General features: G+C 71.8%; 52 protein-coding genes (1 of these 52 only partly in view). 40 read left to right on the top strand and 12 right to left on the bottom strand.

The annotated features are described in order from the left end of the window. The 6 genes from ACZ5GT_RS08485 to ACZ5GT_RS08460 all read left to right on the top strand — a co-directional run. A protein-coding gene (locus ACZ5GT_RS08485) for a DUF4190 domain-containing protein (RefSeq protein ID WP_469016965.1) crosses the window boundary here: on the top strand, nt 1-1,080 show its 3' portion. It extends 177 nt beyond the left edge of the window; 1,080 of the gene's 1,257 nt are visible here — the last part of the coding sequence; its start codon lies off the left edge, out of view; its stop codon occupies nt 1,078-1,080. Nucleotides 1,081-1,227: 147 nt separating this feature from the next. Further along, entirely contained in the window at nt 1,228-1,980 is a 753-nt protein-coding gene (locus ACZ5GT_RS08480) for a GntR family transcriptional regulator (protein WP_469016962.1), read from the top strand. Between the two features lie 341 nt (nt 1,981-2,321). Continuing rightward, nucleotides 2,322-2,507 carry an SPOR domain-containing protein gene (locus ACZ5GT_RS08475; RefSeq protein ID WP_469016959.1) on the top strand — a complete coding sequence of 62 codons (186 nt, stop codon included), beginning with the start codon at nt 2,322-2,324 and terminating at the stop codon, nt 2,505-2,507. Nucleotides 2,508-2,551: 44 nt separating this feature from the next. Continuing rightward, complete coding sequence (locus ACZ5GT_RS08470) at nt 2,552-2,956, top strand: (deoxy)nucleoside triphosphate pyrophosphohydrolase (RefSeq protein WP_469016956.1); 405 nt, start codon at nt 2,552-2,554, stop codon at nt 2,954-2,956. A gap of 441 nt (nt 2,957-3,397) precedes the next feature. Then, nucleotides 3,398-3,805 carry an ATP-binding protein gene (locus tag ACZ5GT_RS08465; protein WP_469016953.1) on the top strand — a complete coding sequence of 136 codons (408 nt, stop codon included), beginning with the start codon at nt 3,398-3,400 and terminating at the stop codon, nt 3,803-3,805. A 304-nt stretch (nt 3,806-4,109) separates the two neighbouring features. Continuing rightward, a complete protein-coding gene (locus ACZ5GT_RS08460; RefSeq protein ID WP_469016946.1) occupies nt 4,110-6,797 on the top strand; it encodes a SpoIIE family protein phosphatase in 2,688 nt (895 codons plus the stop codon). 252 nt (nt 6,798-7,049) lie between these two features. Here the strand turns inward: ACZ5GT_RS08460 and ACZ5GT_RS08455 are convergent, their stop codons facing one another. Next, complete coding sequence (locus ACZ5GT_RS08455) at nt 7,050-10,106, bottom strand: AfsR/SARP family transcriptional regulator (RefSeq protein ID WP_469016939.1); 3,057 nt, start codon at nt 10,104-10,106, stop codon at nt 7,050-7,052. A 256-nt stretch (nt 10,107-10,362) separates the two neighbouring features. Here ACZ5GT_RS08455 and ACZ5GT_RS08450 point away from each other — a divergent pair, with 256 nt between their 5' ends. Both ACZ5GT_RS08450 and ACZ5GT_RS08445 read left to right on the top strand, forming a co-directional pair. Then, nucleotides 10,363-10,851 (top strand): hypothetical protein, encoded by a 489-nt coding sequence (locus ACZ5GT_RS08450; protein ID WP_469016936.1) that lies wholly within the window; start codon nt 10,363-10,365, stop codon nt 10,849-10,851. Between the two features lie 122 nt (nt 10,852-10,973). Continuing rightward, nucleotides 10,974-11,333, top strand: a complete 360-nt coding sequence (locus ACZ5GT_RS08445) for a hypothetical protein (RefSeq protein WP_469016933.1) — start codon at nt 10,974-10,976, stop codon at nt 11,331-11,333. A 42-nt stretch (nt 11,334-11,375) separates the two neighbouring features. Here ACZ5GT_RS08445 and ACZ5GT_RS08440 read toward each other — a convergent pair whose 3' ends face one another. Further along, a complete protein-coding gene (locus ACZ5GT_RS08440; protein ID WP_469016930.1) occupies nt 11,376-12,965 on the bottom strand; it encodes a hypothetical protein in 1,590 nt (529 codons plus the stop codon). Nucleotides 12,966-13,072: 107 nt separating this feature from the next. Here ACZ5GT_RS08440 and ACZ5GT_RS08435 point away from each other — a divergent pair, with 107 nt between their 5' ends. Together ACZ5GT_RS08435 and ACZ5GT_RS08430 are read left to right on the top strand one after the other, a co-directional pair. Beyond that, on the top strand, nt 13,073-14,062 hold the full coding sequence (locus ACZ5GT_RS08435; RefSeq protein ID WP_469016927.1) for a phosphotransferase family protein: 990 nt from the start codon (nt 13,073-13,075) through the stop codon (nt 14,060-14,062). Between the two features lie 4 nt (nt 14,063-14,066). Next, on the top strand, nt 14,067-14,396 hold the full coding sequence (locus tag ACZ5GT_RS08430; RefSeq protein WP_469016924.1) for a hypothetical protein: 330 nt from the start codon (nt 14,067-14,069) through the stop codon (nt 14,394-14,396). Here the strand turns inward: ACZ5GT_RS08430 and ACZ5GT_RS08425 are convergent. The 4 genes from ACZ5GT_RS08425 to ACZ5GT_RS08410 are packed head-to-tail and all read right to left on the bottom strand — an operon-like array spanning nt 14,374 to nt 18,240. Continuing rightward, entirely contained in the window at nt 14,374-15,147 is a 774-nt protein-coding gene (locus ACZ5GT_RS08425) for a succinate dehydrogenase/fumarate reductase iron-sulfur subunit (RefSeq protein WP_469016921.1), read from the bottom strand. The genes ACZ5GT_RS08430 and ACZ5GT_RS08425 overlap by 23 nt on opposite strands. After that, complete coding sequence (locus tag ACZ5GT_RS08420) at nt 15,144-17,105, bottom strand: fumarate reductase/succinate dehydrogenase flavoprotein subunit (RefSeq protein WP_469016918.1); 1,962 nt, start codon at nt 17,103-17,105, stop codon at nt 15,144-15,146. Before ACZ5GT_RS08420 ends, ACZ5GT_RS08425 begins: the two co-directional genes overlap by 4 nt. Further along, complete coding sequence (locus tag ACZ5GT_RS08415; protein ID WP_469016915.1) at nt 17,105-17,926, bottom strand: hypothetical protein; 822 nt, start codon at nt 17,924-17,926, stop codon at nt 17,105-17,107. Before ACZ5GT_RS08415 ends, ACZ5GT_RS08420 begins: the two co-directional genes overlap by 1 nt. A gap of 29 nt (nt 17,927-17,955) precedes the next feature. Then, nucleotides 17,956-18,240, bottom strand: coding sequence for a hypothetical protein (locus ACZ5GT_RS08410; protein WP_469016912.1), 285 nt, complete (start codon nt 18,238-18,240; stop codon nt 17,956-17,958). 326 nt (nt 18,241-18,566) lie between these two features. On the opposite strand from ACZ5GT_RS08410, the gene ACZ5GT_RS08405 reads away from it, so the two are divergent. The 12 genes from ACZ5GT_RS08405 to ACZ5GT_RS08350 all read left to right on the top strand — a co-directional run bounded on the left by ACZ5GT_RS08405 (nt 18,567) and on the right by ACZ5GT_RS08350 (nt 35,768). Next, a complete protein-coding gene (locus tag ACZ5GT_RS08405; protein ID WP_469016908.1) occupies nt 18,567-20,801 on the top strand; it encodes an ABC transporter family substrate-binding protein in 2,235 nt (744 codons plus the stop codon). A 138-nt stretch (nt 20,802-20,939) separates the two neighbouring features. Further along, nucleotides 20,940-22,856, top strand: a complete 1,917-nt coding sequence (gene typA, locus ACZ5GT_RS08400) for a translational GTPase TypA (protein WP_469016905.1) — start codon at nt 20,940-20,942, stop codon at nt 22,854-22,856. A gap of 633 nt (nt 22,857-23,489) precedes the next feature. After that, nucleotides 23,490-24,524, top strand: a complete 1,035-nt coding sequence (locus tag ACZ5GT_RS08395) for an ABC transporter permease (RefSeq protein ID WP_469016901.1) — start codon at nt 23,490-23,492, stop codon at nt 24,522-24,524. Between the two features lie 84 nt (nt 24,525-24,608). Then, on the top strand, nt 24,609-26,411 hold the full coding sequence (locus ACZ5GT_RS08390) for an ABC transporter substrate-binding protein (protein ID WP_469016898.1): 1,803 nt from the start codon (nt 24,609-24,611) through the stop codon (nt 26,409-26,411). Between the two features lie 95 nt (nt 26,412-26,506). After that, nucleotides 26,507-27,487, top strand: coding sequence for an ABC transporter permease (locus tag ACZ5GT_RS08385; protein ID WP_469016895.1), 981 nt, complete (start codon nt 26,507-26,509; stop codon nt 27,485-27,487). Between the two features lie 21 nt (nt 27,488-27,508). Next, entirely contained in the window at nt 27,509-28,570 is a 1,062-nt protein-coding gene (locus tag ACZ5GT_RS08380; RefSeq protein WP_469016892.1) for an ABC transporter ATP-binding protein, read from the top strand. A gap of 12 nt (nt 28,571-28,582) precedes the next feature. Further along, nucleotides 28,583-29,716, top strand: a complete 1,134-nt coding sequence (locus tag ACZ5GT_RS08375; protein WP_469016889.1) for an ABC transporter ATP-binding protein — start codon at nt 28,583-28,585, stop codon at nt 29,714-29,716. Nucleotides 29,717-30,090: 374 nt separating this feature from the next. Then, nucleotides 30,091-31,752 carry a peptide ABC transporter substrate-binding protein gene (locus ACZ5GT_RS08370; RefSeq protein WP_469016886.1) on the top strand — a complete coding sequence of 554 codons (1,662 nt, stop codon included), beginning with the start codon at nt 30,091-30,093 and terminating at the stop codon, nt 31,750-31,752. 6 nt (nt 31,753-31,758) lie between these two features. Continuing rightward, entirely contained in the window at nt 31,759-32,682 is a 924-nt protein-coding gene (locus ACZ5GT_RS08365; protein WP_469016879.1) for an ABC transporter permease, read from the top strand. Beyond that, complete coding sequence (locus tag ACZ5GT_RS08360) at nt 32,675-33,673, top strand: ABC transporter permease (protein ID WP_469016872.1); 999 nt, start codon at nt 32,675-32,677, stop codon at nt 33,671-33,673. The genes ACZ5GT_RS08365 and ACZ5GT_RS08360 overlap by 8 nt, the downstream gene beginning before the upstream one ends. A 6-nt stretch (nt 33,674-33,679) precedes the next feature. Beyond that, nucleotides 33,680-34,663 (top strand): ABC transporter ATP-binding protein, encoded by a 984-nt coding sequence (locus ACZ5GT_RS08355; RefSeq protein ID WP_469016869.1) that lies wholly within the window; start codon nt 33,680-33,682, stop codon nt 34,661-34,663. Beyond that, the gene (locus ACZ5GT_RS08350; RefSeq protein WP_469016866.1) at nt 34,656-35,768 is read left to right on the top strand and encodes an ABC transporter ATP-binding protein; all 1,113 of its coding nucleotides are present in this window, start codon (nt 34,656-34,658) and stop codon (nt 35,766-35,768) included. Before ACZ5GT_RS08355 ends, ACZ5GT_RS08350 begins: the two co-directional genes overlap by 8 nt. A 100-nt stretch (nt 35,769-35,868) precedes the next feature. On the opposite strand, the gene ACZ5GT_RS08345 is transcribed toward ACZ5GT_RS08350, so the two are convergent. Then, nucleotides 35,869-38,046, bottom strand: a complete 2,178-nt coding sequence (locus ACZ5GT_RS08345; protein ID WP_469016861.1) for a S9 family peptidase — start codon at nt 38,044-38,046, stop codon at nt 35,869-35,871. Nucleotides 38,047-38,223: 177 nt separating this feature from the next. Here ACZ5GT_RS08345 and ACZ5GT_RS08340 point away from each other — a divergent pair, with 177 nt between their 5' ends. Continuing rightward, nucleotides 38,224-38,418: a hypothetical protein gene (locus ACZ5GT_RS08340; protein ID WP_324787496.1), complete on the top strand. Its 195-nt coding sequence runs from the start codon at nt 38,224-38,226 to the stop codon at nt 38,416-38,418. A 51-nt stretch (nt 38,419-38,469) separates the two neighbouring features. On the opposite strand, the gene ACZ5GT_RS08335 is transcribed toward ACZ5GT_RS08340, so the two are convergent. The 3 genes from ACZ5GT_RS08335 to ACZ5GT_RS08325 are packed head-to-tail and all read right to left on the bottom strand — an operon-like array spanning nt 38,470 to nt 39,771. Further along, nucleotides 38,470-38,679, bottom strand: a complete 210-nt coding sequence (locus ACZ5GT_RS08335; RefSeq protein ID WP_469016854.1) for a DUF397 domain-containing protein — start codon at nt 38,677-38,679, stop codon at nt 38,470-38,472. A gap of 1 nt (nt 38,680) precedes the next feature. Beyond that, entirely contained in the window at nt 38,681-38,890 is a 210-nt protein-coding gene (locus tag ACZ5GT_RS08330) for a DUF397 domain-containing protein (protein WP_469016849.1), read from the bottom strand. Continuing rightward, nucleotides 38,887-39,771 (bottom strand): helix-turn-helix domain-containing protein, encoded by an 885-nt coding sequence (locus ACZ5GT_RS08325; RefSeq protein WP_469016844.1) that lies wholly within the window; start codon nt 39,769-39,771, stop codon nt 38,887-38,889. The genes ACZ5GT_RS08330 and ACZ5GT_RS08325 overlap by 4 nt, the downstream gene beginning before the upstream one ends. A gap of 155 nt (nt 39,772-39,926) precedes the next feature. On the opposite strand from ACZ5GT_RS08325, the gene ACZ5GT_RS08320 reads away from it, so the two are divergent. The 15 genes from ACZ5GT_RS08320 (at nt 39,927) to ACZ5GT_RS08250 (ending at nt 52,814) form a co-directional block, all read left to right on the top strand. Next, the gene (locus ACZ5GT_RS08320) at nt 39,927-40,394 is read left to right on the top strand and encodes an ATP-binding protein (protein WP_469016841.1); all 468 of its coding nucleotides are present in this window, start codon (nt 39,927-39,929) and stop codon (nt 40,392-40,394) included. Nucleotides 40,395-40,616: 222 nt separating this feature from the next. After that, a complete protein-coding gene (locus ACZ5GT_RS08315) occupies nt 40,617-41,552 on the top strand; it encodes a helix-turn-helix domain-containing protein (protein WP_469016836.1) in 936 nt (311 codons plus the stop codon). 80 nt (nt 41,553-41,632) lie between these two features. Beyond that, on the top strand, nt 41,633-41,980 hold the full coding sequence (locus tag ACZ5GT_RS08310) for a hypothetical protein (protein ID WP_469016831.1): 348 nt from the start codon (nt 41,633-41,635) through the stop codon (nt 41,978-41,980). After that, entirely contained in the window at nt 41,977-42,234 is a 258-nt protein-coding gene (locus ACZ5GT_RS08305) for a hypothetical protein (protein ID WP_469016824.1), read from the top strand. The genes ACZ5GT_RS08310 and ACZ5GT_RS08305 overlap by 4 nt, the downstream gene beginning before the upstream one ends. Nucleotides 42,235-42,347: 113 nt before the next feature. Further along, nucleotides 42,348-42,770 (top strand): hypothetical protein, encoded by a 423-nt coding sequence (locus ACZ5GT_RS08300; protein WP_469016818.1) that lies wholly within the window; start codon nt 42,348-42,350, stop codon nt 42,768-42,770. An 87-nt stretch (nt 42,771-42,857) separates the two neighbouring features. After that, nucleotides 42,858-43,385, top strand: coding sequence for a DUF6584 family protein (locus ACZ5GT_RS08295; protein WP_469016811.1), 528 nt, complete (start codon nt 42,858-42,860; stop codon nt 43,383-43,385). Nucleotides 43,386-43,490: 105 nt separating this feature from the next. Further along, complete coding sequence (mshB, locus tag ACZ5GT_RS08290; RefSeq protein ID WP_469016808.1) at nt 43,491-44,363, top strand: N-acetyl-1-D-myo-inositol-2-amino-2-deoxy-alpha-D-glucopyranoside deacetylase; 873 nt, start codon at nt 43,491-43,493, stop codon at nt 44,361-44,363. 1 nt (nt 44,364) lies between these two features. Continuing rightward, on the top strand, nt 44,365-44,778 hold the full coding sequence (locus ACZ5GT_RS08285; RefSeq protein WP_469016803.1) for a DUF6113 family protein: 414 nt from the start codon (nt 44,365-44,367) through the stop codon (nt 44,776-44,778). Between the two features lie 194 nt (nt 44,779-44,972). After that, nucleotides 44,973-47,462, top strand: coding sequence for a hypothetical protein (locus ACZ5GT_RS08280; protein ID WP_469016800.1), 2,490 nt, complete (start codon nt 44,973-44,975; stop codon nt 47,460-47,462). A 477-nt stretch (nt 47,463-47,939) separates the two neighbouring features. Continuing rightward, nucleotides 47,940-48,251 (top strand): peptidase inhibitor family I36 protein, encoded by a 312-nt coding sequence (locus ACZ5GT_RS08275; RefSeq protein ID WP_469016797.1) that lies wholly within the window; start codon nt 47,940-47,942, stop codon nt 48,249-48,251. An 82-nt stretch (nt 48,252-48,333) separates the two neighbouring features. After that, on the top strand, nt 48,334-49,245 hold the full coding sequence (locus ACZ5GT_RS08270) for a hypothetical protein (protein ID WP_469016794.1): 912 nt from the start codon (nt 48,334-48,336) through the stop codon (nt 49,243-49,245). Nucleotides 49,246-49,352: 107 nt separating this feature from the next. After that, nucleotides 49,353-50,276 (top strand): ABC transporter ATP-binding protein, encoded by a 924-nt coding sequence (locus tag ACZ5GT_RS08265; RefSeq protein WP_469016789.1) that lies wholly within the window; start codon nt 49,353-49,355, stop codon nt 50,274-50,276. Continuing rightward, on the top strand, nt 50,273-51,013 hold the full coding sequence (locus ACZ5GT_RS08260) for an ABC transporter permease (RefSeq protein WP_469016786.1): 741 nt from the start codon (nt 50,273-50,275) through the stop codon (nt 51,011-51,013). Before ACZ5GT_RS08265 ends, ACZ5GT_RS08260 begins: the two co-directional genes overlap by 4 nt. Beyond that, on the top strand, nt 51,010-52,203 hold the full coding sequence (locus tag ACZ5GT_RS08255) for a sensor histidine kinase (protein ID WP_469016783.1): 1,194 nt from the start codon (nt 51,010-51,012) through the stop codon (nt 52,201-52,203). Before ACZ5GT_RS08260 ends, ACZ5GT_RS08255 begins: the two co-directional genes overlap by 4 nt. Next, on the top strand, nt 52,200-52,814 hold the full coding sequence (locus tag ACZ5GT_RS08250; protein WP_360741734.1) for a response regulator transcription factor: 615 nt from the start codon (nt 52,200-52,202) through the stop codon (nt 52,812-52,814). Before ACZ5GT_RS08255 ends, ACZ5GT_RS08250 begins: the two co-directional genes overlap by 4 nt. A gap of 62 nt (nt 52,815-52,876) precedes the next feature. Here the strand turns inward: ACZ5GT_RS08250 and ACZ5GT_RS08245 are convergent, their stop codons facing one another. Together ACZ5GT_RS08245 and ACZ5GT_RS08240 are read right to left on the bottom strand one after the other, a co-directional pair. Next, entirely contained in the window at nt 52,877-53,743 is an 867-nt protein-coding gene (locus ACZ5GT_RS08245; protein ID WP_469016775.1) for a transglutaminase family protein, read from the bottom strand. A 110-nt stretch (nt 53,744-53,853) separates the two neighbouring features. After that, on the bottom strand, nt 53,854-54,918 hold the full coding sequence (locus ACZ5GT_RS08240; RefSeq protein ID WP_469016770.1) for a GNAT family N-acetyltransferase: 1,065 nt from the start codon (nt 54,916-54,918) through the stop codon (nt 53,854-53,856). A 140-nt stretch (nt 54,919-55,058) separates the two neighbouring features. On the opposite strand from ACZ5GT_RS08240, the gene fdxA reads away from it, so the two are divergent. Further along, nucleotides 55,059-55,379: a ferredoxin gene (gene fdxA / locus ACZ5GT_RS08235; protein WP_324787515.1), complete on the top strand. Its 321-nt coding sequence runs from the start codon at nt 55,059-55,061 to the stop codon at nt 55,377-55,379. Nucleotides 55,380-55,509: 130 nt separating this feature from the next. Next, nucleotides 55,510-56,601 carry a bifunctional succinyldiaminopimelate transaminase/glutamate-prephenate aminotransferase gene (locus ACZ5GT_RS08230; RefSeq protein WP_469016765.1) on the top strand — a complete coding sequence of 364 codons (1,092 nt, stop codon included), beginning with the start codon at nt 55,510-55,512 and terminating at the stop codon, nt 56,599-56,601. Nucleotides 56,602-57,155 lie beyond the last annotated feature (554 nt).

Raw genomic sequence — 57,155 nt, 5'->3', positions numbered from 1 at the left:
TGGGCGCAGGGCTACAGCCCCTACCGCCGGCCGGCGCCCGTGAACGGTGTCGCCGTCGGCTCCCTCGTGCTCGGCCTGCTGTGCTGTGTGCCGGGCGCGGGTCTGCTGCTCGGGCTGATCGCGCTGTCGCAGATCCGCCGGCGGGGTGAGCGCGGCAAGGCGCTGGCGGTCACCGGCTCGGTGCTCTCCGGGCTCGGGATCGCCCTGTGGGTGCTGGCGATCGCCGGCGGTGTCCCGGCCGACGTCTGGGAAGGCTTCAAGGACGCCGCCCGAAACAACGGCAGCGCCTACTCCCTCCGTACGGGCGACTGCTTCGACGCGCCCGGCGGTTCCCTGGAGGGCGAGGCCTACGACGTCGACGAGGTGCCGTGCGCCGGGAAACACGACGGCGAGGTGTTCGCCGCCTTCATGATGAAGGATTACGACTCCTACCCCGGCGACGGCAAGGTCACGGACGTCGCCGACGCCCGCTGCTACGCGCTGCGGTACGACTACGTGATGGACTCCTGGGCCGTGCCCGACGACGTGGACGTCTACTACCTGACACCGACCCGGCAGAGCTGGGCCCTCGGCGACCGCGGGATCACCTGCGTCTTCGGCAACACGGACGAGCGGGGCAGCCTGACCGGCTCGCTGCGCGACGACGGCTCCGGGCTGAACGACGACCAGATCGCCTACCTCGACGCCGTCAACGTCGAGAACAAGGTCCTGGACACCCAGCCCGCCGACACCCCCGACGACGACCTCGACGCCTGCCGGGAGTGGGCCGGCCGGCTGTCCGCCGCGCTCACCGAGGAGGCCGGGCTGCTGCGCGGCCGCGCCTGGCCCGTGGCCGCGCAGCAGCCGGTCGCGGACGTGCTCAAAGATGTCGAGGCGGCCCAGAAGGAGTGGGCGCGCGCCGCGCGGGCCACCGACCCGGACACCTTCTACGAGCACTACGACCGGGCGACGGCCCGCTCCGCCACCGACCACTCGGTCACCGCCCGCAAGGCGCTCGGGCTGGACAGCACCCCGCCCGCCGACCCGGAAGGGGACCGCGGCGGCGACAGCGGGGGAAGCGGCGGCGAACTGGAGGTGTGACAACGGCCATAGCGGGGAGAAAGTGCCTGCGTGAAGCCCCCGGGCCCCACACGTCATCACATCGAGTGATTATCTGGCCTTCGCTTGCACGCTCCAACCCTCGGTTGCCAGGCTGTTGCCGTATGTACAACCTGACGGGAGCGGCCAGTGACCATCGGTGAACAGCCGGCGTACCTGCGCGTCGCGGGTGATCTGCGCAAGAAGATCGTCGACGGTTCACTGCCCCCGCACACCCGCCTCCCCTCCCAGGCCAGGATCCGCGAGGAGTACGGCGTCTCCGACACGGTCGCCCTGGAGGCCCGCAAGGTGCTGATGGCCGAGGGCCTGGTCGAGGGCCGCTCCGGCTCGGGGACGTACGTTCGCGAGCGCCCCGTGCCCCGGCGCGTCTTCCGTTCCGGCTTCCGCCCGGACGGCGGCGCCACGCCCTTCCGCCAGGAGCAGGCCGCCGGCGAGGCGCACGGCACCTGGGAGTCCGGCAGCGAGCAGACCGTGGCGTGCGCCGCCGTCGCCGAGCGGCTCGGCATCGACCCCGGAGACCGCGTGATGCGCACGCGGTACGTCTTCCGCGAGGGCGGCGAGGCGATGATGCTCTCCACCTCCTGGGAGCCCCTGGAGCTCACCGGCCGCACGCCCGTGATGCTCCCCGAGGAGGGCCCGCTCGGCGGCATGGGCGTCGTCGAGCGCATGGCGGCCATCGACGTCGTCGTGGACAACGTCACCGAGGAGGTCGGCGCGCGTCCCGGCCTCGCCGAGGAACTGCACGCCCTGGGCGGCGTCCCCGGTCATGTCGTCCTCGTCATCCAGCGCACCTTCTACGCCTCGGGCCGTGCGGTGGAGACGGCGGACGTGGTGGTTCCGGCCGATCGCTACCGGGTCGCGTACCACCTCCCGGTGAAATAGCGCACACCCCTGCGGCGCCCGCGCCCCGCGGCGCCCGCTCCCGTCACCCGCGCGCCCCCTTGGCGGGCCGCTGCAAATTGGCCGTTTTCGCAGGTCGTCCCCTTGCTGCCCGGTAAGCCGCTGACCGGAGGCAGTACGCTTCCCGGACGGCGCACACGGCATCGTGCGCCCCCCTGGTCCTGGCCGGTTGCGTACCTCTTCGTAAAAAGCCGTGTTCGGTGCGTAAAGGTTAGGCGTAGGCTCGGGCATATGCGGATTGCGGTTTCCTTAGCGGGCGGGACCCGGCGCCAGCCGTCGAGCGGCGGTGCACGGGCCGGAGCGGGAAGAAGCGGTGGGGCGCGATGAACGACGGCACGATCACTCTTCCCTGGCTCGTCATACGTCAGGACGACAACGGCAATCGCTACCGCGTGGGCCGGTACGCCACCCGCGCCGAGGCGCAGAAGATCGCCGACAGCCTGGACGCCCGCGGACACAAGCAGCTCTACTGCGTCGAGCGGATCGGCGCGGGCGGCGCCGACGCCTGACGCGCCGCGCACTCCGCCCTCCGGCCTGCCGTAGGCTCCCGCGCATGACGGAACGGATCGTGGTGGTGGGAGCCGCCCTGCTGGACGGCGGCCGCCTGCTCGCCGCGCGCCGCAGCGCGCCCCCCGACCTCGCCGGCCGCTGGGAACTGCCCGGCGGCAAGGTCGAGCCCGGCGAGACTCCCGAAGCGGCCCTGGTGCGCGAACTGCGCGAGGAACTCGGCGTGGACGCCGAACCCGTGGAACGCATCCCCGGCGAATGGCCCCTGAAGCCGCCGTACGTCCTCGCGGTGTGGACCGCCCGGCTGCGCCCCGGCTCCGGTGACCCCGAACCCCTCCAGGACCACGACGAACTGCGCTGGCTCGGCCCCGCCGAACTCTGGGACGTGCACTGGCTCGACCAGGACGTACCCGCGGTCCGCGAAGCGGCCACCCGAATGACCACCGGCTAGCCGCCGCAGGAGCCCGGTGGGGAACCCGCCGTCGGGGACCCGCCCCCCGTGGGCCGCTGCCGGGGCGCGCCGAAGGACCGGCTCCCGCGGACCCGCTGCGGAGGCCCCCTCGCGGGGGACGCGCCCCCTGTCGGGCCCGCCGCCGCGTACCTGCCGGAGGCAGATCCCCACACAACCGCCGCGGGGGAGCGCCCTCGGGCACCTGTTGCGGAAGGGGCGTCGCGGGGGATCCGCCCCAAGGGAGACCGGTCCCGCGGACCCGCCGCGCGTACTCGTCGCCGGGGACCCGCCGCGCGTACCCGTCGGCGGGGACCCGTCCCGGACCCGTCGGTGGTGGGTCACCGGGGCCAGCCGGCGACGGGCGGATTACATATTGCCTGATATCGGGTATCTCCCCAGCAGGCCCATGGAACGGCATGGGAGGGTTCGGGGGCCTGGGAAGTGATCGGTGTGTTCGACACCGTGGGCGACTGCGCCGAGTGGACCTTCGCCGCGGAACCGGGCGCCGCCCGGGCCGCGCGGGCCGCCGTGCGCGGCCGGCTGCGCGCCTGGCGTCTCGACTCCCTCAGCGACCTCGCCGCCCTGCTGGTCAGCGAGTTGGTGACCAATTCCCTGTGCCACGCCACCGGCCCCATCGGCGTCCGCCTCGTGCGCCCCGCCGCCCCGGACGACGTCCTGCTGGTGGAGGTCTCCGACTCGCTCCCCGACCTGCCCCTGGAGCGCGAGGCGCACGCCGAGGACGAGAACGGCCGCGGCCTGATGCTGGTCGCACTGACCTCGCGCCGCTGGGGCACCCGGCCCGGCGCGAGCGGAAAGACGGTGTGGTTGGAACTCGCCGTGCCGGGCTGACTCCCGCCGCCGCGGGACGGCCCGCCGGGTGTACGACCGGCCGGAACCCGTCCCGGGACCTGTACGGCCCACCGTGCCCTGTCCACCGGGCGGTTCGCATCAGCGACCGCCGTCTCCGGGCGGGATTCGAGGACGTGTCGGCTGGTTAGAAGACTTGAAGTGTTCTCGGAGCCGGGACCGAAAACCGTCGGGACCGTGCTGTGATCGTGAACACCGTGTTGTAAGGCGCCGTAGTGCTGGATACTGCGGGCAGCCGCCGTCGGTGACCGGTGCCGGAGGCGGTGAGCTGGAGGGGACGGTTCGCGTGAGCGAGATACCAGCGAGGGCCACGGAGTCCGAGGACCCGTCGGACGGCGCGAGGGCGAGGACCGCGGGCGATGCCGGCGCGTCCGCGGCCCGCGGCGCGACGGGCCGGCCGGGGCTGTCCTCCTTCGGTTACGCGAGCCGGGACATGGGCCTCGGGGACGTGCCGCCCCCCGGCGACGCCGTGTGGCAGAGCAGCCCGCCCGGCTCGATCTACGACTACATCAAGGTGGCGTCCTTCTCCATCGGCCCCGATGGGCTGGTCGACCAGTGGAGCCTGCGCGCCGAGCAGATCTTCGGCATCCCGGTCGAGCGCGCCGTCGGCATGGATCCCATCGAGGCGTTCGTCGACTCCGACCTGCGCGAGCGGGGCCACCGCAAGATGGCGGAGATCCTCGACGGGCGGGAGTGGACCGGAGTGGTCCCCTTCCGGCTGCGCGGGTCGGTCCGGGGAACCGGGGCGCGGGAGGGCCTCGCCGAGGTCTACGTGATGCCCACGCAGACCGAGGACGGCGAGAGGGCCGCCGTCTGCATCGTCGTCGACGTCCGCACCCTGCGGAACATCGAGACCGACCTCGCGGCGTCGCAGGCGATTTTCGGCCAATCTCCCTTCGGTTTCCTGCTGATCGACACCGACCTGCGGGTGCGCCGCGCCAACCAGCGGTTCGCCTCCCTCTTCGGCGGCTCCCCCAACGAGCACCGGGGCAAGGGCGTCCACGACTATCTGCCGCGCTCGGAGGCGGAACGGGTCGCCGCCACCCTGCGCCGCGTCCTGGAAACCGGCGACTCCATCACGGACATGCACGTCACCGGCTTCCTGCCGGGCTCCGACGAACGCCGCCACTGGTCGGTCAACCTCTACCGCGTGCACAGCGGTTCGGGCCGCCCGATCGGCATCGCCTGGCTGGGGATCGACGTCACCGCCCGGCGCGCCGCCGCCCGCGAGGCCGCCGCCGCGCGGCGCAATCTCGCCCTGCTGAACGAGGCCGGCGCCCGCATCGGCAACTCCCTCGACCTGGAGACCACCGCCCGCGAACTCCTGGACGTCGTCGTCCCCGGCTTCTGCGACCTGGCCACCGTCGACCTCTACCAGGGGCTGCTGGCGGGCGACGAGACCCCGCCCGGTCTCGCCGACGGCAGCGCCCAACTGCGCCGGGTGGCCTTCGCCAGCGCCGTCTCCGACGCGCCGTTCGCCGGCACCGGGGCGCCCGTCGCCGTCGGCGCGGTCCACCACTTCCCCTTCAACTCCCCCTGCGCCGACGCCCTGCGCACGGCCCGCACGAAGTTCGTCCCGGCCGAGGAGGGCGGGCTCGTGCAGTCCACGCTGGCCGTGCCGATGGTCGCGCACGACACCGTCGTCGGGCTCGCCCAGTTCGCCCGGACCAAGGGCAGCGAGCCCTTCGGCGACCGGGACCGCGACCTCGCCGTCGAACTGGCCGCGCGGGCCGCCGTCTGCATCGACAACGCCCGCCTGTACCGGCGCGAGCACGAACGGGCGCTGATACTGCAGCGGTCGCTGCTGCCGCCGGGCGACCCGGTGGCCGCGGGCCTGGACATCGCGTGTCGCTACCTGCCCGGCAACTCCTCCTCCGACCGGCCCACCGAGGTCGGCGGCGACTGGTTCGACGTCATCGAACTGCCCGGTCACCGTACGGCGTTGGTCGTCGGCGACGTGATGGGCCGCGGTCTGCGGGCCGCGGTGGCCATGGGTGAACTCCGCTCCGCGGTACGCACCCTGGCCCTCCTGGACCTCGAACCGGCCGAGGTGCTCAGCGCGTTGGACGAGATCGCCCGCGGCCTCGGCGCCCCGGGCGGCGTGCAGCAGGCCACCCGCGCCGCCCGCCGCCCCCGCGAGGCCGACCTGTCCGAGGTCTACCTCGCCACCTGCGTGTACGCGGTCTACGACTCCGTCACCCGCCGCTGCACCTTCGCCAACGCCGGCCACCTGCCACCCGTACTGGTCGAACCCGGCGAGGCCGCGCTCATGCTCGACGTGCCGCCGGGCATGCCGCTCGGCGTCGGCGGTGAGCCCTTCGAGGAGGTGGAGGTCGACCTGCCCGAGGGCGCCCTCCTCGCGCTCTACACGGACGGCCTGGTCGAATCGCGCGACCACCCGCTGGACGAGGGGCTGCAGGCGTTCGTCGGGGCCCTCACCGACCCCTCCCGGCCGTTGGAGGACGTCTGCGACCACGTCCTGCACACCCTCGACAGCCACCACGGCGAGGACGACATCGCCCTGCTGATGGCCCGCGTCCAGGGCCTGCCCACGGAGTCGGTCGGCGACTGGACGCTGCCGCGCGAGCCGCGCAGCGTGGGCCGGGCCCGCGAGTACGCGCGCGGGCAGCTGCTGTCGTGGGACCTGGAACCGCTCGTCGACACCACCGAGCTGCTCGTCAGCGAGCTGGTGACGAACGCGCTGCGCTACGGCGAGGGCGAGATCAGGCTGCGGCTGCTGCTGGACCGCACCCTGGTCTGCGAGGTCTGGGACTCGGGCCTGGTCCAGCCGCGCCGCCGCCGCGCCCGCGACACCGACGAGGGCGGCCGGGGCCTGCAACTGGTCGGTCTCCTCAGCGCCGCCTGGGGATCCCGCCGCACCCCACGCGGAAAGACGGTGTGGTTCGAACTCCCCCTGCCGGACGGCGAGACGGGCCTCACCGACCCGGCGGAGGCCCTCCTGAGCCTCTTCTGACCCACCACCGATCCCGGCAACCGTCCGCGGCCCACCAGCCCCAACCGTCCGCGGCCCACCAGCCCCAACCGTCCGCGGCCCGCCGGCCCCCGACCGCGTGGGGTCCACCGGTCCCGGCGACCGCGTGGGGCCCGCCGGCCCCCGACCGCGTGGGGTCCACCGGCCCCGACGACCGCCTGCGGCTCACCGTCCCCGACAACCGCCGCGGCCCGGCGACGCCGAGCCGACGCGGTGGCCGACCGGTGTGGGCCGTCAGGCCTTCCGCAGCTCCGCGGCCTCGTCGCGGGCCCGAGCCGCGGCCCGGTGGTCGCCGGCCTGGGTGTGCGCGGTGGCCAGGGTGTCGAGGGCGACGGTGAGCCAGGTGTGGGAGCCGATCTGCCGCCAGAGCCCGACGGCGGCTTCGGCGCGTCTGCGGGCGAGCGCCGGGCGGCCTGCCGCCAGCTGCGCCTCCGCGAGGGCGTACAGGGTGGCCGCCTCGCCCCAGAGGTTGCCGAATTCCCGGTACGTCCACAGGCTCTGCGCGAGCAGCCGGCGGCCTTCCCGGTGCTCGCCCTGGCGGACCAGGATGTCCCCGAGCCAGCAGGCGGCGTGATTGGCGGTGAGGCGGTCGCCGAGGTCCGCACTGATCGCGACCGCCTGCCGGTAGGCGTCGGCGGCCGCCGGGTAGGCGCCGAGCGCGCGGTGGCTCTGGCCCAGACAGCGCAGGGCCTGCGCCTCCCCTGGCCGGTAGCCCGCGACCCGGCTGGCCCGCAGGCACTCCGTGAAACGCTCCACCGCGGCCTCGACATTTCCTTGCTCGAGGTCGATGACGCCGAGGCCGTTGGTGGCGTAGACGAGACAGTTGACGTTGCCCGCCTGCCTGGCCAGCTCGGCGGCCTGCTCGAAGTGGAGCACGGCGGAAGAGTACTGGCCGAGCAGCCGGTGCACGTACGCCAACCCGGCGGTCGCCCCCGCCCGGTAGGCCGGTCCCTTTCCCTCGGCGAGCAGCAGCGCCTGCTCGAAGTGGTTCAGCGCCTCCGGATACCGGTCGAGGATGGTGGTGAGTTCGCCGAGGCAGCGGTGGAGCTTCGCGGCGCTGTGCCGGTCGCCGCTGCTCAGCGCCGCCTCGAGCGCCCGGTTCTGCAGCCGCTCCCAGTCGTCGAAGTGGCCGCCGACCTGGAACAGGGTGGTGAGGGCGGTGGCCAGCCCGGCGGCGGGTGCGGCGTCCGCCCTGTCCAGCGCCTGCTCCGCCACGTCGATGAGGAACTGGCGCTCGTCGGTGAACCAGGCCAGCGGGTCGGCGAGCAGCTGACCGGTGTCCGCCGGGGAGAGCCGCCAGGAGACCAGCTCCGTCTGGGAGATGCCCTGGAAGTCGACACTGAGGGTGTCCGCGGCGAGGTCGGCGAGGTGGAGGCTGGCCCCGAGCAGCCGGGTGAGTGCGGCCCTGCGGTCCTGGTGATGGACGTCGTGATCCGAGCGTTCCCGGCCGAACAACCGCACCAGATCGTGCAACTGACAGCGCATTCGGCCGACGCCGGTCGATCCGGTCTGCACCAGGTGCACCTCGACCAGATCGTCGAGAACGGCCTCCGCCTCGGACAGGCCCACGTCCAGCAGCGCGGCCAGCGCCCAGGCGGCGAAGTCGGGGCCGGGAAGCAGGGCGAGCATCCGCAGCGCGTGCCGGGTCGGCGCGGCCATCCCCTGGTAGGTGAGTTCGAGGCTGGCCCGCACCGCGATGTGGCCGACGGCCAGCTCGTCGAGCTTGCGTTCCTCGTCGGCGAGGGCGCGGGCCACATGAGCCAGGGGCCAGTGCGGTCGCGCGGCCAGTCGCGCGCCGGCCACCCACACCGCGAGCGGAAGACCACCGCAGGTCTCCACGATGGAGCGGGCCGAGTCGGGCTCCGCGTCGGTCCGGTCCGGGCCCAGCATCTCGCGCAGCAGGGTGAGCCCGGTCGCGGAGTCCAGCACGTCCAGCGGCAGCCGGCGGCAGACCAGCTCCGCCATCGTCGTGCGGCTGGTGACGACGGCGGCGCACCTCGCGCCGCTCGGCAGCAGGTCGCGCACCTGCTGGGCCCCGGCCGCGTTGTCCAGGACGACCAGTACCTGCCGCCCGGCCAGCAGGGAGCGGTAGAGGTGGACGCGTCCGGTCAGTTCCGCGGGCACCGTCCCGCCGCGGACGCCGAGCGCGCGGAGGAAGGCGCCCAGGACCATGAACGGATCGGCCGGATCGTCGCCGAAGCCACGCAGATCCGCGTGCAGTTGACCGTCCGGGAAGCGGGCGGCGAGCCGGTGGCCCGTGCGTACGGCGAAGGCCGTCTTGCCCACCCCGGCGGGGCCGGTGACCAGCAGGGTGAGCGGGCCCGGGCCGTCCGCGCCGAGGAGCCGGCAGGCCTCGTCCACCTCGGCGTCGCGGCCGACGAACAGGGAGAGGTCCGCCGGCAGGAGCCGGGGCACGAGCTGCCGGCCCGTCACGGGGGGCACGCCGGCGCCGCGGTCGTCATCCGGTTCCGGTTCCGGTTCCGCTTCCGCTCCCGGTTCCGCTTCCTCGTCGGCGGACCGCGCGGCGACGAGGACGGCGGCCGGACCGGGACCGCCGGACAGATCCGGATCCCCGGCCAGGATCCGCCCGTACAGCCGTTGCAACGCCGCGCCGGGGTCGACCCCCAGCTCGTCGGCGAGTCGCCGCCGGGCGCGCTCGTACTCCTCCAACGCCTCCGCCTGCCGCCCGCACCGGCACAGGGCGAGGACCAGCTGCCCGACCACCCGCTCGTCGAGCGGATGCCTCTCGGCCCGGGCCGCCAGCTCGCTCACCATCCGGTCATGCTGTCCCAGGCGTAATCGGACGTCGACGAGATCCAGTCGGGCGGCCAGCCGCTCGCCGTCGAGGAGCTGGCGCTGCGCGTTGAACCACGGGGCGTCCACTTCGGCGAACGCGCTGCCCCGCCACAGCCCCAGAGCCTCCCGCCACAACGTCTCCGCCTGCTCGTCCGCGGCCGCCCGGCGGGCCCGGTCCGACAGGTCCCGGAAGCGGTGCAGGTCCACCGCGGCCCCGCCGAGGTCGATCACGTAGCCGCCGGACCGGCGGACCAGACGGACGCCGTGCGGCTCCAGCCCCCGGCGCAGACGGGACAGGTACGCGTACAGCGTGTCGCGGGCCCGGTGGGGCGCGCGGTCGTCCCACACCCGGTGGAGCAGCCGGTCGGCCGGCACCGGACGGCCGGCGTCGACCAGCAGGGCCGCGAGAACACCCTGCTGCCGCGCATGTCCCAGGGCCACCGGCCGCCCCTTGGCCCGTGCCTCCAGCGTGCCCAGTAACCGGAATTCCAGCATTCCGTGTTCCCCCCTCACGCCGGTACCGACCCGGCGGGCACCACTGTGCCCAGCCGCGCAAGGTTTCTCGCAAGGTCTCTCGCAAGGTTTCCCGAAGGTCGGCCGTACATGGTTGCCGAGGTGTCCAGAACGGTGCGGCTCGCCGCCCGGAACAGCCCGGCGCGGCACCGGCACCGTCCGGTCACCTCACCGCCGGCGCCGCACGCCGGGTCCACCGGAGAGCACCGCCGCGAACCGACGACCAACAAGGAGAAGCATGCGCACGATGCGTTCGGCGACCGGAACCGTCGCCATGCGGAGACGAGTCGGCCCCTTGATCGGTGGGCTGTCCCTGGCGATGGGGCTGGTGGCGCTGACCCCGTCCGTCGCTTCGGCGGCGGACGGCTGGCAGGCGGCCGGCGACGTGGCCGACAGCACCTTCGACAACGACCGCGGCAAGGTGTGCCTCGACACGGACGGCCTCGTCCCGCTCGGGTACGGATGCTTCCAGAGCTACGGAGAGTGGTTCTGGCTCAAGGACGAGAACGCCAACAACATTCCCGTTGGCATCTCCTGGACCTACGAGGGGCCGACCGGCCAGTACCGGAGCGGCATGGTCTACGACACGCACGGCAAGGCCGCCGGGTGGACCAACCTCAACAAGAGCTTCGTGGACGGCGGAACACTGCGCTTCAACGTCTGCCAGGTCAATGTGACGACCCAGAAGTTCTTCAACTGCGGCATCACGGGTTCCGTGACCACCTGACCGGTCCCTTCGACGGCCCGCCCCGAGACCCCGGGCCGGCAGCGGGCAGCCCGTCCGCGTACGCCCGGCCCGGACCGCTACCAGCGGTGAGAACCAGATCCACTGACGAGAGGGAATCCGACATGCGTACACACCGTGCCCTGGCGGCCGCCACCGTGCTCGCCACCGCCCTCACGGTGGGCGGCATCACGGCGACCACAGCGAGTGCGACCGCGAGCACCACCGCGGTCACCTGCAGCGGCTGGTCGCACTCCGTCCAGGACGGCCGCACCGGCGCCGTACGGGCCTCCGCCGCTCCCGCCGCGGTCCACACGGGCCCCTACGGAGCCTGCACCACCGTGGGCACCATCGGCGACGGCGTGCCCATCCAGTACGACTGCTACGTGCGGAACGACTACGGCAACACCTGGACCTGGGTCCACGGGTTCGGCTGGGTGTTCGACGACTACCTCGTCGGCAACGGCGCCTACGACCCCTGCTGAGTCGTGGCCGTCCCGGCAGCCCGCGGGCTGCCGGGACGCCGGCTACCGGGGCTGCCCGGGGGGCGGGGTGCCGAGGCGGGCGCGGGTTCTGGGGCCGCCGAAGGCCGGGGGCGTGCCGGTGTCCAGCAGGACGCCGGCGAGGACCGCGTCGGTGAGGTCGTTGGCGTTCCGCATCGCGTCGCGTGCGCGGTCGCGGGCGTCCTGTTCGGCCAGTTCGAGGGCGCTCCGGGCCAGTGACTCGGCGGTGAGGAGGCCCGGGGCGTCCGTGACGAGCAGCCGTTGCGCCTCCGCCAGCCTCGTGCGGGCGGTGCCGCCGACGGCTCCCCGGTGGGTCGCGACGAAGCAGGCCGCGGTGTCGGCGGCGTCGCGCGCGACGAGCAGCGCGGCGGCCGACAGCACCCCGGCCTGTCCGCCGAGCGGCACCACCGCCCGCACCACGCGCCGCAGCGCGTCCAGGGGGTCGTACCGGCCGGAGGCCACCTCCTCCCGTACGTCGGCCAGGACCCGGTCGGCCCGCGCGGTGTCCGCCCCGGCCTCCCGGGCCGCCGCGAGCTCCGTCTCCGCGCCCGTCAGGGTGGCCGGCAGCAGGCTCTCGGCCCTGGCCAGGGCAGCCGCGCGGTGGTCGACCGCGGTCAGCAGCGTGGCGGCCTGGGCCGTCGCGCCCTCGGCGGCGCGCAGGTCGCGGGCGGCCGGTCCGCCGCGGCCCAGGTCGGCCGACTGGTGCGCCCGGTTGAGCCGCGACGTGGCGAAGAACAACCGGTCCGTGGCCTGTTCGGCGTGGCCGGTGACGGCGCGGGTCGCGGAGGGCGCGTACCGCCCGGCGAGCTGCACGAGCGTCGCCTCGGCGGCCGTGGCCCGGCCGGTCAGCTCCCGGAACCGGACCTCCGCGATCCCCAGTGCCCCGCCCACGCCGCCGTCCGGGCCGCGCAGCCGGTCGAAGGCGTCGGCCTCCGCGTCCAGCCGTCTCCCCGCCTCCTGGCACCGTCCGACGATGCCCGCCAGCATGTGGCGCCGGGCCGGCTCGTCCTCCGGCACCTCGTCTTCGTACCGCTGCCGCATCCGGAAGGCGGCCGACAGTTCGGCTTCGGCCTCCCGCACGGCTCGCGTGAACGGGGCCACCGCCGCCGCCCCGGACAGCGCCTCGGCGAAACCGAGTTCCTCCCGGCAGACGCGCACGCAGTCGTCGGCCTCGGCCAGCAGCACCCCCGCCCGCTCCTCCAGCTCGGGCAGCGGCGGCCCGGCGGCGGGCGTGGCGCCGGTCCCGGGAGCCGCCGCCGTCCGCGTCCGGGTCCGGGTCCGCCGGATGTGCCGTACGTAGCCGAATCCGGCCAGCGCCCCCACCGCGCCCCCGATGGCGATCGGCAGCGCCAGGTCGGCCGCCGACGCCCCGTCGCCCGACCGCGCGGCCGCGGGCGCGGCGGGCGCGGCGGGCGCGGCGGACGATGCGGGCGCCGCGGGCGCGGCGGGGTGCTCCACGCGGGCAGGCGGAGCCGCCGCGTCACCGTGGGCCGTCATCCCCGGCAACGCCAGCCACACCATCCCGGCGAACCCGCCGAGCACGGTGTGCAGCACCCGCGCGGATATGTGGCAGGCCGCGCGCCGCGGCCGGCCCCGGATCAAGGACGAGGTCACCTTTGGGAGCGTATGAGCCGGAATGCGCCCGCGCGACCGGGGACGGGCCGCCGGTGCGCCCCCGCCTCCGCCGCGGACCGGTGGGCGTAGGGGGAAGACTGGGTGGGATGAGCCGTATCCGCCGGCACGACACCCCCGCCGCCCTCGCCCCTCTCGCCCGCGCCGCGCTGGGCCCGCACCGCGTCCTCGTGGACGTGGTGCGCCTGCGCGGCGGCACGAAGAAGGGCGTCCACCGCCTCTTCTTCGACGACGACACCACGGCCGTCGCCTACGTCTGGTCCGCCGACGAGGACTACTGGGACGCCGGCCCCACCGACCCGCGCGACCCCTTCTCGCACGACACCGGCCTCGCCCTCCTCACCGCGGCGCACGACCGCCTGGCGCGCGCCGGCGTCCGCACGCCCCGCCTGCTGTACGCCGACGCCACGCACACGCACCTGGCGGCGGACGCGGCCGTCGTCGAGGACGTGCGTGGCGGCAGCCTGGAGGAGGCGCTGCGGCGCGACCCGCGCGCGGCGGACGCGACGCTCCGGCGGCTGGCCGGCGAACTGGCCGCGCTGCACGCCCAGCGGGGGCCGGCCTTTGGCAAGGTCGCCTTGGTCGACAACGGCGGCCTGCCGACGGGCGGTTCGTGCGAACGCGTCGTCATGGACCGCGCGCTGCACGACATCGAGGAGACCGCCGCGCGCGAGCCGCGCGCCGCCGCGGCACGGGAGGAACTGACCGACGCCGTCGAGAACCTGGCCGCAGCGGTGCGGCCGCGTGCCCTTCACACCCTCGTCCACGGCGAACTCGGCCCGGACCACGTGCTGGTGACACCCGACGGCGACCCGGTCCTGATCGACGTCGAGGGCCTGATGTACTTCGACGTGGAGTGGGAGCACGTGTTCCTGCGGCTGCGCTTCGGCCCGCACTACGACGCGCTGCGCGTGCCCGGCCTGGACGAGGACCGGCTCCGTCTCTACCGGCTGGCCATGCATCTGTCCCTGGTCGCGGGCCCGTTGCGGCTCCTGGACGGCGACTTCCCGGACCGGGCGCCGATGCGGGCGATCGCGGAGTGGAATCTGCTGCGCGCCCTCGACCTTGTGGGACGATGATCGTATGGATCTCTTCCTGCGAGTGGCCATGGCGGCGGCCGTGACGGGCCTGGCCGCGATCGGCGTCGCGGGTGTCGTCAGGGACTGGACGCCGCCCTGGGGCAGGCGCCAGGTGCTGCGGCCCAAGCTGTGGGGGTACGGCTCGCTGCTCGCCGCGGCGGGCATGGCCCTGTTCGCCTTCCTGGGCCCGCTGCGCGAGCCGCACCCCTCCTTCGACGCGCTGCCGGTCATCGGCTGGGTCGGATTCATGGGCGGGCTGCTCCTCCAGAACCTCGGCCTGCGACCCGGCCGCGGCGGCCGCGGCGGCGACGCTACGACGAAGACCTCCGCCTGATCTTCGAGCCCAGCCACACCAGCGGGTCGTACTTGCGGTCCACGGCCCGCTCCTTCAACGGGATCAGCGCGTTGTCCGTGATCCTGATGCCCTCCGGGCACACCTCCGTGCAGCACTTGGTGATGTTGCAGTAGCCGAGGCCGTGTTCGTCCTGGGCCGCGCGCTTGCGGTCCAGGCCGGTCTCGGCGGCGGCGTCCAGCGGATGCATGTCCAGTTCCGCCACCCGCATCAGGAACCGCGGGCCGGCGAACGCCGGCTTGTTCTCCTCGTGGTCGCGCACCACGTGGCAGGTGTCCTGGCACAGGAAGCACTCGATGCACTTGCGGAACTCCTGCGGGCGGTCCACGTCCTGCTGGAACATCCGGTACTCGCCCGGGCCGACACCCTCCGGCGGCACGAACGCCGGTACCTCGCGCGCCTTGTGGTAGTTGAAGCCGACGTCCGTCACCAGGTCGCGGACCACCGGGAAGGCACGCAGCGGGGTCACGGTGACGGTCTCCTCGCGGCCGAAGACCGACATGCGGGTCATGCACATCAGCCGTGGCCGCCCGTTGATCTCCGCCGAGCACGAACCGCACTTGCCGGCCTTGCAGTTCCAGCGCACGGCCAGGTCCGGGGCCTGGGTGGCCTGCAGGCGGTGGATGACGTCGAGGACGACCTCGCCGTCGTTGACCTCCACCCGGAAGTCCGCCAGGCCGCCGCCGTCCGCGTCGCCCCGCCACACCTCGAAGCGGGCCTCGTAGCTGCTCATTCGTACAGCTCCTCTTCGGCGAGGTACTTGACCAGCTCCTCCTTGTCGAAGAGGGCGAGCAGGTCGGGGCGGACGGGGTCGGTGGTCTCGCGGGTGAGTTCGATCCGGCCGCGCGCGGGGTCGGCCGCGGCCGCCGGTTCGCCGGTGAGAGCTGCCGGTTCGTCCGTGGGGCCGGCCAGCCGGCACAGCAGGTTGATGTTGCGCCACTTGCGGTCCATCGTCGGACGGTCCTCGCGGGTGTGCCCGCCGCGCGACTCGGTGCGCTCCAGCGCCGCCCGCGCCACGCACTCGCTGACCAGCAGCATGTTGCGCAGGTCCAGCGCGAGGTGCCAGCCCGGGTTGAACTGCCGGTGTCCCTCCACGCCGGCCCGCCGCGCCCGCGCCCGCAGCTCCGCCAGCTTCTCCAGCGCCCGCTCCATCTCGGCCTCCCGGCGGATGATGCCGACCAGGTCGTTCATCGTCTGCTGGAGCTCCTGGTGGAGGGTGTACGGGTTCTCCGGCGGGCGTCCGTCGTCCTCGCCCGGCGCCGGGCCCTGCGCGGAGAACGGCCGCAGCGCCTCGGCCGCCGCCGCGTCCACCTGGGCGTCGTCCGTGCGCGGGCGTGCCCCCGCCGCCGCGTACTCGGCCGCGTACCGGCCCGCCCGGCGCCCGAACACCAGCAGGTCGGAGAGCGAGTTGCCGCCGAGCCGGTTGGAGCCGTGCATGCCGCCCGCCACCTCACCGGCCGCGAACAGCCCCGGCACCCCGCGCGCCGCCGCCGTGTCGGAGTCGACGGCGATGCCGCCCATCACGTAGTGGCAGGTGGGCCCGACCTCCATCGGCCCGGCCGTGATGTCGACGTCCGCCAGCTCCTTGAACTGGTGGTACATCGACGGCAGCCGGCGCCGGATCACCTCGGCCGGCATGCGCGTCGAGACGTCCAGGAACACGCCGCCGTGCGGGGAGCCCCGGCCGGCCTTCACCTCGGCGTTGATGGCGCGGGCGACCTCGTCGCGGGGCAGCAGCTCAGGGGGGCGCCGGTTGTGGTCCGGGTCCTCGTACCAGCGGTCGCCCTCCGCCTCCGACTCGGCGTACTTCTCCTTGAAGACGTCGGGGACGTAGTCGAACATGAACCGCTCGCCCTCGGAGTTGCGCAGCACCCCGCCGTCGCCGCGCACCGACTCGGTGACGAGGATGCCCTTCACCGACGGCGGCCAGACCATGCCGGTCGGGTGGAACTGCACGAACTCCATGTTCAGCAGCGGCGCCCCGGCGAGCAGCGCCAGCGCGTGCCCGTCGCCGGTGTACTCCCACGAGTTCGACGTCACCTTGAACGACTTGCCGATGCCGCCGGTCGCGATCACCACGGCGGGCGCCTCCAGCACGAAGAAGCGGCCGGACTCGCGCTCGTACGCGAAGACCCCGGACACCCTCCCGCCGTCCTTCAGCACACGGGTGACCGTGCACTCCTGGAAGACCTTCAGGCGGGTCTCGTAGCCGCCGGTCTCCTTCTTGTCCTGCTGCTGCAGGGAGACGATCTTCTGCTGGAGGGTGCGGATGAGCTCCAGGCCGGTGCGGTCGCCGACGTGCGCCAGGCGCGGGTACTCGTGGCCGCCGAAGTTGCGCTGCGAGATCCGGCCGTCCGCGGTGCGGTCGAACAGGGCGCCCCAGGTCTCCAGCTCCCACACCCGGTCCGGGGCCTCCTTGGCGTGCAGCTCGGCCATCCGCCACTGGTTGAGGAACTTCCCGCCGCGCATGGTGTCGCGGAAGTGGACCCGCCAGTCGTCGCCGGAGTTGACGTTGCCCATGGCGGCGGCGATGCCGCCCTCGGCCATCACCGTGTGCGCCTTGCCGAACAGCGACTTGCAGATCACCGCCGTACGGGCGCCCCGCTCCCGCGCCTCGATGGCGGCCCGCAGCCCGGCGCCGCCGGCGCCGACCACGACAACGTCCCACTCCTGGCGGTCGACCACGGACATCAGAAGAACCTCGGATCGTCGAAGGCGCCGGAGGCGACCAGGTACACGTACAGGTCGGCGACCGCCACGCTCACCAACGACGACCAGGCGAGCAGCATGTGACGGGCATTCAGCTTTCCGACCCACTGCCACATGCGGTAGCGCACGGGATGCCGGGAGAAGTGCCGCAGCTTGCCGCCCACGATGTGCCGGCAGGAGTGGCAGGAGAGGGTGTACGCCCAGATGAGCACGATGTTGACGAGGAACACCAGGGTGCCCAGCCCCATGTGCCCCCAGCGGTAGTGCTCGTCCCGGAAGGCCAGCACGGTGTCGTACGTCAGGATGCCCGCGACCGGGATCGCCGCGTAGAAGAAGTACCGGTGGACGTTCTGCAGGATCAGCGGGAAGCGGGTCTCACCGGTGTACCCGCGGTGCGGCTCGGCCACCGCGCAGGCCGGCGGGGACGCCCAGAAGCCGCGGTAGTAGGCCTTGCGGTAGTAGTAGCAGGTCAGGCGGAAGCCGAGCGGGAAGACCAGGATGATGATCGCGGGTGAGATGCCCCACCAGCTTCCGAAGAGGTCGGCGTTCGGCCCGGCGCGCATGGTCCGGCAGTTCTCCGCCAGGCACGGCGAGTAGAACGGGGAGACGTACGGCGCCGCGTAGTAGTCCGCGTTGCCGAAGGCCCGCCAGGTCGAGTACACGATGAAGGCCAGCAGGCCCGCGGCCGTGGCGGCCGGGGCCAGCCACCAGCGGTCGGTCCGCAGGTGCGGGGCGTCGATGGCGGCGCGGGCGGGGCCGCGCACGCCGCCGCGGCTGGGAGGGGGTTCCGTACCAGTGGCCAACTTCTGACTCCGGTCGGTGTGGGTAAGCGCTAATGACGGTTGCGGTGCGCGCCCAGTCCCTCGTCGTCCGAGTCGGTCCACAGGGAGCTGTCGTACGGGGTGTCGGGGATGGTGACGAGTTCGGGACGTCCGGGCGCGGCGGGGGTGGCCGCCTCGCGCAGCAGCGCGACGCTCTGGCGCAGGTGGTCGGCGTCGGCGCGGACCCGGCGGATGTCGAGTCCGCCGCCGCCGATCCGCTGCTCCAGCCGGCCGACCGAGCGCAACAGGTCGTCGAGGCAGCGCTGAACGGACGAGAGTTCGTCGTGCACGGACATGACGTGACCTCACTTCCGCGGGTTCGTACCGCGTCGGTGCCTGGGCGGCGACGTTCGTGCGGCTGCGAGTGTCGCGCGTCACACCTGTCGGTGGGAAGCGGTGTGCACGGATTGGCCGGGGCACGTCGTCGTGACCGGACGGCGCGGGGGCGCGGGCGGCACCCCGTGACGCGTCCGTTGCGCCGCACGGGTGGGCTTGGGTGCCGCCGCCGCCGTGTCGCCCCGCCCTGCTGAACCCTTTCCTCTTCAGTGGCCATACATCTGATCAGCTCCAAATACCGCCAATCGTGATCGGAACCGGCGGTCCACCCCCGGAGGTAGACGTGATGTCCCACGACGGCGTCGGACTGCGTGCGGTCATGCGCTCGGTCGCCTTCCTCACCGCGGGCACGCTCGCGGTATCCACGCTCGCCGGCTGCAGTTCCGGGGAGGAGGTCAGCAAGCCCCTGGTCGGGCAGGACATCGCGCCCGCCGGTCGCGCCGCGGTCGCCGACGGCGGCACGCTGCGCTGGGCCGTGGACGACCTGCCGGAGACGCTGAACACCTTCCAGTCGGACGCCGACGCCACCACCACCCGCGTCGCCCAGGCCGTCCTGCCGGCCATGTACCGGCTGGACGCCGCCGGGCGCCCGCAGCGCGACGCCGACTTCCTGGAGTCCGCCAAGGTCGTCGAGACCGAGCCCAAGCAGGTCGTGCTGTACAAGCTCAGCCAGCAGGCCGTCTGGAGCGACGGCCGCGAGATCGGCGCCGCCGACTTCGCCGCCCAGTGGCGCGCCCTGTCCGGCAAGGACAACGCCTACTGGACGGCCCGCAACGCCGGCTACGAGCGCATCGAGAAGGTCGAGCGCGGCGCCAACAACCTCGAGGTCAAGGTCACCTTCGCCCGGCCGTACGCCGACTGGCGGTCGCTGTTCTCGCCGCTGTACCCGAAGGACGTCATGGGCACCCCGGACTCCTTCAACGACGGGGCCCGCCGCAAGCTCAAGGTCACCGCCGGGCCGTTCGCCGTGAAGAAGGTGGACCGGGAGAACGACCGGATCGTCCTCACCCGCAACCCGCGGTGGTGGGGCGCCCCCGCCAAGCTCTCCGAGATCGACCTGAAGGTGGTGGCGCGCGACAAGCGGGCCGCCGCGCTGGCCGCCGGGAAGCTCGACCTGGCCGAGATCGACCCCTCCGCGGCCGGGCAGATCACCGCCGGAGCGGCCGGCACCAGGGCCTCGGACGCCGGCGCCTCCGCCCACAAGGGCGCCTCCCCGAGCACGGGTGCCTCCCCGCACAACGGCCCCGGCGGCCGGCGCGCCACCACGAAGGCCGAGCGGCGGCTGAAGGCCCTGCGCGCCTTCGAGGTCCGCAAGTCGCTGGAGCCGGCCTTCACCCAGCTCGCGCTGAACGGCGCCGAGGGCCCGCTCGCCGACGAGCGCGTCCGCCGGGCCGTGGCCCGCGCGCTGGACCGCAAGGCACTGGCCGAGGCCGTGCTGAAGCCGCTCGGGCTGCCCGCGGTGCCTGTCGGCAGCCATGTCGCGCTGTCCGGGCAGGCCGCCTACGCCGACAACAGCGGCGCGCTCGGCAAGGAGGACACCGCCGAGGCGCAGGCGCTGCTGTCGGACGCCGGCTGGGTGCCCGGCGGGCCCGTCAAGGCCAAGAAGAAGGACGGGAAAGAAGAGAAGGAAGAGAGCGGAGAGAAAGAAGAGAAGGCAGAGAAGTCAGAGAAGGAAGAGGACAGCGGGAACGCCGGTTCGACCGGGAAGAAGGCCGGGCACGCCTCGGAGTCCGCGAAGGCCGACGACGGGACGTACATCGTCGGCGAGGACGACAAGGCGGGGCACGAGGGCCACCTGCCGGAGGGCAGGCTCACCGGGAGCAGCGACGACTCGAAGGACCACGAGCAGCGCGCCGGGGACGCCGCCCGGCACGCCGGGCAGGGCAGCGCGCCCGGCGCCTACGCCCCCAAGGGCACCGCCGCCCCGGGCGGCACCGGCACCGCGGTCAAGGCGCTCGCCAAGGACGGCAAGCCGCTGGCGCTGCGCTTCGTACTCCCCTCGGGGGCCGGCTATCCGACCCTGCGCGCGGTGGCCGACCGGATCAGCGGGATGCTGGCCCGGGTCGGCATCAGCACCAGGATCAGCAAGGTCCCCGAGGCGAGCTACTTCAAGGACCACATCGCCGCCGGCGAGTTCGACCTCGCCCTGTGGTCCTGGCCCGCCTCCGCCTACCCCGCCACCGACGCCCGGCCCATCTACGCCAAGCCGGTGCCGGCCGCCGACGGCTCCCTGAACGTCGAGCAGAACTACACCCGCGTCGGCACCGACCAGGTCGACCAGCTGTTCGACGAGGCCGTGGCGACGCTGGACGACCAGGAGCGCCGCGGTCTGCTGCGCAAGGCCGACTCCCGCATCTGGGCGGCGGCCGGGTCGATCCCGCTCTTCCAGCGCCCGCAGCTGACGGCCGCCCGCAAGGACCTGGTCAACGCCGGAGCCTTCGGTTTCCAGACGCCGGTCTTCGAGGACATCGGCTTCCTGAAGAAGGGCGCGAAGGTCTCCCCGGCCCCGTCCCACAGCTGAGCCGCGCGGCCCTGCGGCGGCCTTCGCCGCGGGGCCACGTACCATGGGGTGAGGCCGTGGCGTGTACAGCCCGGCAGGGCCCCGCGTAACACAGACGTACGCGCAGGCCGTCCTCACACTCCGGGAGAACGCCGCAATATGGCTGTGTCCGCAACACGTCACGACATCCGCAACGTCGCCATCGTCGCCCACGTCGACCACGGGAAGACGACCATCGTCGACGCCATGCTCAAGCAGGCGGGTGCCTTCGCCGCGCACCAGCTCGACCAGGTCGACGACCGCATGATGGACTCCAACGACCTGGAGCGTGAGAAGGGCATCACGATCCTCGCCAAGAACACGGCGGTGAAGTATCACCCCAAGGACGGCGGCGAGCCCATCACCATCAACATCATCGACACCCCCGGCCACGCCGACTTCGGCGGTGAGGTCGAGCGCGGTCTGTCGATGGTCGACGGTGTCGTGCTGCTCGTCGACGCCTCCGAGGGTCCCCTGCCGCAGACCCGCTTCGTGCTGCGCAAGGCGCTGCAGGCCCGCCTGCCCGTCATCCTGTGCATCAACAAGACGGACCGCCCGGACGCCCGCATCGACGAGGTCGTCAACGAGACCTACGACCTCTTCCTCGACCTGGACGCCGACGAGGACCAGATCGAGTTCCCGATCGTCTACGCCTGCGGCCGGGACGGCATCGCGTCGCTGACCAAGCCGGAGGACGGCACCGTCCCGGGCGACTCCACCAGCCTGGAGCCGTTCTTCTCGACGATCCTGGAGCACATCCCGGCGCCGACCTACGACGAGTCCGCCCCGCTCCAGGCCCACGTCACCAACCTGGACGCCGACAACTTCCTCGGCCGTATCGCGCTGCTGCGCGTCGAGCAGGGCGAGCTGCGCAAGGGCCAGACGGTCGCGTGGATCAAGCGCGACGGCTCGATCAGCAACGTCCGCATCAGCGAGCTGATGATGACCGAGGCGCTCACCCGCAAGCCCGCCGAGAAGGCCGGCCCCGGTGACATCTGCGCCGTCGCCGGCATCCCGGACATCATGATCGGCGAGACCCTCGCGGACACCGAGAACCCGATCCCGCTCCCGCTGATCACGGTCGACGAGCCCGCGATCTCGATGACCATCGGCACCAACACCTCGCCGCTGGTCGGCCGCGGCGGCACCGGCAAGGGCGCCGACGCGAAGTCGGCCGTCAAGGACCGCAAGGTCACCGCCCGCCAGGTCAAGGACCGCCTCGACCGCGAGCTGATCGGCAACGTCTCGCTCCGCGTCCTGGACACCGACCGTCCCGACGCCTGGGAGGTCCAGGGCCGCGGTGAGCTGGCGCTCGCCATCCTGGTCGAGACCATGCGCCGGGAGGGCTTCGAGCTGACCATCGGCAAGCCGCAGGTCGTCACCAAGGAGATCGACGGCAAGACGTACGAGCCGGTCGAGCGGATGACGGTCGACGTGCCCGAGGAGCACATGGGCGCGGTCACGCAGCTCATGGGCGTGCGCAAGGGCCGGATGGACAACATGTCCAACCACGGCTCGGGCTGGGTCCGCATGGAGTTCGTGGTCCCCTCGCGGGGGCTGATCGGCTTCCGTACCGAGTTCCTCACCAGCACCCGCGGCACGGGTATCGGCCACTCCATCCACGAGGGCTTCGAGCCCTGGTTCGGCACCCTGCAGACCCGTAACAACGGCTCCCTGGTCGCCGACCGCGCCGGCGCCGTAACCGCGTTCGCGATGACGAATCTCCAGGAGCGCGGCGTGCTGTTCGTGGAGCCCGGCACCGAGGTGTACGAGGGCATGATCGTCGGCGAGAACTCGCGCTCCGACGACATGGACGTCAACATCACCAAGGAGAAGAAGCTCACCAACATGCGGTCTTCGACGGCCGACGTGGCCGAGTCGATCGTGCCGCCGCGCAAGCTGTCGCTGGAGCAGTCGCTGGAGTTCTGCCGCGACGACGAGTGCGTCGAGGTGACCCCGGAGGCCGTTCGCATCCGCAAGGTCAACCTGGACCAGCGGGAGCGCGCCCGCGCCGCGAGCCGCGCCAAGCACGGCTGAGCCGACGGCCGGGACGGCGTCCTCGCCGCACCCTCCGAGCCCGGGTGCCCCCATCTTGGGGGCGCCCGGGCTTTTTGCAACCGGTTTTCGGGCGCCAGGTGTCCGAAATGCGGAGATCACTGCCCGATAGCCATGTAACAAGTCCGTTTCGCGGCCTTCTTGTCCCGAACCGTTTGTCCAGAATTCGGAAGAAGTATGCGCGAGCTGTGACTGAATTGAGATTTAAAGACAGTGGTTCGGCCATCGGCTCATGGCAGATAGTTAGCCGCGTAGCGCTCGGGTCGATGGGTCTCGCTGTGGGGACAGCGGCGACTCACGAGAGCACCAGGGGGTGTCTGATCCTTCGTCAGGGGTGACGGAGGACGGGCATGGGCCCCCAATCGTCGGTGAGCATGTGCAGTCACGAGGAGGAGCCCCATGCGCGGTGTCACGAGCACCAAGTGGGACAGGTCGACAGTCGCCCGCAACTGCTTCACCGCACACGGCAGTTCTCTCTGAGGATTGCGCCGGCCGCTCACCGCGTGGTTACGCTACGCGCGTCCGGCTGCGGCTTCTCCATGATCCGGTCGGTGACCGCGCACATCCCGCGCGGTCGGTGACCCGGTACACCCACACCTGTGAAATGGGCCAACTGTGACCAGTCCAATCGACGTTGAAGGCGGCGAGGCGTCGGTCGTCGTCGACGGCACACCCCAGCCTCACGCCAAGGCCGAGGCCGATCAGCTCGAGGGCCGTTCCCCCGGCCGGCTGATGTGGATCCGCTTCAAGCGTGACCGCACGGGGGTGATCTCGGCGTGCATCGTGGCGTTCTTCTTCGTCGTCGCCCTGGCCGCGCCGCTGATCTCGAAGCTGTACGGCAAGGACCCGTACACGATCTACGCGGACGAGCGTCCCGAACTCTTCGACAGCGCGGGTGTCCCGGTGCAGCCCAACGGCGGCATCAGCGGCGAGTTCTGGTTCGGACTCGAACCGGGCAACGGCTACGACGTGTTCACCAAGCTGATCTACGGCATCCGCACCTCGCTGATGATCTCCGTGGCGGTGACGATCGCGGTCGTGCTGACGGGCATTCTGCTCGGTGTGACGGCCGGTTACCTCGGCGGCAAGGCCGACTACGCGATCGGCCGCGTCATCGACTTCCTGCTCGCCTTCCCCTCGCAGCTGTTCTTCATCGCCAGCATGCCGGTCGTGGTCTCACTGTTCGTCAGCCCGCGTGACGAGACGCCGACTTACGTGCGCGTGGTCGCGCTGATCGTCGTCCAGTGGGTCCTCGGCTGGATGAGCCTCGCCCGCATCCTGCGCGGCACCACACTCGCCCTGCGCGAGCGGGAGTTCATCGAGGCCGCCCGGGTGAGCGGAGCGTCTCCGTGGCGGATCATCCGCAAGGAGCTCCTCCCCAACGTGGTGACGCCGCTGCTGGTCCAGACGACCTACATGCTGCCGAACTTCGTGACGATCGAGGCCGGCCTGTCCTTCCTCGGCGTCGGCATCGTCGAGCCCACGCCCGACTGGGGCCAGATGTTCTCCAAGGCATCGACCGAGCTCGTGCTGCAGAACGACATCACGTACATGTTCTTCCCCGGCGTCTCGATGATCATCTTCGTCGTCGCGTTCAACCTGCTCGGGGACTCGGTCAGGGACGCCTTCGATCCCAAGACGGCGCGCTGACCGACAGATCGTGGGCGTCCTCGCCCCGGATACCGCACGGCCGAATTCGGCACTGGTGATACACAGATGGGTGGAAACTGAGTGATGAGTAGGGGCGGACGCCACACATACGCCGCTTTGTCCGTGCTCGCGGCGGGGGCACTCGTGCTCACCGGTTGCAGCAAGGGCGGCAGCGACACCGGCGACAACAACAAGAAGAACGAGGAGAACGCCAAACGGCAGCAGTCGTCGATCAAGTTCGGCGACGCCGCGGCCTCCCAGGGCCCCGCGGCCGAGGTGAAGGGCGCCAAGGCGGGCGGCACGATGGAGGTCCTCCAGCGTGACAGCTTCGCCCACCTGGACCCGGGCCAGATCTACGTCTCCGACGAGATGGCGCTCTCGCAGCTGATCCACCGCGGGCTCACCGGCTACAAGGCGACCAGCGACGACGGCAAGCAGCACGAGGTCGTCGGCGACCTGGCCACCGACTCCGGCACCACCACCGACGGCGGCAAGACCTGGAAGTACACGCTCAAGGACGGCATCAAGTTCGCCGACGGCACGCCGATCACGTCGAAGGACGTCCGCCAGACCTTCGAGCGGCTGTTCGCGCCCTTCATCAACCAGGGCCCGAGCTACATCCAGCAGTGGCTCGCCGACTCCACCGACTACCGCAAGCTGCTGAAGGACGGCCCGTACAAGGGCAAGCACCTGCCTGACAGCATCATGGAGACGCCGGACGACAAGACGATCGTCTTCCACTTCAAGACGGCGCACCCGGACCTGCCGTACGCGCTCGCCATGTCGGGCTACTCCGTCGTCTCCGCCAAGAGCGACACCAAGGAGAAGTACGACAAGAAGCCGATGACGAGCGGCCCGTACAAGATCCAGTCGTTCAAGTCCGGCAAGTCGATGGTGCTCGTCAAGAACACCAACTGGGACGCGAAGACGGACCCGATCCGCCACCAGTACGTGGACCAGTTCGACATCCAGTTCAACCAGCAGTACGAGCAGTCCACCAAGGCGCTGCTGGCCGACACCGGCGCCGACCAGACCGGCGTCAGCTTCAGCAACGCGGTCGACGCGGGCAACCTGTCCAAGGTGCTCGCCGACCCGAGCCTGAAGTCCCGCACGGTCTCCGGCTACCAGCCCTACGTCGGCCAGATGAACATCAACATGAGCAAGCCGGAGCTCAAGGACATCAACGTCCGCAAGGCCATCGCCTACGCGCTGCCGGTCACCCCGTTCGTCCGCGCCTACGGCGGCACGGACGCGATGGAGGTCGCCGGCGGCCTGCTCAGCCCGACCGTCAGCGGCTACGACGCGGCCTTCGACCCGTACGGCAAGAAGAAGAAGCCCGCGGGCGACCCGGCCAAGGCCAAGGAGCTGCTGAAGAAGGCCGGCAAGCTCAACATGAAGCTGACCTTCGCCTACATCAACACCCCCGAGGGCCAGCAGTACTCGACGGCCATGGCGGCAGGTCTGAAGAAGGCCGGCTTCAACGTCCAGCGCCAGGAGATCCCGGCCGAGTCGTACTACGACCAGGTCAGCAAGGTCGACAACACCTACGACATCTTCCACACCGCGTGGGGCGCTGACTGGCCGTCCGCCTCGACCGTCCTCCCGCCGCTGTACGACGGCAGGCTGATCGCCGACGGCTCGCAGAACTACTCGCAGGTCAACGTTTCGCACGTGAACAGCGAGATCGACCGCATCAACAAGATCACCGACCCGGTCAAGTCCGCGGCCGAGTGGGAGAAGCTCGACAAGTACCTCCTCACCAAGGTGGTCAACGAGGTTCCGACCGCCTACTACAAGCAGACCCAGATCGCCGGCTCCAAGGTCGGCGGCCTCGTCTACGACGACGTGATCGGCGGCCTCGACCCGCGTCGTCTCTTCATCAAGTAACCACCGTCCGACCGGTACCCGGTGCGTGAGCCCCACGAGGGCGACACCGCACCGGGTACCGCCCGGCCCGCCGACGTCAGAGAGCTGCCCCTGTCATGCTGCGCTTCCTCGTCCGCCGGACCCTCGGTGCCGTCGTCATCCTCTTCCTGTTGAGCATCGTGGCATTCGTGCTGTTCTTCGGGATGCCCCGTGACCCGGCGCTGCTGATGTGCGGCAAGACGTGTACCCCCGCGAACATCGAGAACATCCACCACGTGCTCGGGCTCGACAAGTCGATCCCCGAGCAGTACGGGGTCTTCCTGCACAACCTCTTCCTGGGCAGCAGCGAATTCGCCCAGGGCCCCTGCCCCGCCCCGTGCTTCGGGTACTCGTACCACACCAACGACCAGGTCTGGTCGACGCTGACGGACCGTCTGCCCACCACCGTCTCGCTGACGATCGGGGCGGCCGTGGTCTTCCTGCTCGTCGGTCTGGGCACCGGCATGCTCGCCGCCTGGAAGCGGGGGAGCATGCTCGACAAGACGGTCACCGCCGGGTCGATGGTGCTGAGTTCGATGCAGATCTACTTCCTGGGCCCGCTCGCGCTCGCGGCTCTGGTGTACCAGTCGCACATCTTCGACAAGCCCGCGTACAACGAGTTCACCAAGGACCCGGTCACCTGGTTCTCCGGACTGATCATCCCCTGGGTGGTGCTCTCCACGATCTTCGCCTCGCAGTACACGCGTATGGCGCGCTCGTCGATGATCGAGCAGCTGCAGGAGGAGCACGTCCGTACCGCCCGCGCCAAGGGCATGTCGCGCAAGTACGTGTTCTTCCGCTACGCCTGGCGCGGCTCGCTGATCCCGATCGTCACCATCTTCGGCATCGACCTCGGCTCGCTGCTGGGCGGCGCGATCATCACGGAGTACACCTTCGGCCTGCCGGGGATCGGTCATCTCGCCGTGGAGGCCGTCCAGTTCAGCGACCTGCCGCTGCTGCTCGGGGTGATGCTGTTCTCCGCCGCCATGATCCTGCTGTTCAACATCATCGTCGACGCCTGCTACGCCTTCATCGACCCGCGCGTGCGGCTGTCCTAGGCCGACTTTAGGAGCACAGTCGTGACCACTCTGACCAAGGAAGCCGGAGCACCCGTGCCGGCCGACGCGGGCGCCTTCCTCTCGGTGCGGGACCTGCACGTCAGTTTCAAGACCGAGGACGGCGTCGTGAAGGCCGTCAACGGGCTGTCCTTCGACCTGGAGCGCGGCAGGACGCTGGGCATCGTCGGCGAGTCGGGCTCCGGCAAGTCCGTCACCAACCTGACGATCCTCGGGCTGCACAACCCGATGTTCACCACCGTCGAGGGCGAGATCCTGCTGGAGGGCCAGGAGCTGACCACCGCCCGGGAGCCGGAGCTGGAGAAGCTGCGCGGCAACAAGGTCGCCATGATCTTCCAGGATCCGCTCACCGCGCTGTCGCCGTACTACACGGTGGGCCGGCAGATCGCCGAGCCGTACATGAAGCACACCGGGGCGTCGAAGAAGGCGGCCTGGGAGCGTGCGGTGGAGATGCTGGGCAAGGTCGGCATCCCCAACCCCAGGGAGCGGGCGAAGGACTACCCGCACCAGTTCTCCGGCGGTATGCGCCAGCGCGCGATGATCGCCATGTCCCTGGTGTGCGACCCGGACCTGCTGATCGCCGACGAGCCGACGACCGCCCTGGACGTCACGGTGCAGGCGCAGATCCTGGACCTGCTGAAGGACCTCCAGCAGGAGTTCGGCTCGGCGATCATCTTCATCACGCACGACCTCGGCGTCATCGCCGACATGGCCGACGACATCATGGTGATGTACGCGGGCGGCGCGGTCGAGCGCGGCACCACGAACGAGGTGCTCCGGTCGCCGCAACACCCCTACACCTGGGGCCTGCTGAACTCCATGCCGCGGCTGGACTCGGACCTCGCCGCTCCCCTCACGCCGATCCCGGGCGCCCCGCCGTCGCTGCTCAACCCGCCCGCCGGCTGCCGGTTCCACCCCCGCTGCACCTTCCAGGACCGGGTCGGCGGCAACCGCTGCGTCACCGAACGCCCGCTGCTGGGCCCCGACCGGGCGTCCGCCTGCCATCTCACGGCGGAGCAGAAGCGCACCATCTTCGTCGAAGAGATCAAGCCCCGTCTGGGCTAGGAGGACCACGCCATGACAGAGGACCTCGTCCTCCCCGCGCCGCGGGAGACCGGCACCGACGCGGCCGGCGACCCCCTCCTGGTCGTGGAGGGGCTGACCAAGCACTTCCCGATCAAGGGCGGCTTCCCCGTCCGGCGCACGGTCGGCGCCGTACAGGCCGTCGACGGCATCGACCTGACCGTGAACGTCGGCGAGAGCTTCGGCCTGGTGGGGGAGTCGGGCTGCGGCAAGTCGACCACGGGCCGGCTGATCACGCGCCTGATGGAGCCGACGGCCGGGACGATCTCCTACCGCGGCCGGGACATCACCCACGCCAGCCGCAAGGAGCTCGCGCCCATCCGGTCCGAGATCCAGATGATCTTCCAGGACCCGTACTCGTCGCTCAACCCCCGCCAGACGGTCGGAAAGATCATTTCCAGCCCGATGGAGGTCAACGGGATCGAGCCCGCCGGCGGCCGCGAGAAGCGGGTGCGCGAGCTGCTGGAGATCGTCGGCCTCAACCCCGAGCACTACAACCGCTTCCCGCACGAGTTCTCCGGCGGCCAGCGTCAGCGCATCGGCGTGGCCCGGGCCCTCGCCCTGGAACCCAAGCTGATCGTCGCCGACGAGCCGGTCTCCGCGCTCGACGTGTCCATCCAGGCGCAGGTCGTCAACCTGCTCCAGAAGGTGCAGCGGGAACTCGGCATCGCGTTCCTGTTCATCGCCCACGACCTGGCCGTCGTACGGCACTTCTCGCAGCGCGTCGCGGTGATGTACCTGGGCAAGATCATCGAGGTCGGCGACCGCGACTCCATCTACACGCGCCCCCGCCACCCCTACACCCACGCCCTGCTGTCCGCCGTGCCCGAGGTGAGCCTCTCGGAGGAGGCGGACGCCGGCGCCGCCCGGGAGCGCATCCGGCTGGCCGGTGACGTGCCGTCGCCCATCGCCCCGCCGTCCGGCTGCCGGTTCCGCACCCGCTGCTGGAAGGCGCAGGACAAGTGCGCGACGGAGGAACCCCCGCTGGTCCGGATCTCCGGCAACCGCGAGGGTCACCTGACGGCGTGCCACTTCCCGGAGGAGCCGACGATCGAGGCGCGCGAGCAGGACATCGTGCTGGACCCCGCGCTCGCCGCGCTGGAGGAGACCGGCGACGAGGAGAAGTAACCGCGAGACGCGGTGACCGCGAGCAGCGGTCACCGCGACGAAGAGCGGCCACGAGGGGATACACCTCGTGTGGTGAGGGCCCGCGCCCCGGGTGGAGGGCGCGGGCCTTCGTGTCCCCGGGAACCGGACGTCCGTGGGCTCGGGTCGATGGGCCGTGAAGGTCCGGTTCCGTGAGGGGCGGCCGGCTGAAAGGGGAGTGCCGGAACCGCCGCCCCCGGGTCTGTGATGAGACGCGGGACCGGAGTGCGCGGTTCCCTCTTCGCGGGCGGCCATCCGGATGGCCCGTCACTCCGAACGGTGGGGTGCGTGTGCGTCGTGGGGTGTTTGCGTCGATATTGGCCGGTAACGGATCGGCAGCCACCAGGAGGCACCCCATGCGTGGAGTCACCCGCGCCGGACGGGCCGCCGGCGTCGCTGCCGTCACCCGCGCCGGACGGGCCGCCGGCGTCGCTGCCGTGGCGCTGGCGGCGGCCGCCTGCGGAGGCGGCGGGGGTGGCGCCGCCGGCAGCGCGGTGCTCAGCTCGTCGTGGGGCGATCCGCAGAACCCGCTGGAGCCGGCCAACACCAACGAGGTGCAGGGCGGCAAGGTCCTCGACATGATCTTCCGGGGACTCAAGCGGTACGACCCGAGGACCGGCCGGGCGAAGGACATGCTCGCCGAGAGCATCCGGACCTCCGACTCGCGGACTTTCGACATCACGGTCAGGAGCGGCTGGAGGTTCAGCGACGGCGAGCCCGTCACCGCCAGGTCCTTCGTCGACGCGTGGAACTACGGCGCGAGCCTGCGCAACAACCAGCGCAACGCCTACTTCTTCGGATACATCGAGGGCTACGACAAGGTCCACCCCGAGGACGGCTCCCGGCAGCGCGCCGACACGCTCTCCGGGCTGAAGGTCACCGGCGAGCGCACCTTCACCGTCCGGCTGGCCCAGAAGTTCTCCTCGTTCCCGGACACCCTCGGCTACGCGGCGTTCGCCCCGCTGCCCCGGGCGTTCTTCGACGACCACGCCGCGTGGATCAGGAAGCCGGTCGGCAACGGCCCGTACACCGTGCGGTCGTACACCAAGGGCGCGCGGATGTCGCTGCGCAGGTGGGACGGCTACCCCGGCGCGGACAAGGCGCGCAACGGCGGCGTCGACCTGATGGTCTACACCGACAGCAACACCGCCTACACCGACCTGATGGCCGGGAACCTCGACCTGGTCGACGACATCCCGGTCGCCCAGCTCAAGAACGTCAGGACCGACCTCGGCGACCGCTACCTCAACACCCCGGCCGGCATCCTCCAGACGCTCGCCTTCCCCTTCTACGACAGCGCCTGGAACCGGAGCGGCTCGGAGAAGGTCCGCAAGGGCCTGTCCATGGCGATCGACCGCAGGCAGATCACCGACAAGCTGTTCCGGAGGACCCGCACTCCGGCCACCGACTGGACCTCGCCGGTCCTCGGCACGCAGGGCGGCTACCGGGCCGGACTGTGCGGCGAGGCCTGCGAGTTCAGGCCGGACGAGGCCAGGAAGCTGATCCGGGAGGGCGGCGGGCTGCCGGGCGGCCAGGTGAAGATCACGTACAACGCGGACACCGGCTCGCACAAGGAGTGGGTGGACGCCGTGTGCAACTCCGTCAACAACGCGCTCGGCAAGGACAAGGCCTGCGTCGGCAACCCGGTCGGCACCTTCGCGGACTTCCGCGACCGGATCGTGCGGAAGAAGATGCCTGGGCCGTTCCGGGCCGGCTGGCAGATGGACTACCCGCTGATCCAGAACTTCCTCCAGCCCCTCTACTACACCGACGCCTCCTCCAACGACGGCAAGTGGTCGAACAGGCGGTTCGACGGGTTCGTCGACCGGGCCAACGCCGAGACCGGCGCCGCCCGCGCGGTCGGCCTGTTCCAGGGCGCCGAGAAGGCCGTCCGCGACAACATGGCGGCCATCCCGCTGTGGTACCAGAACGGCAGCGCCGGCTGGTCGGACCGGCTCTCGAACGTCGCCCTCAACCCGTTCAGCGTCCCGGTCTACAACGAGATCAAGGTCGGCTGAGCGCCCATGGGACGGTACGTGCTCCGGCGCCTGCTGCAGATGGTCCCGGTGTTCGTCGGCGCCACGCTGCTGATCTTCCTGATGGTGAACGTGATGGGCGATCCCGTCGCGGGCCTGTGCGGCGAGCGGCAGTGCGACCCGGCCACGGCGGCCCAGCTCGAGCGGGAGTACGGGCTCGACCAGTCGCTCGCCCGGCAGTACCTGACCTACATGGGCAACGTCCTCACCGGCGACTTCGGCACCGCATTCAACGGGCAGCAGGTCACCGAGCTGATGTCCACGGCGTTCCCGGTCACCGTACGGCTGACGATCGTGGCGGTCTGCTTCGAGATCGTCATCGGCGTCACGCTCGGGGTGGTCACCGGCCTCCGGCGCGGGCGGCCGGTCGACACCACGGTCCTGCTGGGCACCCTCGTCGTGGTCTCCGTCCCCACCTTCGTCACCGGCCTGCTGCTGCAACTGCTGCTCGGCGTCGAGTGGGGCTGGATCAAACCGTCGGTGTCCACCGCGGCGCCCCTGGACGAGCTGATCGTGCCGGGCCTCGTCCTCGCCTCCGTCTCCCTCGCCTACGTGACCCGGCTGACCCGCACCTCCATCGCGGAGAACCGGCGCTCCGACCACGTCCGCACGGCCGTCGCCAAGGGGCTGCCCCGGCGCCGGGTGATCGTCCGGCACCTGCTGCGCAACTCCCTGATCCCCGTGGTCACCTTCATCGGCACCGACATCGGCGCGCTGATGGGCGGCGCGATCGTCACCGAGCGGATCTTCAACATCCACGGCGTCGGCTACCAGCTCTACCAGGGCGTCCTGCGTCAGAACACCCAGACGGTCGTCGGCTTCGTGACCGTCCTCGTCCTCGTCTTCCTGGTGGCCAACCTGCTCGTCGACCTGCTGTACGCCGTACTCGACCCGAGGATCCGCTATGCCTGAGCAGCCGTACGAACCCGGAGGCGCCGTCGCCGGCACCGGCATGGGCGGCGCGATGGACCTCGCGGCGGGCGAGGCGACCACGCTGGAGCGGACGCCGGGCGGGACCGGCGGCGCGGGCGGGCCGGGCGGCGCGGGTCCCGCGGGCAGGCCGCGCAGCCTGTGGTCCGACGCCTGGCGCGACCTGCGCCGCAACCCGGTCTTCGTGGTCTCCGGGCTGGTGATCGTGTTCCTGGTGGTCATCTCCCTGTGGCCGTCGCTGATCGCCCCCGGGAACCCGCTCCGGTGCGACCTCGCCAAGGCCCAGGACGGCCCGGCCCCCGGCCACCCCTTCGGCTACGACGGCCAGGGCTGCGACGTCTACACGCGCACCGTGCACGGCGCCCGCACGTCCGTCACGGTCGGCGTCTGCGCCACCCTCGGGGTCGCGGTCCTCGGGTCGGTCCTCGGCGGGCTCGCCGGGTACTTCGGCGGGGTGTGGGACGCGGTCCTCTCCCGGGTCACCGACGTGTTCTTCGCGATCCCGGTGGTCCTCGGCGGTCTGGTGCTGCTGTCCGTGGTGACCGGCAACACCGTCTGGCCGGTCATCGGGTTCATGGTGCTGCTCGGCTGGCCGCAGATCTCCCGCATCGCCCGCGGCTCGGTCATCACCGCCAAGCAGTACGACTACGTGCAGGCCGCGCGGGCCCTGGGCGCCTCCCACTCCCGGCTGCTGCTGCGGCACATCGCGCCCAACGCGGTCGCGCCGGTGATCGTCGTGGCGACCATCGCGCTCGGCACGTACATCGCGCTGGAGGCGACGCTGTCCTACCTCGGCGTCGGGCTGAAGCCGCCCAGCGTCTCCTGGGGCATCGACATCTCCGCCGCCTCCCCCTACATCCGCAACGCCCCGCACGCGCTGCTGTGGCCCTCCGGGGCGCTCGCGGTGACCGTCCTGGCCTTCATCATGCTCGGCGACGCGGTCCGCGACGCCCTGGACCCGAAGCTGAGGTGAGCGGGCGTGCTGCTCGAAGTGCGCGATCTGCGGGTGGAGTTCCGCACCCGGGACGGCATCGCCAGGGCCGTCGACGGCGTCGACTACGCGGTGGACGCGGGCGAGACGCTCGCCGTGCTCGGCGAGTCCGGCTCCGGCAAGTCGGTGACCGCGCAGGCCGTGATGGGCATCCTCGACACGCCACCGGCCCGGATCACCGGCGGCGAGGTCCTCTTCCGGGGCAGGAACCTGCTGGCGCTGAAGGAGGAGGAGCGCCGCCGGGTCCGCGGCGCGGAGATGGCGATGATCTTCCAGGACGCGCTGTCCGCCCTCAACCCCGTGCTCACCGTGGGCGACCAGCTCGGCGAGATGTTCACCGTGCACCGGGGCATGTCCCGCAAGGACGCGCGGGCCAGGGCGGTGGAACTGATGGACCGGGTGCGCATCCCGGCCGCGCGGGAGCGGGCCGGGCAGTACCCGCACCAGTTCTCCGGCGGAATGCGCCAGCGCATCATGATCGCGATGGCGATCGCGCTGGAGCCGGCGCTGGTCATCGCCGACGAGCCCACCACCGCCCTGGACGTCACCGTGCAGGCCCAGGTCATGGACCTGCTGGCCGAGCTGCGGCGCGAGTACCGGATGGGGCTCGTGCTGATCACCCACGACCTCGGCGTGGTCGCGGACGTGGCCGACCGGATCGCCGTGATGTACGCGGGCCGCATCGTGGAGCGGGCGCCGGTGCGCGACATCTACCGGGCGCCCGCGCACCCGTACACCAAGGGCCTGCTGGAGTCGGTTCCGCGCCTGGACCGCAAGGGCGTGGAGCTGTACGCCATCAAGGGGCTGCCGCCGAACCCGATGGACGTCCCGCCGGGCTGCCCGTTCAGCCCCCGCTGCCCGATGGCCCGCGACGTGTGCCGCACCGACGTCCCCCCGCTGTACGAGGTGTCCGATGTGTCCGAGGACAGGCGCAGCGCCTGCCACTTCTGGCGGGAGTGCCTGGATGGCTGAGCCGGTCCTGGAGGTCAGCGGCCTCGTCAAGCACTACCCGCTCACCCGGGGCGTCGTCTTCCGCAAGCAGACCGGCGCGATCCGGGCCGTGGACGGCGTGGACTTCACGCTCGGGCGCGGCGAGACCCTCGGCATCGTCGGCGAGTCCGGCTGCGGCAAGTCGACCGTCGCCCGGATGCTGGTCAACCTGGAGCGGCCGACGGCCGGTTCGATCCGGTACAAGGGCGAGGACATCACCCGGCTGTCCGGCCGGGCGCTGAAGGCCGTACGGCGCAACATCCAGATGGTCTTCCAGGACCCCTACACTTCCCTCAACCCCCGCATGACGGTCGGCGACATCATCGGGGAGCCGTACGAGATCCACCCCGAGGCGGCCCCGAAGGGCGACCGGCGCAAGCGGGTGCGGGAACTCCTCGACGTCGTCGGACTCGACCCCGACTACGTCAACCGCTATCCGCACCAGTTCTCCGGCGGCCAGCGCCAGCGCATCGGCATCGCGCGGGGGCTGGCGCTGCGCCCGGAGGTCATCGTCGCCGACGAGCCGGTCTCCGCGCTCGACGTGTCCGTGCAGGCCCAGGTGATCAACCTGCTCGACCGGCTGCAGGGCGAGTTCGGGCTGTCGTACCTCTTCATCGCGCACGACCTGTCGGTGGTGCGGCACATCTCGGACCGGGTCGGGGTGATGTACCTCGGGCGGATCATGGAGACCGGCACCGACCGGGAGATCTACGAGCACCCCACGCACCCCTACACCCAGGCGCTGCTGTCCGCGGTACCGGTCCCCGACCCGGACACCCGCGAGCACCGGGAGCGGATCGTCCTCGCGGGCGACGTGCCGTCCCCGACGAACGTCCCCTCCGGCTGCCGGTTCCGCACCCGCTGCTGGAAGGCGCGGGAGCGCTGCGCGCGGGAGGTGCCGCCGCTGGCGGTCCCGGCCGCGTACCGGCTGTCGGGCGGCCCGGCGGCGCACCCCTCGGCCTGCCACTTCGCGGAGGCCGGGTCGTCCATGGTGCGCGCAGCTCCGGCGCCGACGGGACGCGCCGGGCAGGCAGGACAGGCGGGGCAGGCAGAACCCGCCGGGGAGCACGGCAACGGGCCGGGATGACATGGCGCATCCCGGCCCGTTCACGGCACCCGCACGGCCGTACGCTGTTCAGCGTCGCGCGTCCGTATATCGGTACCGCTTCCGTGAAGTTGCCTGCGTGTTAACGCGGTTCGTGTGCTTTTGTGTGCTTTTCCGGTCCCGCTTCCAGGCCCAGTCCCAGTGAACGCCGCAGGAAGTCGAGCTGGAACCAGAGCAGGTTCTCGGCGACCGTCTCCTGCGGGGTCATGTGCGTGACGCCGGACAGCGGCAGCACCTCGTGCGGCCGGCCGGCCGCCAGCAGGGCGGAGGACAGCCGCAGCGAGTGGGCGACCACCACGTTGTCGTCGGCCAGGCCATGGATGATCATCATCGGCCGGTGCGGCTCGACGGCGTCCACCAGACCGGCGTCGTCGATCGCCGAGTTGCGCCGGTAGACCTCGGGCTGCTCGCCGGGGTGGCCGAGGTAGCGCTCCGTGTAGTGGGTGTCGTACAGGCGCATGTCGCTGACCGGGGCGCCCACCACGGCCGCGTGGAAGACGTCCGGGCGGCGCAGCACGGCGAGCGCCGCGAGGTAGCCGCCGAAGGACCAGCCGCGGATGGCGACCCGGCCGAGGTCGAGCGGGAAGTCGGCGGCGAGCCCCTGGAGCGCGTCGACCTGGTCCTGGACGGCGACCGCCGCGAATTCGTCCCGCATGGCCTTCTCCCAGGCGGGGGAGCGGCCCGGGGTGCCCCGCCCGTCGGCGACCACGACCGCGAAGCCCTGGTCGGCGAACCACTGCGAGATCAGGTGCGGATTGTGCGCGGCCAGCACGCGCTGGCCGTGCGGACCGCCGTAGGGGTCGAGCAGGACCGGGAGGGGAGTGTCACCGTGGTAGTCCGTTGGCATAAGCACGGCGCACGGGATTTTCCGTGCGCCCCCCAGTGCGAGTGTCACGCGCGGGGACAGACCGGGATCTTCGGCGTACGACGGGATCACCGCCACCTGCTTCCCGTCCCGCAGCACCTGCACCAGGGGCCCCGGCCGGTCCGGCACGGCGGACACCAGCACGGTCACGCCCCCGGCGCGCACCGCCGAGTGCACGCCGGGTTCCCGGGACACACGTTCCAGGCCAAGTTCGTTCACGCGGTACACGTGTACTTCGCCGATCTCGGGGGACCCGTCGCCGGACAGCACCGGCTCGCCCGCCGACGCCGAGACCAGCACGTCGTCGGCGGATACGTCCAGCACAGCGCGGATGTGCAACTGGGGTCCGGTGAGCGGGCGTTCGCCGACCGCCAGCACCCGCGCACCGCCCTCGTCGGCGATGCGGACGAGCTGTCCGGAGGGGCTCCAGCACGGCACTCCAGGGAAAAGATCCAGCCAAATCGGATCTTCGTCCGCGTGCACCATCCGGGTCGTGCCCGACTCCGGGTCCACCGCCAGGAACAGCTGACTCCGCTGGTCGCGAGCCTGTACCAGCAGCAGCGGCGCACCCGCCTCTGACCAGTGCACATGGGCCAGATACGGGTAGCGGCGACGGTCCAAGGACACCTCCGTGCGCACCCCGTCCAGACCGATCACGAACAGCCGCACGTCCGCGTTGTCGGTACCCGCCGCCGGGTACGGGACGTGCAGTGGGTCACGTTCCGGGCGGGCCGGGTCGGAGATCCACCAACGCCGCACCGGCGTGTCGTCCACCCGCGCGACCAGCAGCCGGTCCGAGTCCGGCGACCACCAGAAGCCCCGCGCACGGCCCATCTCCTCGGCCGCGATGAACTCCGCTAGCCCGTAGGTGATGTTGGCCGACTCCGGCTCCGCCAGGGCCCGTTCACCCTCGCCCTCGGCGCCCACCACGCGCAGGGCGCCCCGCGCGACGTACGCCACGTGCCGACCGTCGGGGGAGGGACGGGGGTCCACCACCGGCCCGGGGACGGCGAGTTCACGTGCCGTGCCGGCCCGCAGCTCGGCCGTGAAAAGCCGCCCTGACAAGGCAAAAGAGGCCAACTCCACGGCCGTGTCGGTGGCGTAGCCGACGATTCCGGCACCACCCTCGCGGCTGCGCTCACGACGCGCCCGCTCCTCGGGCGGGAGGTTCTCGGTGGCCCCGCCCAGCAACGCACCCGGGTCGGCTGCCACCCGTTCTCGGCCGTTTTCCACGTCGAGCACCCACAGCGCGTTCGCCCGGTCGGTACCGGAACCGGAGCGCAGGAACACGACACGGCCGCCATCAGGCGAGACTGTGAACGAACGCGGCGCGCCGAGGGTGAAGCGCTGGGTGCGGGCGTGCCGGCGGGGGAAGGAATCAGACCTCATCGTCATGCCATGACCATATTGGCCATGCGCCCCCTTGTGCGGCCGTGCGCCGACCGATGCGCGCGTGTGGATAGTTATGATCACTGGCGCACAGTGGGTATGAACCCGCTGGCTACTGTATGGATTTTTCTGCCCCTTGGTCCGACCCCCCCGTGCACTTGGGATCTTTGGAGGTGAGCCGCCGTGGCACTCTCGATTTCGGCGGTGGTGCTGCTGGCGATCATCGTCTTCCTGCTGATCAAGAAGTCAGGGCTGAAAGCCGGACACGCGGTCGTCTGCATGTTGCTCGGGTTCTACCTCGCGTCGTCGACCATCGCGCCCACGATCAGCGATCTGACGACGAACATCGCGGGCATGATCGGCAGCATCAAGTTCTGACCGCGGCCCACCGGGCCCCTCGGGGCCCGGCAGGCACGCCTGCCCCCTGGATCAGCTCCCGACCGCGTACGGCACGAAGCCGGCCCACGCGACGGGCGTGAAGACCAGCCGGGGCCCGTCGGCGTGCTTGGAGTCCCGGACGTGGACGGTGCGGGGTTCGGTGGCGACCTCGACGCAGGAGTCGCCCTCGCTGCCGCTGCTGTAGCTGCTCTTGAACCACGCCAGGCCGGAGGGGGCTCCGGCCTGGATGTCGCGACTCATGTCAGCTCTCGACCGCGTAGGGGACGAAGTCGGCCCAGGCGTCGGAGGCGAATGCCAGTTGGGGACCCTCGACGTTCTTCGAGTCGCGGACGTGGACGGTGCGAGGTTCGGTGGCGACCTCCACGCAGGAGTCGGTTTCCGCGCCACTGCTGTAGCTGCTCTTGAACCACGCGAGGTCCGAGGCGTTCCTGGACGAGGTCTTGCGGATCATGTCTCCCCCAGCAGTTGCTCGATGAAGGTCGCCGACTCACGCGGCGTGAGAGCCTGCGCCCGGATGATTCCATACCGCAGTTCAAGGATACGGAGCTGCCTCGGATCGGTGACCGGCCGGCCGTTGGAGACTCCCGGTGACCGGCCCACCGCCGTTCCGTCCTCGAACTTCAGCACCTCGATCCCCCCGTCCACTCCGGCGTGCTCCTCGCGGTCCATGGGCATCACCTGAATCTCGACGTTCGGCAACTGCCCCAGCTCAAGAAGGTGTTCGAGTTGCCGACGCACCACTGTCGGCCCCCCGAGGCGTCGTCGGAGCGTCCACTCGTCCTGGATGAAGCTGAGTTCGGGCGCTGATTCGCGCTCGAACACCGATTTGCGGGCCATGCGAGCCGCCACACCCCGCTCGACCTCCTCCTCGGCGTATCGCGGCCGCCGCATCCGGAACAGGGCTTGTGCGTGTTCCGGCGTTTGCAGGAGACCGTGGATGTTCACGGGGTCGTAGAGCTGAAGCTCCACCGCCCGCGCCTCCATCTGCGCCAGGTCCCGCACCTTCTTCGGGTACCGGACCTTCTTCACGTCCTCCTTCATCGCCGACACCAGGCCACCGGCCGCCAACACCTCGTCCGCTGTGTCCAGATACTCGGGCCGGGGGATCCGCTTGCCGCTCTCGATCTTGTAGACGAGGTCCTCGCCGTAACCGACCGCCACCGCGAACTCGCCGACCCGCATTCCCGCGGCCTCCCGGCGGAGCCTCAACTGCCGCCCCACGGTCGCCACTACGGCGAGCGCCCAGTCGTCGTCCGGGTCCACCTCCCAGCCCGGCTCCTCCGTCTGCTCCGGCTCGCTCCCGACCCGCACGACCTCACCGTTCACCGACATGCGTGCCCCTCCGTAGCGCTGCTCCGTACCGTCACTTCGCGCGCGCGGGAAACCGTGACGACAGTCCGGACAGCACCGGACAAGGCCTGGACGGTGACCCTACGCAACAGCCTGATTACTCATCACGGTACTTCCGGTCGGCCACGCTGAGTGACGTGAATCAGGAAACTGCCCAGACCAGGACCCAACCCGGCGGCTCGGTCCGCAACTTCAGCATGCTGCTGTCGTCCACCCCGCGCGGTGCCCGCCTCGCCCGCCTGCTCGCCGTGGACGCGCTCCGGAGCTGGGGACTCCCCGACGAGACGGCCGGCCACGTCGTCGCGGAACTGGCGAACAACGCGGCCACCCACGGCCGCGTCCCCGGGCGCAGCTTCCGCCTGACGCTCTACGTGGCCGGCGGCACCCTGCGCATCGAGGTCACCGACACCCGCGGTGACCGCTGCCCCGTGCTGCGGGAGCCCGGAGCCGGGGCCGAGAGCGGCCGGGGGCTGCTCCTGGTGGACGCGCTCGCCGACCGCTGGGGAGTCACCGAAGGGCGCTTCCCACGCAAGACCGTCTGGGCGGAGATCGGCCTCACGCCACCGGAACCCGACCCCACGCGCTCCGGTGCCGTCGGCGGCTGAAAGACAAAGGGCGTCGGGGAAACACCCCACCAAGCCCCACCCCTCCCGCCCGTGGCCCGCGCTCACTCGGGCGGGTGAACATCCCCGGTCGGACTGGATTTTCCGGCCGTCGAGGCCCGACGCTCAGCGCAGCAGCACAACAACCGCAGACATGCGACGGCCCCCGCCGGGACGGCAATCCCAGTGCGAGGGCCTGACCACCGAGGAAGAGTGGACTTCCCGATGGGTACCGAGCACCCTAGCGTGCCCCCGCACGCCCAGGCCCGCGTTGCGGGCAACAAGCACCCGAACCGGGGCCGTCAGACCGGCGGGCTCCAGCACGACAACACCCGGCACACCGCCCGCTTCACGGTGGTCGGCAACCACCTGGCCCAGCACATGGAACTCTCGCTCCTCGCGATCGGGCTCGGCGTACACCTCCAGTCGCTGCCGCAGGGTGCCCCCGCCGATATCAAGACCCTCGTCGCTCGCTTCCCCGAGGGAGCCACCCGCATCGCCGCCGCCCTGCGCGAACTGGAGGCCCACGGCTACCTGCGACGCGAACGCCGCCGCACCCCCACCGGCCGCATCGTCACCCGCACGGTCTCCTGCAACCAGCCGGCGGCGGTCCGCCACCGCGCCGAGGCGCACGATCGCCCGGACACCCGAAGCCCTGCGGCACCGCAGCGGCGGAAGGCCTGCGAGGGCAGCGGGACGCACCCCACGCACCCCACGCAGGCCGCGCGAGAGAAGCGGAACCCCAGCAAACCGCTCCCCGCCGTGCCGAGCCCCGCTTACGCCGTCCCAGCGCTCCTCCAGGTCGCGATCGACCTGCTCGCGGACCTCCACCGTCACGACTCCCGGGTGCTCCTGTCCGCCCGCGACACGGCTCACCTGGCCCCCGGCGTCGCCGCCTGGCTGGAGCGGGATGTCGCCCCCGCCGCCGTACGCCGTGCCCTGACCGCCGACCTGCTGCCCGAGGGCGTACGCCGCCCCGCGGCCATCCTGGCCCACCGCCTCGCCGACCAGCTCCCGTCGCCGCCCCCGCTGCGCGCGCCCTCCTCGCCACCACCCACCCGCCACCCTCTCCAGAACTGCGACGGCTGCGACCGTGCCTTCCGTGCCCCCACTCCCGGCCGCTGCCGCAAGTGCCGCTCCGACCTTCGGGGAGCCCTCTGATGCGCAACCACGTCAGCCGTGTCCCGTTCCGGCGCGGTCCCCGCCGGATACTCTGGCCGGGGCATGTACTGGAGGACACCATGAGCACTCAGGCCGATCACGGGCACGAGCTGATCCCCCGCCCCCAGCAGACCCCCGACGCCTTGCGTGCGGCTCTCGCCGTGGTCGATCCTGCCCGACTGGAGGAGATGCAGGCCACGAAGGACGAAGCCTTCGCCAAGGCGGTGGAGTGGCAGTCGTTGAGCCCGGTGCAGAGCTGGGTGCTGATCTGGGCCAGGGACATCGAGATCGCCCGTCGCCCCGATCTGTCCACCCGCCACGCTCGCGCCAAGGCCGACCTGGAACACCAGGACTCCGCCGTCGCCCGTGAGGCCCTGCGTCAGTTGAGTGCCGTGCTGGACGAAGCCATGAAGGCAGTACGCGGGTGAGCTGGAAATGGGAGTACGCCTTCGGCGCGGAGGAAACCGCTCGTACCGCTCCCGCCAGCTTTCTCGCCGAGGTGGAGAGAAGGGCAGATGAGCTGGTCCGAGCCGCCGAAGCACTCCACGTCCACGGCCGAGCTCACGACGGCGTCGACCCCACAGGCGGCGTCGTCATTGTTCCCGGGGGCATGTTCACCTATCAGGTCGTGGTGCGCAGCGAGCGCGTCTACATCGTCCAGATCACTTACCTGAGCTTCTGAGAAGGCGGTTAAGAGTATTCCGCAGGCGTCGCTGGGGACTTGATCCTGAGGGACGTTCGTCGGCGATCACTCCCACGATGCGGTACGAGGCAGCGCTACGCGATACTCATCCTGTGGAGTGGATCGAGCAAGCCCGGGCAGCGGAACAGCGCCGGGATTGGGATGTTGCGATCGCGTTGGTGAGCGCCCACGCCGAGTGCTATTCCACCGATTTCTCCAGACACGACAACCATCTCTGGCACATGGATCTGCTCGCCCGTGCGGAACGGCTCTCGGAACTCACGGAGCGCGCTCTCATGGATGTCCACGCACGTCGGAGACTCAACGCGGCGCTTCGCGAGCGGGGAATGGAGTCGGCGCTGCGCAATCGCGCCGAAGACGGTGATCGTGGTGCCCTGTACGTCCTTGTTCGGCTGCTGTGCGAGACGAGCCGGATTCCAGAAGCGTGTCGAGTGGTCAAGGATCTCGGCCCGGACGACCAATACGCACACCGGATCGTGGACCGCTTTCGATCGCCGTCGAGCGGTGCGCATTGAGGTTCGGCCGATGCCGGCAAGAGCGAGCGAGTGCTGAGCGGTGAAACCAGGTCGACGTAGGTCAGTGCGGTAATCGATCATGCGTTCATGCCCCTGAGAGAGACCCTTGCCCGAGTCGATGCAGACCTGGCCGCCGGCCGGGTTCCCGTCGCGCGCCAGCGCCTGCGCGGTCTCATCTCGTCCTTCCCGCACGACCTGACCCTCCGTCGTCGTCTGGCCGAGGTGTACCGGCTCTACGGCGACGCCGCCGAGGCCGGACGCTGGATGTACCTCGAAGAGGACCGCAAAGCCGACGAGACCGATGCCTTCGAGGCGCGGTACGGGTCTCCCGGGTGGCGGATGAAAGCCCTCGCCTGGCAGGGCCCGGAGGCGAAGGCCGCCACCGTCTTCGCGGAGGAGCAGCTGGTCGCGGTGCGGACCGCCTGCGCCGAGGAATTGGGGCACCCCGTCGACTGGGACGACCCCGCCTCCTACCGGGACGACCTGGAAGGGGAGTACGAGGCGCCCTCCGAGCCGTGGACGGCCGGCGGTGTGCTGGCGGGCGTCGGCTGCCTGGTGGCGGCCCTTGTGTTCCTCGCGATCTGGGTGAATGGACTCATTGCCCTCTTCAACTGAATCAGGTCACCCGGGACGAGTCCCGAATGATCTCGCGGTGTCTGGCAGGAAGGCCGGGCAGGCTGCCGTGCGGGTTTTCCGGAGGGGCCTCGTAGGGTGGGCCGCATGACCGAACTGCCTGCTCGGCGTCTGCTCCTGGTGCACGCGCATCCGGACGACGAGTCGATCAACAACGGCGTGACCATGGCCACGTACGCGACCCAGGGTGCCCACGTGACCCTGGTCACCTGCACCCTCGGTGAACTGGGCGAGGTCATCCCGCCCGAGCTGCGGCACCTGACCGGCGCGGCCCTCGGCGAGTACCGCCTCGGCGAGCTGACCGCGGCCATGCGCGAACTCGGCGTCGCGGACTTCCGGCTGCTCGGCGGCGCGGGCCGCTACCGGGACTCCGGGATGATGGGCCTGCCCGACAACGACGACCCAGGCTGCTTCTGGCAGGCCGACGTCGACGAGGCGGCCCGGCACCTGGTCGAGGTCATCCTGGAGGCACGCCCCCAGGTCCTGGTCACCTACGACGACAACGGCGGTTACGGCCACCCCGACCACATCCAGGCCCACCGCGTCGCCCTGCGCGCCGCCGAACTGGCCGCCGCGGAGGGCTGGGACGTCCCCCGCGTCTACGTCAACCGCGCCCCGCGCTCCGTCGTCGAGGACGCCTTCGCCCGGCTCGCGGCGGAGCTGCCCGGGCTGCCCTTCGCCAAGAGCGCCGCTGTGCAGGACGTGCCGGGCGTGGTCGACGACGCGCTGATCACCACGCGGATCGACGGCACCGCCCACGCCTCCGCCGCCAAGGCCGCCGCGATGCGCGCCCACGCCACCCAGATCGAGGTGGCGGAGCCGTACTTCGCGCTCTCCAACGAACTCGCGCAACCGCTGTTCACCACCGAGTACTACGAACTGGTGCGAGGGGAAGGCGCGGCGGCAGCGGAGAACGACCTCTTCGCCGGGATCGGACCGGGGATCGGGGAGGGCTCCTGACATGAGCGGTGACCGGACTTCGATGCTCGCCCAGCCCCTGCAACGGCCGTCCGCCGGCCGGACGGCCCTCTACCTCGGCCTGTTCGTGTGCGGCGCCGTGGTCGGCGTGGCCGGGGCGCTGGTGCAGCCCGGCTGGTTCCCGGGCGGGCTGCTGCTCGCCCTCGCGGGCGAGGCCGGCGTCGTACTCGGCGGGGCGTTGGCCTCCGGCGGCCGGGCCGGGGCGGCCGCGTCCGCCGTCGGCTGGATGATCGCCGTCGTGTTCCTCACCACCAGCCGCCCCGAGGGGGACTTCCTCTTCGCCGCAGGAGGCGGCTCGTACCTCTTCCTGCTCGGTGGCATGGCCGTGGCTGTGATCTGCGCCACGGTCGGGTCGGGGCGGCAACCGAACGGCCGCGACGCCCGACTTGGGAAGTGACGTACCACTTCGCCGTCCCACGGGCGTGCAAGTGCCGTGTGGGTTTCCCCGGCGGTAGTGGGATACGGGCCAGAAGTGGCCAGTATGGTGGTGCGCGCCGCCGAGCCTCCCCCGAACGCTCGACCCAGCTCGCGCCCGGGGGACCCCCATCGTGAGGTCGTGTCGGGCGGTGGAGCCAACCGGGAGAACCTGCCTTGAGTCGTGAAACTGACACTCCGTCCTCCGGGCCCAACGGGCGCGGCGGAGCCGCATACCCGTCGGGCACCCCGCCCTACGGGACGCCGGCGGCTTCCGACGGCTCTGCGGACGCGGGCCGTTCGGCCAAGCCGGAGGACCGCAAGACCGAGACCACGCTGACGACGCGGATCCGGATCAACATCCCCGGGTCGCGGCCCATTCCGCCGGTCGTCGTGCGTACGCCCGTCGCGGACGCCGAGGGCAAGAAGGACGACACCGCGGAGACCGAGGCTCCGACGCCGCGTGCGGCCACGCCCACGAGCACCGTCGAGACCCAGGCCCCGGCCGAACCGGGCCGGTCCGCCGGGGAGAAGACCAGCGACTGGTTCGCGCCCCGCAAGTCGGGCGCGCCCAAGGGCGGTCAGGGCGGCGGCGCCACCAACGGCGCCGGTGTGCCCGGCGCTTCACCCGCGGGCCCGGGCACGCCCGCCGCGGGTACCTCCGGCGGCGCGCGTCCCGGCGGAGTGGTCGGCGCCATGAGCGTGACGGGCGGTTCCCGGCCCGGCGGCGCGAACGGCGCCCGCCCCGGTACGACCAACGGCGCCGGACTCACCGGCGCGACCGGCGGGCCGGTGGCCCCCGGACACGGCGGCGGCACCGGTTCCTTCGACGTCACCGAGGCGCTGAACGCGGGCTCGCGCTCCGGCGGGCCGCGTCCCGGCCAGGGCGCCGGCGGCGACGCGCGCCGCGACGACCTGCCGTACTTCTCGGAGGGCGACCGCGGCGGCGCCGTCAACGGCCAGGGCGGCGTCAACGGCCAAAACGGCGGGCACGGCCAAAACGGTGGGCACGGTCAGGCCGGCGGGCACGGCCAGGGCGGCTACGGCGGTCCCGGCGCTTCCGGCGCTTCCGGCGCTTCCGGCGCTTCCGGCGGTCCGGGCGGTCCGGGCAGCTCTGGCGGTCCCGGCGGGCCGAACGGGTTCGGCGGCGCGAGCGGTTTCGACGGGCCGAACGGCTTCGGCGGGCCCGGCGGCGCGCACGGCGGCCCCGCGGGTCCGACCACGGGTCCGGTGACCGGCGACGGCCCGCTGGCCCCGCCCGCCGGACCGGGCGCTCCCGGCGGCCAGGGCGGTCAGGGCGGCTACGGCGCCCCCGGAGGTCCGGGCGGTCCCGGCGGTCCCGGTGGTGCCGTCGGCGGACCTGGCGGACCTGGCGGACCTGGCGGCCCTGGCGGTCCCGGCGGCCCCGGCGCTCCGGGCACGATGCGCGGCGGTGAGCCCTTCGGCTCCGGTCCCGCCTCCGCGTCCGGTGGCGGCCTGAGCGACGACACCGCGATCCTCACCCCGCAGAAGCCCGCCCCCGAACCGGGCCCGCAGGGCGGCTACCCGGCCCCCGACAACGTCTCCGGGCACACCGTCACCAGCGGCATCCCGGTCGTGCCGCCGGGCGCCGGCTCCCCGTTCGGGCCGGGCGCCCCCGCCGACGGGGCGCTGCAGCACACGCCCCCGAAGCTGCCCGAGCCGGTCGCGCAGAACGTGCCGGCGGCCGCACCCGCGAAGAAGAAGGGCCGCAGCAAGCTGGCGCTGCTCGGCGTCGCCGTGTTCCTGATCGCCGGCGGGGCCTACGGCGCCGGGCTGCTGATGAACCACACCGACGTGCCCAAGGGCACCACCGTGCTCGGCGTGGACATCGGCGGCGGCACCCGCGACGACGCCGTGAAGAAGCTCGACGCGGCCTTCGGCAAGAACGTGAACCAGCCGCTGAAGCTGTCGGTCGGCGGCGACACCGTCACGCTCAAGCCCGACCAGGCGGGGCTCCAGTTCGACGAGCAGGCCACCGTCGCCGCGGCCGCGAAGAGCGACTACAACCCGGTCTCGGTCATCGGCTCCCTCTTCGGCAACCACCGGGTCGTCGAGCCCGTCATGCCCGTCGACGAGGAGAAGCTGAACGCCGCCCTCCAGGACGTGGCCGGCGGCTCCGGCTCGATGACCGAGGGCACGGTCAAGTTCGTCTCCGGCAAGGCCGTCGCCGTCTACGGCAAGCCGGGCAAGGGCATCGACATCGCCAGGTCGACCGACGCGATCGTGACCGCCTACCGTGCCCAGGTCGAAACCGGCTCCACCACCCCGGCCGCCGTGGCCACCACCACCAAACAGCCGACGATCTCCAACGCCGAGGTCGACCGCGAGCTGAAGGAGTTCGCGGAACCCGCGATGTCGGGGATCGTCACGATCGAGGCGGGCGGGGTGGAGGTCAAGTTCAGCCCCGAGAACTCCCTGTGGAGGTTCCTTGCCGTTAAGCCGGTCGGCAACAAGCTGGTCGAGTACTACGACAAGGCCGCGCTGAAGGAGTTGTACGGCGGCGCCTACGACGGCGTGCTGATCACCCGGGGCAACGGAAAGAAGACCCCGGTAACGCCCGAGGATGTCATCGGCGCCATGCGTAAGGCCCTGCTCGGCAAGACGCCGGCCGACCGCGTCGGTGTGATCGAGACGAACCCGAGTTAGCGGCGAGTAGTCCGACGGGGGGGGGGGGGGGGGGGGGGGGGGGGGGGGGGGGGGGGGGGGGGGGGGGGGGGGGGGGGGGGGGGGGAGGGGGGGAAAAAACAAACCCACCCCCCCCCCCTCCCTCCCCCCCCCCCCCCCCCCCCCCCCCCCCCCCCCCCCCCCCCCCCCCCCCCCCCCCCCCCCCCCCCCCCCCCCCCGTCACGTTTGGAGGGTGGCCAGATGTTGCCTGCGAATGACCGAAAAACCGGTCCCTTCCGTACGCGTGTGACTGCCTAAGATCACTCCGGCGCAGAGATCAAGTTCACCCATGGGGCCGGTGATTCGTCGTGCGCTCATTCCAGCGCCCTGCCGGCTTCAACGGGTATGACCACAGGATTGGTGAGTGGATGAGCGCAAGGAAGAAAACCCTGGTGGGCCTGGCGAGCGCGGCGCTGGTTCTGGGGTTCAGCGGCACCGCGTCCGCCGGCAGCTACAACGGTGTGTGAGTCCTCGAACGGCGGCGAGGTCTGCATATACAGGCTCGCAAATTACAGCGGCGGCCTTTACGACACGCTTTACAGCAAGTCCGACTACAGCGGCAGCACTTACTACGGCACCAGCACCCTCATTGACAACACCATGTCCTCGGTGAAGAACATGGACCCCGACACCCTGGTGTACTTCTACCAGTACTCCGGATACACCGGTGCGCTCGTCGGTATTCCCCCGGGTGAGCAGATCACTCAGGTACCCAACGACAACACGGCGAGCTCCCACTGCTTCGGCTCGAACTCCTCTTGCCCGAACTGAACGCGCTGATGCGCCCCTTCCCCGGGGTGCATCCCGTTCTTCTCCATCGATGAGAGCGTCTGACTTGATGCGGAAGAGCTCAATGGCCGTCGGCGTAGCCGCCCTTTCCGTCGTGATGCTGTCGGCATGTCAATCGGGTAGCCGGACGGGGAGCGAACCCGAGGCCGCTTCCTCTCCGGCTACGAAGACCGTTGCCGGTGTTCCGGTGCCGGTCCTTCCCCTTGATTCTTACGGCGTCAGCGCGGAGCAGCGAGCTGTTCTCGACCAGGCCGTCGACGAACTGGCCGGGGCGTGCATGAAGGCGAAGGGATATACCTGGCCCGCTCGCCTGAAGCGGCTCGGCGTGGCGCACTCGGCCAATGAGCGGCGCTACGGGGTCACCGACCCGGAAGCCGTGCGCGTGTACGGCTATCACCTGGCCCCGCCGGTCGGCGTGACCGCGGAGCAGCTGGCTCAAGAGGCGCGGCGGGAGGAGAAGCGCAAAGCCCTCATGACGGATGCGGTCACCAAGGCCTACACCGGCCGTGACGGGGTGACGACCGGAACTAGCCTCACGGGCGGCTGCCGCGGCAAGGCCCTGAAGCAGCTCGGCCTGCTCCGGACAGAGGCGTTGACCGCCGTCGACCTGGCGCAGCAGCAAGGCTGGAAACGTACGAAGGCGGACAGCCGGGCCGAGGCAGCGAACGCCAAGTGGAGCGCATGCATGAAGAAGGCCGGCCACGCCTACGCGGATCCCCATGCCGCCGCTGGCGATCCGGCCTGGTGGGGTAAGGGAAAGGAGGACTCCGCCACTCCGAGGAAGGCTGGCGCTCGGGAGATTGCCACCGCCGTGGCCGATGTGAAGTGTAAGCAGCAGGTGGACTACGTGGCGGTCTGGCAGTCCGTCGAGACCGCCTACCAAAACAAGATCATCAAGGCCAATGAGAAGAAGCTCGGAGACGTTCGGCGGATGTGGCGGAACGCTCTGCGGAAGGCCGGCCAGGTCATCCGCTGAGCTGAGTCGGCGGCCGGCCGTCGCCGTGGGCGTATGACATCTGTCATACGGGAGTCAGGACCGTCGACACTGCCGGGCGTACGGCCCCCGCGGCCAGCATGGCTGTCATGACAACGACAGAGACGGCCGCCGCCCCGGTGGTCGGGTTCGAGCGGGTGAGCAAGCGGTACGGCAGCGTGCGGGCGGTCGACGGGCTGACGCTGGCGCTGCGGCCGGGGGAGACCGTGGCGCTGCTCGGGCCGAACGGGGCCGGCAAGTCGACCACGCTGGACCTGCTGCTCGGGCTCAGGAGCGCCGACAGCGGCACCGTCCGCGTCTTCGGCACCGGGCCGCGCGAGGCCATCGTCGCCGGGCGGGTGGGCGCCATGCTGCAGAGCGGCGGCCTGATGGACGAGGTCACCGTCGCCGAACTGGTCCGCCTCGCCTGTGACCTGCACCCCAGGCCCTACCCGGTGAACGACGTGCTCGCCCGCGCCGGCCTCACCCAGATCGCCGACCGCAGGGTCGACAAGCTCTCCGGCGGCCAGGCCCAGCGCGTCCGCTTCGCGCTCGCCACCGCCGGCGACAGCGACCTGATCGTGCTGGACGAGCCCACCACCGGCATGGACGTCTCCGCCCGCCAGGCCTTCTGGGCCACCATCCGCGAACAGGCCGGCCAGGGCCGCACCGTGCTGTTCGCCACGCACTACCTGGAGGAGGCGGACGCCGTCGCCGACCGCGTCCTCGTCCTGCACCGCGGCCGGCTGCTCGCCGACGGCACCGCGGCCGAGATCAAGGCCAAGGCGGGCGCCCGGCGCGTCTCCTTCGACCTGGACGGCCCGATCGACGCGGCGCGGCTGCGCGGCCTGCCGTTCCTGACCACCCTCGACATCAGCGGCCGGACCGTCCGCATCCAGTCCTCCGACGCCGACGCCACCGTCCACGCCCTGTACGGCCTCGGCCTCTACCCCCGCAACCTCGAGGTCGCCGGCCTCGGCCTGGAGCAGGCGTTCGTCGCCATCACCGCCGCCGAGGAGGCGAAGCAGTCGTGAACAGCCTGATCAAGCTGGAACTCGCCCGCGCCCTGCGCAACCGCAAGTTCCTGTTCTTCTCGGTCCTGTACCCCTCGCTGCTGTTCCTGCTCATCGCGGGCAACGCCGACAGCACCACGAAGATCGACGGCACCGGCCTGACCCTGCCCGCCTACATGATGGTCTCCATGGCGTCCTTCGGCGCCCTGACCGCCGTCCTGATGGGCAACAGCGAACGCATCGCCAAGGAACGCGAGAGCGGCTGGGTACGGCAGCTCAGGCTGACCACCCTGCCCGGACGCGGGTACGTGCTCGCCAAGACGGCCGGCGCGGCCGTGGTCAGCCTGCCGTCGATCGTGGTCGTCTTCGTCGTCGCGGCCGCCGTGAAGGACGTCCGCCTGGACGCCTGGCAGTGGCTCGCCCTCACCGGCTCCATCTGGGCCGGCAGCCTGGTCTTCGCCGCGCTCGGCGTCGCCCTCGGCTACCTGGCGAGCGGCGACGCCGTCCGGCCGATCACCATGATCGTCTACTTCGGCCTGTCGCTGCTCGGCGGCCTGTGGATGCCGACGACGACCTTCCCGCAGTGGCTCCAGACCGTCGCGAAGTGGCTGCCCACGCACGCGTACGCTGCTCTCGGGCGGGCGATCGAGCAGAGCCGGGCCCCGCACGCCCGGGACGTCGCCCTCCTCGCCGTCTTCTTCGTCCTGTTCGCGGGCGGCGCGGCCTGGCTCTACCGGAAGGACACCTTGCAGGCGTGAGCACGACGACGGACGACCGGTCGGCGCCGGAGACCGGCGCGACGCCCCTCGGGCAGCCGCCCCGCACCCTGCGCGAGGCGGGGCGCAAGCTGCTGTGGATCGTCATCTGGCTGGTGTTCCTCAGCTCGCCCGTGAACGACCTGCTCTCCGGCCAGCACACCACCGCCGCCACGGTGGCCGGCTGGACCGGCCTGGCGGTCTTCGTGGGCACCTACCTGACGCTGGTCTTCCGCACCATGGGCCGGCCGTTCCCCGGCCCGCTCGTGACCGGCCTGGTCGCCGGCCTCGGCGTGCTCGCCGTCGTCCTGTCCGTCACGCTCGGCCGGCCCTGGCTCGACCTGTTCGTGTACGTCTCCGTCGCCTGCGGCGCCACCTTCCCGCTGCGGACCGCCTACTGGACGATCCCCCTGACGACGGCCGTGATGCTGACGAGCGCCCTCGCCGACGGCGAGAGGGACCTGTGGACCCTGGTCCTCCTGGTCCTGCTCATCGGCTTCACGATGACGGGCGTACGGCAGCTGGTGCGCACGACGGTGGAACTGCGCAGGGCCCGCGCCCAGGTCGCCCAGCTCGCCGCCAACGAGGAGCGGCTGCGTCTCGCCCGGGACCTGCATGACCTCCTCGGCCACTCGCTGTCGCTGATCACGCTGAAGAGCGAGCTGGCCGGCCGCATGCTCCCCGACCACCCCGACAAGGCGGCCCGCCAGATCGCCGACATCGAACAGGTCAGCCGCCAGGCCCTGGTCGACGTCCGGGAGGCCGTCACCGGCTACCGGCGCCCCCGGCTGGCCGCCGAACTCGCCGGGGCCCAGGTGGCGCTGGCGGCGGCCGACGTCACCGCCGACCTGCCCGCCGAACCCGACCTCACCGGCGTCCCCGAGGAGAGCGAGTCGGCCCTGGCCTGGGCCCTGCGCGAGGCGGTCACCAACGTCGTACGGCACAGCGGCGCCCGGCGCTGCACGGTCGGACTGCTCACCCGCCAGACCCTCGACGGGCGGGTGCTGGAACTGTCCGTCGAGGACGACGGCCGGGGCGGCCCCGGCAAGGGCGCCGGCAACGGCCTCACGGGCCTGGCCGAGCGCCTGGAGAAGGCCGGCGGCACCCTGGAGGCGGGCGGCACCAGACGCGGGTTCCGGCTGGTCGCCCGCGTCCCCGTGGACAGCGGGGCGGACGTAGGATCCGGGGCATGAGCTCCACGATCAAGGTCCTGCTCGCCGAGGACCAGTCGATGGTCCGCGAGGCACTGGCCGCCCTGCTCGGCCTCGAGGACGACATCGAGGTCGTCGCCCAGGTCGCGCGCGGCGACGAGGTGCTGGCCGCGGCGCGCGAGCACGACGTGGACGTGGCCCTGCTCGACATCGAGATGCCCGGCTGCACCGGCATCGAGGCCGCGGCCCGGGTGCACGCGGAGCTGCCGGACGTGAAGCTGGTCGTCCTGACCACCTTCGGCCGCCCCGGCTACCTGCGCAGCGCCATGGAGGCCGGCGCCGACGCCTTCCTCGTCAAGGACGCCCCGGCCGCCCAACTGGCCGCGGCCGTACGCAAGGTGCTGGAGGGCGAACGGGTCATCGACCCCACCCTCGCGGCGGCGGCCCTGGCCGAGGGCGCGAACCCGCTCACGGACCGCGAGCGCGAGGTGCTGCGCGCGGCGGCCGACGGCTCCACGAACGCGGAACTCGCGGCCGCCCTGCACCTGTCGCAGGGCACCGTCCGCAACTACCTCTCCACCGCGATCCAGAAACTCGCGGTGCGCAACCGTGCGGAAGCGGTGCGGATCGCCCGCGACAAGGGCTGGCTGTGAGGCACCTGGGGCCGCCTCGGCGGCTGTGAGGCCTCTGGGGCTGCCCCGGTGGCTCCGGTGCCTCAGTTGAGCATCGCCCGCGCCGCGTGGGCCTGCCGGCGCACCTGCCGCGCCGTCTGCTCGTCCACCGCGGCCACCACCTCGGCGTACCCCTCCAGCTCCGTCGCTCCGGCGAGGAAGTCGCCGCGCTGCACCAGCAGTTGAGCCCGCTCGTAGCGCAGCCGCGCCGGATGCGAGGGCAGCAGCAGCGCCAGCTCCACCGCCCACAGCGCCACGTCCGACCGCTCGGGCCGGGCCGCCGCCCACGCGCGGATGTTGTTCAGGATCCGCGAGACCACCTCCAGCGGATCGGCCGGCGTCAGCATCGACGGCTCCAGCGGCGCCCCGGTGGCCCCCGCGACCAGCAGCTCCACGTCGCCCCCGGCGAGCACCCGCCCGCCGTCGAAGGGGTCGGCCAGCACCTGCTCGTCCTGCGGCCCGAACCCGACGACGAAGTGGCCGGGCAGCGCGACCCCGTACACCGGCGCGCCCGCTCGCCTGGCCACCTCCATCCACACCACCGACAGCATGATCGGCAGCCCGCGCCGCCGTCGCACCACCTCGTGCAGCAGCGACGACTCCAGGCGCCGGTAGTCGGCGGGGGAGCCGCGGAAGCCCTCCTCCTCGCCCAGCAGCCGGCGCAGCGCGTCCGCCCACGCGGTCGGCCCGCCGGGCCGGAACGGCAGCCGTCCCGCCAGCCGGTCCAGCTCCAGCTGCGCGGCGTCCATGCCCGCCTCGTCCAGCGTGCCGTCCGCCTGCGCGCCCACCAGCAGGCACAGCGTGGCCAGGTCGGGCCGTTCGGACCGGGCCTCCTCGGCGAACCGCCGCCGCAGCCGCGCGGACCGCTCGGCGGGCGGGGGAACGGGGGACGCGGGACAGGGGGGACTCATATCAGACTCGTGCCCTTTCACACGGCGGCTTCACGGCGACTTGGCGCGGCGGCTTCGAAGCGACTTCGCGGCGACTCGTCACCGCCTGGCTTGGTCACCGCCTGGCTTGGTCACCGCCTGGCTTCGTCACCGGCCGGCTCGCGGTAGTGGTGGTACGCGTGGTGCGCGGCGAAGCCCATTCCGGCGTACAGCGTCCGCGCCGCCGCGTTGTCCGTCTCGACCTGGAGCCACGCGGCCGAGGCGCCCTCGTCCAGGGCCCGCTGGGCCAGCGCGGCCATCACCGCGGTCGCCAGCCCGCGCCGCCGCTGCGCGGGGTCGACCTCGACGGCGGCGAAGCCCGCCCACCGCCCGTCCACGACGCACCGCCCGATCGCGGCGGGCGCGGCCCCTGCTGCGGCCCCCTCGGCGGTCCCTTCCGAGGTGCCCTCGGCGGTCCCTTCCACGGCGCCCGGCACGGTCGCGAACCACACCGACGGCCCCGAGCCCAGCACCCGCAGGGCGACCTCGCTCACGCCCTTGCGCTGATAGCGCGCCAGCCACGCCTCGTCGGCGGTGCGGGACAGCACGACGCCCGTCCCCTCCGCCCGGTCGGCGACCTGCGCGAGCCCGCCGACCCACAGCTCGGCGGTCACCTCACGCACCCACCCGCGCCGCTCCAGCTCCGCGCACAGCAGCTCCTGCGTGCCCTCGGCCCCGGTCGCGGTCTGGAGGTACGCGGGCAGGCCGCGGTCGCCGTACCACCGCCGTACGGCGGTCAGCGCGTCGTCGAGCGGCACGCCCGGGTCGCCGAGCGGAAGCACCGAGTTGGCCCGCCGGGTGAACCCGGCCGCCGCCCTGAGCTCCCACCCACCCAGCGCCTCGCTCTCCACCGGCCGCCACGCCCGCGAGGCGACACGGGCGAGCTCCTCGTAGGAAGTGGCGGGGCCCCGGCGGCGGGCCGGCGCGGCGGGCACCACCTTCCCCGCGACCAGGGCGGACTCCGGTATCCGGACGCTCTCACCGTTCTTCCGTGTGATGAGCAGCACACCTTCGTCCCATGATGTGAGAACACCCACCGTGTCGGTGAACTTCTCCTGCGTGACTCCAGGTTCGCTCAGGCGCCGCACGGAGACACGTTTCCCCACGTCAGCAATGGTGATTCGGACCTCGAGGCGTCCAGCGGCCGAGATTTCCACGGGTCGGTACACCCCTCCTGTTCGGATCATGCCCAAGAACGGAGATACTAGGGGCGGGCATCGACGACGCCGCGCTCCCGCGCGCCAGGCGGCGGAGCCTGAGGAGGCCCGCCAGCGCCCTATCGAGGAGGAACGACAGCGTGACCTACGTCATCGCGCAGCCTTGTGTCGACGTGAAGGACAAGGCGTGCATCGAGGAGTGCCCGGTCGACTGCATCTACGAGGGCTCCCGGTCCTTGTACATCCATCCGGACGAATGCGTCGACTGTGGTGCCTGTGAGCCGGTCTGCCCGGTCGAGGCGATCTTCTACGAGGACGACGTGCCGGAGGAGTGGAAGGACTACTACAAGGCGAACGTCGAGTTCTTCGACGAGCTGGGCTCGCCCGGCGGCGCCAGCAAGCTGGGCCTGATCGAGCGTGACCACCCGATCATCGCCGCGCTGCCGCCGCAGGCCGAGTGACCCCGTAAGCGGCCCCGCGAGATGTGCCGCCTCGGTCCCGTACGGCCCGATCGTCGACGATCACCGTGCGGGGCCGAGGCGTTTGCCGTACGAGGGCCCGAGCCGATCCTGAGAAAGTGAGCCACCACCCGTGTCCGCAGTCACCGACCGCCTTCCGGCTTTCCCCTGGGACAAGCTGGAGCCGTACAAGAAGACGGCCGCCGCGCACCCGGGCGGCATCGTCGACCTGTCCGTCGGAACCCCCGTCGACCCGGTCCCCGAACTGATCCAGAAGGCCCTGATCGACGCGGCGGACTCCCCGGGCTACCCGACGGTCTGGGGCACCCCGGCGCTGCGCGACGCGATCACGGGCTGGCTCGGGCGCCGGCTGGGCGCCCGCGAGGTCACCCACCGGCACGTCCTGCCGGTCGTCGGCTCCAAGGAACTGGTTGCCTGGCTGCCCACCCAGCTGGGCCTCGGCCCCGGCGACAAGGTCGCCTTCCCGCGGCTGGCCTACCCGACCTACGAGGTCGGCGCCCGCCTGGCCCGCGCCGAGCACGTCGCCTACGACGACCCCACCGAGCTGGACCCCGAGGGCCTGAAGCTCCTGTGGCTGAACTCCCCGTCCAACCCCACGGGCAAGGTGCTCGGCAAGGACGAGCTGACCCGGATCGTGGCCTGGGCCCGCGAGCACGGCGTGCTGGTCTTCTCCGACGAGTGCTACATCGAGCTGGGCTGGGAGGCCGACCCGGTCTCCGTCCTGCACCCGGACGTCAACGGCGGCTCGTACGACGGCATCGTGTCGGTCCACTCGCTGTCCAAGCGGTCCAACCTGGCCGGTTACCGCGCGGCGTTCCTGGCCGGCGATCCGGCCGTCCTCGGTCCGCTGCTGGAGATCCGCAAGCACGGCGGCATGATGACGCCGGCGCCGACCCAGGCGGCGGTGGTGGCGGCCCTCGGCGACGACAGCCACGTCCGCGAGCAGCGGGAGCGGTACGCGGCCCGCCGCGCCGCTCTGCGCGAGGCGCTCACCGGGCACGGCTTCCGCATCGAGCACAGCGAGGCCAGCCTCTACCTGTGGGCGACGCGCGACGAGTCCTGCTGGGACACGGTGGCCCACCTCGCCGGCCTCGGCATCCTGGTGGCCCCCGGCGACTTCTACGGCCCGGCGGGCGACCGCTTCGTCCGAGTCGCCCTGACAGCGACGGACGAGCGAGTCCGGGCAGCCGTGGAACGCCTGTAACCGACTCCCACGACCACGGGGGCCGCGCGCCTGCGGCGGACCGGCGTGGACGGTCGTCGTGATCCGGCGCGTCCGGCTACGGCCCGGCCCGGTCGGCGTACCCGGCGCGGGTGGCTGCATGGTCCGGTGCGTGCCTCTGACGCCCGGCGCGCGGCCGCTGCGCCGTGCGCACGGCTGCGGCTCGGTACGCGTCCTCCAGACGGCACCCGCGACTGCGGGGCCCGGACGGTGTCGCCGTGACCGCGAGGGCCCAGTGCGGGCGACCGGCGCGCGGCCGGGACCCGCCGTGCGGGCTCGGTGCGATGCGGACGATCGCGGCTCGGGCGCTTCCGGGCGACCCGGCCCGGCCCCGCCCGGCGTCCGCGACAGCGAGACGCGGACGGCGTCGCCGGGACCGCGAGGGCCTGGCGCGGACGACCCGCGTGGCCCGGCGTGCGGCCGCGGCGCGGCGCACGCGGTGGGCGCGGTGGACGCGGGGGGGGGGGGGGGGGGGGGGGGGGGGGGGGGGGGAGGAGGGGGGGGGGGGGGGGGGCGGGGGGGCGGGGGTCGTCTCC

It is taken from the genome of Streptomyces sp. NPDC031340 (assembly GCF_055569945.1).
Note: the sequence above shows the minus strand (reverse complement) of the source record. Positions and strands in the feature narration are given on the sequence as shown.

Excerpts from the sequence above, each read along its gene's own strand:
- ACZ5GT_RS08475 (WP_469016959.1), top strand. The coding sequence starts at position 2,322 with ATGAACGACGGCACGATCACTCTTCCCTGGCTCGTCATACGTCAGGAC.
- ACZ5GT_RS08470 (WP_469016956.1), top strand. The coding sequence starts at position 2,552 with ATGACGGAACGGATCGTGGTGGTGGGAGCCGCCCTGCTGGACGGCGGC.
- ACZ5GT_RS08455 (WP_469016939.1), bottom strand. The coding sequence starts at position 10,106 with ATGCTGGAATTCCGGTTACTGGGCACGCTGGAGGCACGGGCCAAGGGG.
- ACZ5GT_RS08450 (WP_469016936.1), top strand. The coding sequence starts at position 10,363 with ATGCGCACGATGCGTTCGGCGACCGGAACCGTCGCCATGCGGAGACGA.
- ACZ5GT_RS08445 (WP_469016933.1), top strand. The coding sequence starts at position 10,974 with ATGCGTACACACCGTGCCCTGGCGGCCGCCACCGTGCTCGCCACCGCC.
- ACZ5GT_RS08435 (WP_469016927.1), top strand. The coding sequence starts at position 13,073 with ATGAGCCGTATCCGCCGGCACGACACCCCCGCCGCCCTCGCCCCTCTC.
- ACZ5GT_RS08430 (WP_469016924.1), top strand. The coding sequence starts at position 14,067 with ATGGATCTCTTCCTGCGAGTGGCCATGGCGGCGGCCGTGACGGGCCTG.
- ACZ5GT_RS08425 (WP_469016921.1), bottom strand. The coding sequence starts at position 15,147 with ATGAGCAGCTACGAGGCCCGCTTCGAGGTGTGGCGGGGCGACGCGGAC.
- ACZ5GT_RS08420 (WP_469016918.1), bottom strand. The coding sequence starts at position 17,105 with ATGTCCGTGGTCGACCGCCAGGAGTGGGACGTTGTCGTGGTCGGCGCC.
- ACZ5GT_RS08410 (WP_469016912.1), bottom strand. The coding sequence starts at position 18,240 with ATGTCCGTGCACGACGAACTCTCGTCCGTTCAGCGCTGCCTCGACGAC.
- ACZ5GT_RS08405 (WP_469016908.1), top strand. The coding sequence starts at position 18,567 with ATGTCCCACGACGGCGTCGGACTGCGTGCGGTCATGCGCTCGGTCGCC.
- typA (WP_469016905.1), top strand. The coding sequence starts at position 20,940 with ATGGCTGTGTCCGCAACACGTCACGACATCCGCAACGTCGCCATCGTC.
- ACZ5GT_RS08390 (WP_469016898.1), top strand. The coding sequence starts at position 24,609 with ATGAGTAGGGGCGGACGCCACACATACGCCGCTTTGTCCGTGCTCGCG.
- ACZ5GT_RS08385 (WP_469016895.1), top strand. The coding sequence starts at position 26,507 with ATGCTGCGCTTCCTCGTCCGCCGGACCCTCGGTGCCGTCGTCATCCTC.
- ACZ5GT_RS08375 (WP_469016889.1), top strand. The coding sequence starts at position 28,583 with ATGACAGAGGACCTCGTCCTCCCCGCGCCGCGGGAGACCGGCACCGAC.
- ACZ5GT_RS08370 (WP_469016886.1), top strand. The coding sequence starts at position 30,091 with ATGCGTGGAGTCACCCGCGCCGGACGGGCCGCCGGCGTCGCTGCCGTC.
- ACZ5GT_RS08365 (WP_469016879.1), top strand. The coding sequence starts at position 31,759 with ATGGGACGGTACGTGCTCCGGCGCCTGCTGCAGATGGTCCCGGTGTTC.
- ACZ5GT_RS08360 (WP_469016872.1), top strand. The coding sequence starts at position 32,675 with ATGCCTGAGCAGCCGTACGAACCCGGAGGCGCCGTCGCCGGCACCGGC.
- ACZ5GT_RS08350 (WP_469016866.1), top strand. The coding sequence starts at position 34,656 with ATGGCTGAGCCGGTCCTGGAGGTCAGCGGCCTCGTCAAGCACTACCCG.
- ACZ5GT_RS08345 (WP_469016861.1), bottom strand. The coding sequence starts at position 38,046 with ATGACGATGAGGTCTGATTCCTTCCCCCGCCGGCACGCCCGCACCCAG.
- ACZ5GT_RS08335 (WP_469016854.1), bottom strand. The coding sequence starts at position 38,679 with ATGAGTCGCGACATCCAGGCCGGAGCCCCCTCCGGCCTGGCGTGGTTC.
- ACZ5GT_RS08330 (WP_469016849.1), bottom strand. The coding sequence starts at position 38,890 with ATGATCCGCAAGACCTCGTCCAGGAACGCCTCGGACCTCGCGTGGTTC.
- ACZ5GT_RS08325 (WP_469016844.1), bottom strand. The coding sequence starts at position 39,771 with ATGTCGGTGAACGGTGAGGTCGTGCGGGTCGGGAGCGAGCCGGAGCAG.
- ACZ5GT_RS08315 (WP_469016836.1), top strand. The coding sequence starts at position 40,617 with ATGGGTACCGAGCACCCTAGCGTGCCCCCGCACGCCCAGGCCCGCGTT.
- ACZ5GT_RS08310 (WP_469016831.1), top strand. The coding sequence starts at position 41,633 with ATGAGCACTCAGGCCGATCACGGGCACGAGCTGATCCCCCGCCCCCAG.
- ACZ5GT_RS08295 (WP_469016811.1), top strand. The coding sequence starts at position 42,858 with ATGCCCCTGAGAGAGACCCTTGCCCGAGTCGATGCAGACCTGGCCGCC.
- mshB (WP_469016808.1), top strand. The coding sequence starts at position 43,491 with ATGACCGAACTGCCTGCTCGGCGTCTGCTCCTGGTGCACGCGCATCCG.
- ACZ5GT_RS08285 (WP_469016803.1), top strand. The coding sequence starts at position 44,365 with ATGAGCGGTGACCGGACTTCGATGCTCGCCCAGCCCCTGCAACGGCCG.
- ACZ5GT_RS08270 (WP_469016794.1), top strand. The coding sequence starts at position 48,334 with ATGGCCGTCGGCGTAGCCGCCCTTTCCGTCGTGATGCTGTCGGCATGT.
- ACZ5GT_RS08265 (WP_469016789.1), top strand. The coding sequence starts at position 49,353 with ATGACAACGACAGAGACGGCCGCCGCCCCGGTGGTCGGGTTCGAGCGG.
- ACZ5GT_RS08250 (WP_360741734.1), top strand. The coding sequence starts at position 52,200 with ATGAGCTCCACGATCAAGGTCCTGCTCGCCGAGGACCAGTCGATGGTC.
- ACZ5GT_RS08245 (WP_469016775.1), bottom strand. The coding sequence starts at position 53,743 with ATGAGTCCCCCCTGTCCCGCGTCCCCCGTTCCCCCGCCCGCCGAGCGG.